Source organism: Clostridium saudiense, from assembly GCF_000577815.1.
Lineage (GTDB): Bacteria > Bacillota > Clostridia > Clostridiales > Clostridiaceae > Clostridium > Clostridium saudiense.
Genome location: NZ_CBYM010000028.1, coordinates 1 through 44039 on the forward strand (window position 1 = coordinate 1; position 44039 = coordinate 44039).

The window sequence follows — 44039 nt, forward strand, 5'->3', positions numbered from 1 at the left end:
ACCAAAGCGACTTTCTTATCTTATCATTCTTGCCGATTCATGTCAACATTTTTTTAAAAAACTTTCAACATTTTTCTTTAAGAAATTTTTCGCTTACTACTAGCATATAAACATATTGTTTTTCTGCCCTCAGCGATGTATCTAATACTACCATGTATTATTTAAAACAAAATATATAATTCAGCTAAATTCTAGAATTAAACTCTTTATTCTATCATTTTATATCATTTTCTTTCTTATTCTAATATTGATACACTAGGATAAGTTTAAGAATAATTTATACTAATATTATAAAATAATAGACGTATCAAGATATCTTATTAATATAAATACCCATTTTCACTTAAAAATATTCATATTACCCTAAAGTTTGATACATCTTCATTTTATAAATTCTATTAATACGTAATTTTCACTAAACAGTTGTATAATGAATCCATTTTCCCTTCCAAACTCTTGGAATAGTCACTAAAGCTTTAAAAAACTCATCACTAGATAAAGTTAAATATACTAAAACAGGATTAAATTTTAATGCAAATGCACAAATAGTCCCTAATACTATTTTTAACCCCCATAAAGTAACAATATCATTTATTGCACAAAACACAGTATCACCAGCACCTCTTAATACACCGGCCAATGTTGTAACTGTTACTGATTGAAATAACAATAAAAATGCAGAAACATATAACATATTTTTAATTAATTCAGCTGTCTCTTTGGAAACTTTTATAAAACTTGGTGCTATTGGCCTAATTGCTATAATACCAATAGCAATAATTATCCCTAAGAAAAAACTAAGCTTAACTAGTAATTTAGAAAAGTTCAATACTTGTTCTTCACGTTCTTTTCCTTCTCCAATTAAATTCCCTACTATAATAGCAGCACCTCCGCCAAATCCCATAATTGCAATACCTGCTAACTGTTGAAGCACACTTATAAAACTATTTGCTGCAATTACACTTGCACCCAATCTTCCAATAATAGCTGCTTGAACAGATATACCTAACCCCCAATTAATTTCGCTTAATAATACTGGTAGGCTATATCTAACAATATGTTTCCAATACATAGATGTCCTTCTAAAAACATCACTTAATTTATACTTAATTTGTTTTTCAATTCCATACATATATATAACTACTAATATACTTTCAAATACTCTACTTATTAAAGTTGCCAGTGCAGCTCCTATAATCTCCAACCTAGGCATCCCCAAGTGCCCAAATATTAATATATAATTTAAAAATACATTTAATATAAATGAAAATCCATAAATACACATGGATACATTTACATTTTGTATACTTCTAAGCCCCATTAAATATACTCCTGTAAATGCAGAGAATACATATGAGAAACCCACTATTCTTAAATACATAGCTCCATATTCAATTACTACTTTTTCATTAGTAAAAATTGATACAACCTCTTTTGGAAAAATGAGTACTACCAAAGATGCTATTAATCCTCCAACAATTGCAATCCTCATCATCAACCCCATTATAGTTTTTATTGATTCGATATCTCTCTTCCCCCAATACTGCGAATTTAAAACCATAGATCCTGATGCTAGTCCAAATATTAAAGTGGTAAAAATAAAATACGGTTGATTTGCTTGTGAAATTCCTGCTAACTGCAACTCATCTATATTTCCAATCATCAATGTATCTGTAACACTTACGCCTACATTAATAAGATTTTGTATTGCTATCGGTATCGCAATAATAAATAATTGAATTAATAAATTTTTATCCTTATTTTTCATCCACACACCTCCTCCCATAAATTATACATTCATAAATTACATAATAATACCATATCTTTTTATTAAAAAAAAGATAGAGACTATTTTATTTAGCACAAAACAATCTCTATCTTACAAACAACTTATTTACACTAACTCTTTTCTTATAAAGCTATTTTTACCAACTTTAAATGGCACTTTAACTTTACACATCATTCCTGGATGTGGACATCCATCTATAGCTTCTCCACCTTCATTATAAATTTCTTCAACCACAAAGCTTTCTCCAAATTCACCAGGAGTTAATATTTCTACTTTATCTCCCTTTATGAATTTATTTCTTTGTTTACATAATGCAATTTGAGTTTCTTCATCATACTCATGTACTATAGCAACAACATCATATTCTCTAACATGATCATTTGTATGATAAATTATTGCATCACTTTTAGGTTCACTAAAGAAGAACCCAGTATTATATTCTCTATGGCTAACTTTGTACATCTCATCTCTTAATTCTTTAGGTAACTTATAATTTTCTGGGTCTTCATAATATAAATCTATAGCCTTTCTATATGCATTCACAACTATAGCAACATAATATTCACTTTTATTTCTTCCTTCTATCTTTAATGATGATATACCTGCTTCTAAAAGTTCTGGTAAATGCTCTATCATACATAAATCCTTTGAATTCATTATATATGTACCATGTTGATCTTCTTCAATAGGGAAATATTGGTTTGGTCTCTTTTCTTCTACTAATGAATATTTCCATCTACAGCTCTGCGCACATGCACCTCTATTCGAATCTCTTCCTGTCATATAACTTGATAATAAACATCTTCCTGAATATGACATACACATTGCTCCATGTACAAAGACTTCTAATTCTAATTCTTCTGGAATATGTTGTCTAATTTCTTTTATTTCTTTTAATGAGCACTCTCTAGCTAAAACTACACGTTCTGCTCCTAAATCATGCCACATATTACACCCTTCATAATTTACTGTATTGGCTTGAGTACTAATATGTATCGGTAAATTAGTATGCTTTTGAACAGTTCTAAATACTCCAAGATCTGATACTAATACCGCATCTACCTTTGCTTCTTCAAGACTTTTTAAAAATTCAGGTAACTTTTCTATTCCTTCATTTCTTGGCATTACATTTACTGTGCAATATATCTTCTTTCCTAAGCTATGAGCTAATTCTGCACCCTCTTTAATCTCTTCAAAAGTAAAGTTTTGAGCTGCAGCTCTTAAAGAAAAGGCTTCACCTCCAAAATATACAGCATCTGCACCATATTGAAATGCAATTTTTAATTTCTCAAGGCTTCCAGCTGGTGCTAAAAGCTCTGGCTTTTTATATTTTATTGACATTATATCTCATCCTTCTATTTAGATTTTTACTTATAATATCATTTTTTATCTTAATAAACAATGTGCAAAAAATGCAAAACACTTTTTTCAGTTAAGAATTAACTATTAACTATTAACTATTATAGTGCCACTATTGTTAAAATTTATATATGCAGTGGTACTTATCATTTTAGCTTTTTTTTATTACAATAATAGTAAAGATGTAAATAAATTCGAGGTGTGATAATGGATAAGATAATGAGACCTGTATGGGCTGAAATAGATTTAGATATAATTGCAAATAATATGAGAAATATAAAAAAATTAGCTGGCGATAAAGAAGTAATGGCTGTTGTTAAAGCAGACTGTTACGGACATGGAGCCTTGGATGTTGCACCTGTTCTTTTAGAAAACGGAGCCTCTAGATTAGCTGTTGCTATGCTTACAGAAGCCATCGAACTAAGAAATAATAATATTACTGCACCTATAATGATTCTTGGTTATACCCCTTTATATTTAGGTGAAGAACTAATTAATTATGATATAGAACAAACAATTTACGATTTAGATTATGCAAAAGAATTATCTGATTTAGCATTAACACTTAATAAAAAAGCAAAAGTTCATATAGCTTTAGATACTGGAATGGGTAGAATCGGGTTTTTACCTTCTCAAGAAAGCTTTAATCAAGTTTGTGAAATTTGCTCATTAAAGGGATTAGATGTCGTTGGTATATTTACCCATTTTTCTAGTGCTGATGAAAAAGATAAAGACTATACTCATTATCAATTTAATCAAATAAGCAGCTTTATTGAAAAACTTACCGAAGTAGGAATAAACATACCTTTAAAACACGCCTCTAATAGTGGAGCAATAATAGATATGCCAAATACCTACTTAGATTCAGTAAGAGCTGGAATTATACTTTATGGATATTATCCATCAAATGAAGTAAATAAAGAAAATTTATCAATACAACCTGCTTTAACTTTAAAAGCCAGAATTGCTCACGTCAAAGAATTAGAGCAAGGCATGTATATTGGATATAATAGAACTTATAAAACAACTAGAAAAAGTATAATTGCTACTATTCCTATAGGATATGCTGATGGATATATCAGAAAATTAAAGTACGAAGCTAAAGTAATTGTTAATGGTAAACTTGCTCCTATAGTAGGCAATATTTGCATGGATCAATTTATGATTGATATTACAGATATCGGAAATGTTAAAAGTGGAGATGAAGTAATTTTACTTGGAAAAACTGATAATATTAAATTTGATGCAGATGATCTTGCCAAATGTTGTGACAGCATTAATTATGAAGTACTTTGTCTTTTAAAGAAAAGAGTTCCTAGGGTTTATATTAAAGATGGTAAAATTTTCGATGTTAAAAATAATGTATAAAAGCCTTAAGTTAAACTTTATTCACAATTTATATAACTATAAAAAGTATGTAGTAATCCTAATATCTACATACTTTTTTAATATATAAGCCCTTATAATTTTTTTATATATTCTCCATATCCTAACTCTTCCATTTTATTCTTATGAATAAATTTTAATGATGCAGAGTTTATACAATATCTTAATCCGCCCAATTCGCTTGGTCCATCTGTAAAAACATGCCCTAAATGCGAATCTGAGTGTGTGCTTCTTACTTCTGTTCTAAACATTCCATGACTAAAATCCTGCTTTTCCTTAATATACCCTTTATTTATTGGCTTTGAAAATGCAGGCCAACCGCATCCTGAGTTAAATTTATCTTTTGAAGAAAATAAAGGTTTTCCACTTACAATATCAACATATATTCCCTCTTCAAAATTATCATCATATTCGTTATCAAAAGGTGGTTCCGTTCCATTTTCTTGAGTAACTTTATACTGAAGAGGTGTTAATATATCTTTAAGCTCACTTTTCCTTTTACTTGAAAGCTTCCAAGCTTCCTCTATAAATTGCTTTCTACCTGACCCTACATAATAAGCTTTATATCTAAAAGGATTTTTCTTGTAATAATCTTGATGATATTCTTCTGCTTTATAAAATTCTTTAGCTTTTAGTATCTTTACTGCTATTGGTTTGTTAAACATCCCACTTTCATTTAATTTTAACTTATAATCTTCTGCAACTCTTCTCTGCTCTTCATCACAATAAAATATAGCAGTTTCATAACTTCTTCCTCTATCATTAAATTGTCCTCCTTCATCAGTAGGATCTATGCTCATAAAAAAGGCTTCTACTAACTCTATATATTTTATAATATCTTCGTCATATGTTACTTCCACAGCTTCATAATGTCCAGTTTCCATCCTACAAACCTGCTCATATGTTGGATTTGCTATATTTCCACCTGTATAACCTACTATAACACTTTTTACACCATCATATGAATCAAAGGGCTTAACCATACACCAAAAACACCCTCCTGCAAAAATAGCTTTCTTTATCTTACTCATACTTATTACCCTCCATGTGAAATATTAATTCTAAACCACTTTATATATTAAAATGCTTCTTAATAAATTTAATCATATTTTCTTTATTTTTCTCCAATTGAATAACTCTATTTACATTGGCTCCTGACGGATGGGGAAATCCTAACAGTATTTGATTTTCTTTAATAATCCCATCTTGTTGAAGCCTTATCAATACTTCTTCAACAGCTTTACCTAACGGTATTAATAATACTTTTTCTGGTTCATTTAGCTTTTTGAACTCATTAATAAAATTATCATATATATATTTCATTAAAAAATCACTTTTTATTAATTTAGGTGTATGACCTGTATAATTTTCCTTCTTTACAAACACAGGATAAGGTATTAGCGATATTGTGTGTAATAAAACATCTCTGTCTCCAAATAACTCTTCACAACTATTTAAACTCAAAACCCTATTAAGTTCTATTTCATCTAACATAGAAATTATATTTTTTCTTAAGCTTCCGCTAAATCTAGCCTCTGATTTGCATTTATATTGTATTTCTTCAATATCATCACTAACCTCTAACCATTTTCTTGCTGTTGATATAGCTGTGCTCATTTGCTGAAACCCTGGTGTTATTCCAACTATAAAAATTTTCGCTTTAGGATTTAGATATTCATTATGTGGTGCATAATATATTTCTATATTATTTTCCTTATCAATAAGAAAGTCTTCAATTAATATTTCATTTTTTAAATACTTATCTTTTATAGGTAGTTTTTTTATTTTATCTTTATACTCGTATAATGTCTTTTTCATAATTACCTCATTTATATATTAAATTGCATAATTAATATTAATATATACTATATACCTTTATTTAATGTAAATACATATTTCAAATACAAGTAAATTATTATAAATTAGATTATGTATTTTATTTCTATTATTCATTCAAAAAAAGACATACAATATCTTTTCTGATATCATATGTCTAAATATTTAACTTTTTTATTGTTTTGTATTAATTTAATATCATTACATCTATCTAATCAGTAAGTTTACTTAACTAAATTTAATATATATTTTAATAAAAAATAATAATTTCAGTTAATACTTCATTATTTTCTATAAAACGTATTTTTTAGTGGTAACTTAGTTCTAAAGATGCCATCCAATTTATAATATGCATTTTGAACTGCAGGAGCTGTTGGAATACATGTAATTTCGCCAACACCTTTTGCTCCAAAAGCTAATTTCGAAGTACTCTTCTCAACAATAATTGGTACTATTTCAGGAACCATAGTTGATCTGAACAACCCTAAAGTTCCAAACTTTGCAGTTGGAATACTCTCCTTTAATGGATAATCTTCAGTTAATGCATATCCAAGTCCCATAACAACTCCTCCTTCAATCTGCCCTTCAACATTCAAAGGATTAATTGCCTTTCCAACATCATGAGCTGCAATAACCTTTTTCAAACTTCCATCTTTATTTAAAATTACAACTTGTGTTGCATATCCATAAGCAACATGACTTATAGGATTATTTTTTTCACTTCCCATTTTATCGGTTTTACCATAATACTCACCATAAAACTCTTGTCCATTAACTGAATTTAAGTCATTTCCTTTAATAGCTGCTTTTAACTTTAATGCTGCTATTCTAGTAGCTTCTCCTGTAAATAAAGTCTGTCTTGAAGCCGTTGATGTTCCTGCGTCAGGAGTCCTTTTCGTATCCGGCTGTATCCAAACTACACTATTTGCATCTATATTTAATACCTCACAAACAATTTGAGTCATTGTTGTTCCTACTCCTTGTCCCATACAAGCTGCAGACGTTCTTATTATTATTTTCCCATTTTGTACTTCTAAAATAGTCCTTCCTATATCAGGTAACCCTACACCTATTCCAGAATTTTTAAATGCACAAGCTATTCCAGCAAATTCACTTTTATAATATTCATCTTTAACAGCAAGTAAAGTATCTTTAAATGCAGTATCACTATCTGCTATTTGCCCATTGGGTAATTCCTGACCTGCTTCTATTGCATTTCTCCATCTTATTTCCCACGGAGATATACCAACTAATTCCGCAAGTTTATTTATATTAGATTCAGTTGCAAATGCTGATTCAGTAACTCCAAATCCTCTAAACGCACCTGCCGGTGGATTATTAGTATATACTGCAATTCCTTCAACCTCTGAATTTTGATAATTATATGGCCCTGCAGCATGAGTACACGCTCTTTGTAACACAGGTCCTCCTAAAGATGCATAAGCACCAGTATCTGCAATTATCTTTGCTTTCATGGCTGTTAATATTCCATTTTCATCACAAGCTGTAGTAAATTCCATTTCCATAGCATGTCTCTTAGGATGAACATTAATGCTTTCAGCCCTAGTTAAAGTCATTTTTACTGGTTTTCCAGTTAAATAAGCAAGAAGTGCTGTATGATGTTGACAACTCATATCTTCCTTACCACCAAAACCGCCTCCAACATACTTTGAAACAACTCTAATTTTATCTATATCAACTCCTAACAAAGATGAAATTTCTCTTAAATCATCATAAACAGATTGAGTACCTGTATAAACTATTAATTCACTATCTGTAGGTATAGCAAGTGCTGATTCCGGTTCTAAAAAAGCATGTTCAGTAAAAGGGACGGAATATTTATTATTAACAATAAATTTAGATTTTTTTAATGCTTCATCTACATTTCCTCTTTTCAAAATCTCTCTTGCTAAAACATTACCGTCACTATGAAGTTTTGGTGCATCTTTTTCTAAAGCCTCATTCGGCGAAGTTATTGGTTTCAATTTTTCAAAATCAACTTTAATCAACCCCATTGCTTTTCTTGCAATCTCTTCGCTTTCAGCTGCAATTAACGCTATTGCATCACCAATATATCTAGTTTCCTCACCTATATCAATTAATGCTGGCCAATCTTTTTTTAAATGCCCACAAAATCTATTTCCTGGTATATCTTTAGCTGTTACTACTTTAATTACTCCTTTTATCTGTAAAGCCTCGTTATAATCAATATTTTTTATTAGAATTCTAGGATATTTAGGCCTAAGTGCTACCCCATATAACATTCCCTTAATCTTCAAATCATCACAGTATCCATCTAAGGCTAATACCTTATTTTCAGCATCTACTTTTCCCAACGAATCTCCTATTAGTCCTTTGCATTTAGTTAATGGAATTTCTTTATTATCTCTTATTATTTCAGCTACCATTAATATTGCTTCTTCGATTTTTTTATATCCTGTACATCTGCATATATTTCCAACAAGTGCCTTCTTCACATCATTTAATGAAGGATTTAATGTTTTATTAAATAATCCTACTGCACTTATAACCATTCCTGGTATACAAAATCCACACTGAACCGCACCAGCTTTAGTAAAAGCATATGCAAATGCTTTCCTATACTTCTGACTTAATCCTTCTATCGTTATTACATTTTTTCCTTCAAGTTTTTTACCCTTTACAATGCATGATTTTGTTGCCTTACCATCAATTAGAACCATGCATGCACCACAAGCCCCTTCATTACATCCATTTTTTACAGAAACTAAGTTCTCATTTTCTCTTAAATACTTTATTAACTTTTCTTCTTCACTTATCCACTTAAGTTGACCATTTAGAAAAAAACTAACCATATTTTTATTCGATTAGCAAATCTCAAGCATAATATATTCATGCTTAGCTCTGAATCTCGCTACCTCCATTATTTTTCCTCCTATATCCTCTTCCAAAGCTTTTCTGCAATATTGATTGATTCTCTACAAATCTTTTCTTCATCAATACTAACTATCTTCCTATCTTTCATAACAACTTTTCCATTAATTATAGTTGTATCAACAGATTTTCCTGAAATTCCGAACAATACGTGTCCAAAATAATTATTCTTATTCATAGGAGTAAATGGCTTATAATCTACAATGATTAGATCTGCATACGCTCCCTTCTTTAATACCCCTAGTGGTTTCTCAAAAAATCTTGAAGCAATTTTAATATTATTTTTTAATGCCATTTGTTTAGTTTCCATAAATCCACTATTATAGTCACCAAAATGGTATTTGTTAATAAGATTTTCTACCTTCATTGACTCAAAAATATCACTTGTATATCCATCTGTCCCAATTCCTAATACTATCTCTTTATCTAACATACTCTTAATAGCCGCGACCCCTACTCCATTAGCCATATTAGACTCTGGATTGTTAACAACCATAGTTTTTGTATCTTTCAATATATCTAATTCTTCATCATCTATATATAAACAATGAGCTGCAATAGTCTTTTCTCCTAATATACCGAAATCATCTAATCTTTTTACTATTCTCTTTTTATATAATTTCAAACTGTTTTCTAAGTCTTCTTTTCCTTCTGCAACATGAATGTGATACCCTGTATCAATACCTTCCATGGCCTTAACACATTTATTTAAAGTTCCATCACTTAATGTAAAAGCCGCGTGCATTCCAAACATGCCTTTAGTCATATCATCTTGTTTCTTTTCTGCATACTTTATAAAATCAATATTTTCTTTAATCGCAAGATCTAAAACCCTATTTCCATCTCTATCTGAAACTTCATAACAATAACATCCTCTAATTCCTAATTCATCTGCAACATTAGAAATCGTAGGTAAACTTCCACTTATACTCATAGGGCTTGAATTATGATCAAAAACTGTTGTAACTCCATTTTTAATACATTCAATAAATGCTGTATATGCACTATATCTTAAATCTTCTAATGTTAGCTTCTTATCAAGCTTCCACCAAACATTTTTCAATATATCAGTAAATGACTGTAGCTTCTCATTTTTAAAGTCTAGTCCCCTTGCAAATTCACTATATATATGATGGTGAGTATTTATCATACCTGGCATAATAATCTTACCCTCTGCATCTATATACTCATGTTCATTATCTTCATACTTACATTTAATTAATGATGTATCACCAACCTCTTTAATTGTATTCCCCTCAATAACAATACATCCATTTTCTATAATTCTTTCATTTTCATCATTTGTAATAACCCTTCCATTTCCAATTAAAATCATACCTATACCCACCTTCTTTACATACTCCACTTTATTTTTCAGTTATTTCCACATACTTATCATAACTTCTTTACGCTTCTATTAATCTGCTTTTACTTTTGTACTAAAATTAACAATTCTAGTTCCTGTTTTACCTAAAATTCCTTCTTTAGCCTTTTCCAATAAAGTAATTATTGAATATCTATCTTTTCTTGATTCTACAAATTCTATTGCAGCCTCTACTTTAGGCTTCATAGACCCAGGAGCAAAATACCCGCTCTTAAGAAATAACTTCATTTCATTAACATTTACTTCATTTAACCACTGCTCATCCTTTTTTCCAAAATTTATTGCAACCTTTTCTACCGCAGTTAGAATAACTAAACAATCAGCATTTATTTCTTTTGCTAAAACCGCACTTGCATAATCTTTATCAACTACAGCTCCAACCCCCTTTAAATGATTGCCTTTAGAAATTACAGGAATACCTCCACCTCCACAAGCTATTACAACTTGATTATTTTCTATTAGCGCTTTTATCGTTTCAATTTCTACTATTCGAATAGGTTTAGGTGATGCTATAACTCTTCTATATCCTCTACCACTATCTTCTATAACCTTCTTACCCTCTTTTACAATGCTATCTGCTTCCTTTTTAGTCATAAAGGCGCCTATTGGCTTAGTTGGATTTTCAAATGCTTTGTCTCTTTCATCAACTTCAACTTGGGTAATTATAGTTGCTACACCTTTATTTATATTTCTATTTAATAACTCTTCCCTTATTGCATTCTGTAAGTCATACCCTATATATCCTTGGCTCATTGCTACGCACACTGACATTGGACATATAGAATATTTCATATTTGTTTTATGAAATTCAGTCATTGCACTATTAATCATCCCAACTTGAGGACCATTTCCATGAGATATAATTACCTCATCCCCTTCTTCAATTAAGTCAACTATTGCTTTAGCTGTTGATTTTACTGCTATCATTTGCGCTTCTAATGTATCCCCTAATGCATTTCCACCTAGCGCAATAACTATCCTTTTTTTCATTATATTCACCACCTTTACTATCCATAAATTTATATCTATTTCGCTAATTGATATTTTCTATAGTAAAAGATATTTTTATTTCAAATATCTTTCTATTCCTCTTGTCTCTAAATTTCTTAATGCTTCTTGTGGATTTTTCATCTTACTTAAGAAAATCATAGAAGCAATAATATAAGGCTTATAGCTTGCTTCTTTATATAATAAATTCCTATATCTATCAAATACTGAAGCTTCAACCTCACCACTTTCACAACTTACTCCACTAATATCAGCTGGTAAGCAATGAAGATAAATAGCTTTTCCATTCTTAGTAGTCTTCATTAATTCCTCAGTACATTGCCAATCCTTATGTTTTGCATTTTGAGATAACAATTCTTTTTCTAGCTCATTTATTCCATTACTATCACCTTTTCCATATAAATCTGTACGCTTTTCCATAGCTATATAAGGTGCCCAGCTTTTTGGATAAACTATATCTGCATCTTTAAATGCTTCCTTCATAGAATTAGTTTTTGTAAATGATCCACCTGAAGCTTTAGCATTTTTATAAGCTATTTCTTCAACACTATTCATTACTTCATATCCTTCTGGATGTGCTAATACTACATCCATCCCCAATCTAGTCATTAAACCAATTACCCCTTGTGGTACTGATAAAGGCTTACCATATGATGGTGAATATGCCCATGTCATAGCAACCTTTTTACCTTTTAAATTTTCTATTCCTCCAAATTCATTAATTAAATGAAGAGTATCTGCCATAACTTGTGTTGGATGGTCTATATCACATTGAAGATTAATTAAAGTTGGTATTTGCTCTAGGCACCCACTTTTATAACCCTCTCTAACTGCTTCTGATACAGTTCTCATATAAGTATTTCCTTTACCTATATACATATCATCACGAATTCCTATTACATCAGACATGAAAGAAATCATATTAGCAGTTTCTCTTACTGTTTCACCATGAGCAATTTGTGATTTTCCTTCATCTAAATCTTGTACTTTAAGTCCTAGTAAATTACAGGCAGAAGCAAAACTAAATCTTGTCCTAGTTGAGTTATCCCTAAAAAGCGAAACTCCCAATCCACTATCAAAAATCTTAGGAGATATATTATTTTCTCTTAATCTTTTTAAAGCCTCTGCAACTGTAAAAACAGCCTTTATTTCATCATCAGTTTTTTCCCATGTTAACAGAAAATCGTTATTATACATCTCTTTAAAATTTAATTCATTTAATTTATTAATAAATGTTTCCATCAATTCCATCCCTAATATCTCCTTATTATTTGTTATTACAATAAATAGTTGGTATTGCAGCATAAACTGCTGCACATTTAACTAAATCAGCTTTCCAAGTTTTTTCATTAGGAGCATGTGCTTCTTCTTCCTTTCCTGGCCCAAATCCAATACAAGGTATACCAAATCTACCCATTATAGATACTCCATTAGTTGAAAATGTCCATTTATCAATCTTTGGAGTTCCATACATTCCTTCAAAAGCCTTTACTACAGCTTTTGTTGCAGGTGCTTCTTCTGGAATTACCCATGTTGGGAAATAACAATCCGTTGGATAAACAACTTTTGTATAGCTTGGCCTCTTATACTTATACATTGTTACTTTAGCATTATATTTTTTTACAAATGGTAAATTTCTTACCTCTTCTAACGCCATTTCATAAGTTTCACCATCTGTTAATCGTCTATCTAATGAAATTGCACACATATCTGCCACTGCACATCTTGAAGGCGAACTAAAGAATATCTCTGAAACGGTTATTGTTCCTTTACCTAAAAATTCATCATAATGAAGATTATCATTTAACATTCTTACTTCTTGAAGTATATCCGACATTTTATAAATGGCATTATCTCCACGTTCAGGTGCTGAACCATGACATGATATTCCCTTTACCTCAACTCTTATTTCCATTCGTCCACGTTGCCCTCTATATATATTCCCATTTGTTGGTTCTGTAATTACTACAAATTCTGGTCTTACCTTATCCTCATTATAAATATACTGCCAGCATAACCCATCACAATCTTCTTCTTGAACTGTTCCTGTTACCAATACAGTATATTTATCACTTAAAAGCCCTAAGTCTTTCATAATTTTTGCTCCATAAGTTGCTGCTACAATTCCACCTAGTTGGTCAGAAGCTCCTCTTCCACCTATTTCTTCATCATTTTCATACCCTTTATAAGGATCAAATTTCCAATTACTCAATTCTCCTAATCCAACTGTATCAATATGGCCATCAAATCCTATCAATTTTTCTCCATTACCCATATATCCTAAAATATTGCCCATTCCATCAATTACGATCTTATCAAATCCTAACTTTTCCATTTCCTTATATATTCTTTTTATAACTTCTTCTTCCCCACAACTTTCCCCAGGTATAGCTATTAGGTCCCTTAAAAATCTACTCATATCCTTTTTATAGCCTTCAGCTTTTAATTTTATTTCTTTAAAATCCATAGTATCCTCCTTATATAATAAAGTAGTTACTAATTCCTTATGCTTAGATTGTCTTCAATATACATTCATTAACATTACGAAGTTTTATTTTTTATGTGAATCTTTTATTTTATGGAATTTTAAAACCTTAAAGTAAAGTTAAAATACTTATCAAAATTAGACATATGTTATATTAAATTTTAAAATTGTGTTTATTTTTAATAATATTTACTTATACTAATGTTAATATTTTAAATATCAAAGGAGTAATTTCTATGAGTAAAATGAAAAATATATCTGATTTAAAAGATGTTCAAATGAAATCCTGCACTAAATTTGCTAAAAATTCTAAAGAACCTAATGATGGATATTTTATAGAAAAAGACCCTAATGATAGCTTTAGTTCTGAAGGAACTGTAAGATATGGCGAAGAACAAGATGTTGATGATTTATAAATTTGTATAAAAAAATAAGGTATAAGAAAACTACATAATAGTTTTCTTATACCTTTTTAAACATTATTTCTTCTTTTTAAACATAAATACACCAGCTACTATAACAACCAATGCTAATATTACTACTATAGCTGCAGAATTATCACCAGTTTGTGGTAATGAATTTGAATTATCTACATTATTACTATTGTTTGCATCATTGTTACTTTCATTATTGCCATTGGTATTATTACTTGTATTATTGTCTCCACTATTTTCTGGAGTATTTTCCGGCTCTACAACTACTGAATCATTAATTACTTCTTGTACAGTTACTGTTATAGTCTTAGTTGTGCTCGCACCTTCACTATCTATAACTTTATATACTACCTTATATTCTCCAGCCTTTGTTGTATCCACTGTATTTTCTATAACTTTAATAGTTGATGTTATATCTCCATCTTCTTTATCAGTTGCAGTAATATTGTTCATAACTTCAAAGTTGTCTCCAACATTTATTGTTACATCTTCTGCTGATATCATTGGAGCACTATTTATTACTGTTAATTTTGGATTAACTGTTACTTTACATTCTACTTCAATATCACCACATTTTACAGTTATTACTGTAGTACCAACCCCTATAGCCTCTACATTTCCACTTTCATCCACTGTAGCGACATTATTATCTTTTGATTCAAATGTTACAGTCTTATCAGTAGCTTCTTCTGGTCCTACTGTAGATATAATTATTTTTTTATCCCCAACTGTTAACATCATTTCATTAACATCTATTATTAATGATGTAACAGGTACAAATTTGCCATAAAGATCATGTATATTAATACTTGATTCCTCTGATCTAGGATTCCAATTATCTTTAAATGCAGCTTCACCATTTACTGTTGCAGCACTTGATCCAAATGCCTTTTCTAATGTATACTTTGCAGCTTCATCAACAGATAATACTTTTCTAGTATCACTTAATTTTGCACCTGGTCCAAAACTTCCAAATTCACTAAAATCAGCTGTTGCTGCTAATGAATCTCCCATATCGTCCCATCCTTTTGTTGTTATATGATCTCCCATATAACAATTTACATAAGTAACTGCTGGAGTCATTGGTTGTGTTTGACTACTTGATCTCCATGGTCTACCTAATGAAACAGTACTATCAGCTATATCATCAAGTCCTATTAATCTTGAATTCATTATTAAATATCCATAGTTATCTTTATCCCAAGTATCTGCTGCTGTTACATAACCATTGTTAGTAGTTGATTCTCTATTTACTGATGCAATATCACAATCATCAAACACAGCTTGTGCACGACCAAATATAAAATCAACATCACCTTCTATGTAACATTTATAATAATATTGTCTTGCTGGAACTGATGCACTTGCATCTGCTAGTAAGGTATCTTGATTTCCAATAAATCTAGTATTAATAAAAATACTTTCATCTGCTTGATTATTTAACGCAACTGCTTGCTCATTATTATTTCCTTGTTCTACAAATGAGTTTTCTATAGTTAAATTTTCAGCTGTAAAGCCTATAGCCTTTGATTTAACAGTTATAGATGCACTTCCACTTGTTCCATAATTTTTTCCTGTATTAGGATTTATAGTTCCATTAGCTGCATCATACGTTAATATAGTCTTTTCACTATCTTCACCAATTAAACTTATATAAGGTGATTGAATTGTTACCTTTTCTTCATAAGTTCCATTCTTAACTAATATAACTTTTCTTTCAGTATTTTTTGTACTTATTGAATTAATTGCTTCAGTAACTGTACTATAAGTCTGCTTATCATTTACTAATTCACCTGACTTACCATCATATTTACTATCTACAACTATATCATATCCATCATTAGTTAAATAAACTATATTATAGCTTTTTAAAGTTGTCTTACCATCATTAGTTGTTTGATATATTTGTATATCATTTCTACCTTGATTTAATTTAATTGATACTTCAAAAACCTCATTTGTAGCTTTTGCTTCTGAATCAATTAAAACTTTTCCATTTTGCTTTATCGTTATTGTTCCATCTTTATCTGTATATCCTGCTATGTTTACCTTTGAACTAAATACAGTATCATTTGGCTCTTCGGTCATAGTAAACTTTGCAGCATTTTCTTCATATTGAAGATTTAATGGATTACTATTGTTAGGTAATGCTCTTACAATTTGTGAATCATTACTTGTTCCCTCTTCATTTGCAGCAATTACCTTATAGAAGTAATTTGTAAAGTTTGTAACATTATTATCAACATAATTGTTTTCTATTTTGATTTCCAGAACCAGTTACAGTTAGTACTTTTGTATCTTTGTCAAAATTGACATTTCCATTATTAGCATTATTTTTTCCAATAGCTACATTAGTAAATCCTGTGGGTAAATAACTTAACATTTCTTCACTATATACATTTATGCTTGGCACAATAAATGTAACCATAAACATACACGTAACAATAAAGCTTAAGCTTTTACTTTTTAGAAATTTTTTCATTTTTATTTCCCATTCTTCTTTCGTTTTTGTTTATATTTTTGCAAATATAAAAACCGGCTATTATCTAAAAATTTAGATTATAGCCGGTTGCACTAATAACTCAATACATTCCAAGTGCCCATATACAGAATATACATCATAGCTTCTATTTTTTATCTTACTTAAAACATAATACTATACAAAAATTACTTAGTCCACAACCCCCATCCAGTGAATCAATGGTTGTTTATCCATAATTTGTATTATAAATTACATCTAAGGCTATTTAGAATTGTATTAAAAAATAATCTACGTATATTAATTTTCACATTATCATATTATTCATATACTTTTTATTATATTAATATTTTCAATTAATTCGAAATACTTAACTACATAACTTTAAAATCCCCCTTATAACATACATAACTATAAGAGCTTCACTTTTTATTTCACTACTAAATAATCAAACTATAAACTTATTAAAAGGCTAATACTTTATAATCTTCAAATAATTTAAATCCTTCTAACAAATTCTTAGTAACTATTATTTCATCTTTATCTGTAATCATTACTCCACTAATATTATGCTTCTTCATAAACTCATAAGCCTTATTTTTACCCATAATAAATAAAGGAGTTGATAACGAATCTCCATCTATTGATTTATCACTTACTATCGTAATTGATTTTAAATCTGATTTTATAGGATAACCAGTTTTAGGATTTAATATATGACAATATAATTCTCCATTATAACTAAATGCCCTTTCATATCCACCAGATGTAACTATTGACTTGTCTTTTGCTTCAATTGAGCATATAATTTTTTCACTATGTTTTTTTGGCTCATATATACCTATACTCCAAAAACTATTTTCATCCTTTTGCCCTAATACTTTTATATTACCACCTATATTTATTATGGCCGAATCAATATTATTTTCTTTATAAAAATCAATTATTTTATCGGCAATATATCCTTTAGCTATTCCTCCTAAATCTATTTTTTGATTTTTTCTTAATAACATTACTGTTGAATTATTTTTATTTAAAATAACATCTTCATAATCAACTAAATCAATTAATTCATCAATCTTTTCTTTGCTTAGGATTGTAGGATTATCACTATTTATTTCCCATGCTTTAACTAAAGGTGCAATAGTTATATCAAATATACCATTGGTTAATTTAGAATAATAAATTGATTTTTTTAATATTTCAAAAGTATCATTAGAAATTTTTATAAAGCCGTTTGATGCATTTTCATTAATACTACTTACTTCACTACTCTCATAAAAAAAACTTAATTTTTCTTCAAATTGCCTCATTAATTTAGTAGCCTTTTCAGCTATTTCTTCTATCTCTTTCGTTTTAATATCATTATTGTCATAACATATTTTTTGATATACTCGTGTATTAAATATAAAATCTTCTTTCTCTACAAAATATTTCATATAACTATTACTCTCCTTAATATTTTATATATAAACTATCATTTTATAAATTAATGTTAGTATTAGTTTTTCTAAAAGACTGAAAATTACTTAATGCAAAATTTATAGCATTTATTATTTATCTTATAAATCAATTTTAATATGTAAAATAATTATGCCACATAGTAAAGTAAGAGGTAATAGTTAATAAGTAAAAGTTTACCATTTAAACTCTTACCTCTTATCTCTTACCTCTTACTTAAATTAAGCTTTACTTAATGCATCATTTACTGCATTTATTATTCCTTTACTAGTATATGATGCTCCTGAAACTACATCAACACTAGTACTTTGACTTGATATTATTTTACCCGGCATTTCTTCTATTGCTCTGTCACAAATTCCTTGCGTATCATTATGACTAATAACAGTAATACCTGTTATTACGTCATTAGATATTTGTACACTAACTTGTAGCGTTCCTGCAAATCCTGTTGCTGACCCTGAATAAGTACCATCCTTATATTTAGATGTACTTTCCACACTATCATTAGTCGTTGAACTTGACCCTCCACCATTATTGCTTACTTCATCTTTCACTTCTTCAACTATAGCATTTCCTGCTTGTGAATTACTTGTACTATTGTTCGTTGTAGTACTTTGTGAAGTTGCTGTATTAGAATTGTTTGTAGCATTACTTGTAGTACTGTTATCAGTATTATTGTTTGATGATGAACTTTCACTAATAGCTATATTTACTTCCTCTTCATTGTTATCTTCTTCAATTATATTTTCAATACTTTCTTCAGTATTTTCTATTTCTTCAGCAAGCTCTTCTGTTTCGTTATTCTCAATTTCTTCAATATCTTTTTTTATATCCTCTGCTTTATCCTCATTAGGCTTATTGAATAAAAAACTTGCTCCTATTGAAGTTACTATAACACCGCAAGCAGTAGCAGCTAATATTTTATTTTTTTTACTTTTCATATTATACATTCCTTTACTCTAATTATAATTTTAATGGTACAAATACCGTTTCTTCTTCCATTTCATTAATGAAACCACCAATTTTATAAACATCATTAAGTAAATTCATATTTATAACCTCATTTGCCTTACCACTTGCTATTGCTTGTCCTGACTTCATAACTATAACATTATCACTATATTTTATAGCTTGATTAATATCATGTAATACCATAACAACAGTTAAGTTACTTTCTTCATTTAACTCTTTAACAAGTTCTAGTATTTCAACTTGATGATAAATATCCAAATATGTTGTAGGCTCATCTAAAAATAAAATTTCACTTTTTTGCGCTAATGCCATTGCTATAAAAACTCTTTGTCTTTCTCCACCCGACATACTCATAACAGCTTTGTCTTTTAAACTTTGTAAGCCTGTTCTTTTTATTGCCCATTCTATTATTTCATCATCACTTTCGTTATTTCCTTGGAAATACTTTTTATGAGGTATTCTGCCATAAGACACCAATTCTTTAACCGTAATATCACTAGGAACTGTATTTTGCTGATGAACTGTGGCGATTTCTTTTGCCAAATCTTTTTGCTTTAATGACTTTATAGAATTACCTTTAATGCTTACGTCTCCAGAAGTAGGCTTATTTAATCCTGCAAATATACTTAACAAGGTAGATTTACCACTACCATTAGGACCTAATATAGTTGTTATTTTTCCTTTTTCTATTTCAACATTTAACTTAGTAATAAAACTCTTATCTTTATCATAAGAGAAGTATAAATCCTTTGCTTTTATCATTATTTTAAGTCACTCCTTCTTAAAAGATATAAGAAAAATGGTGCTCCAAATATAGCTGTTACTACTCCAACCGGTATTTCATTAGGCCTCATGGCCATTCTTCCAACAGTATCAGCAAATAAGACTAAGAATCCTCCCACTATTCCGCTACATGGGATTAAATATTTATGGTCTGATCCTATAATTATTCTACAAACATGAGGAACAACTAATCCAACGAAAGATATAACCCCTGCAATTGCTGTTGATATACTTGCTAAGAATACTGCTACAGCAGTAACTATTATCATATATAAATCTGAATTAAATCCTAAACTTCTCGCATTCTTACTTCCAAGCGCTAATATATTACATATCTTACTTAATAATAATGCTGTAATTATTCCTATAACTGAATAAACTAATAATATCTTTACATTACTCCAATTAACTGTAGCCAGGCTTCCCATCATCCATTTTTGAATATTGCTCGCTCCAAGTCCTGCACTAACAGTAATCATTGATGAAAGTCCACTTAATAATGCATTACAAGCTGCACCTGCAAGTACAATTCTTATTGGTGATAACCCATTTTTATATGCCATAAAATAAATAATCACACAACATACTAATCCTCCAAAGAACCCAAATATAGGTCTTAAGTTAGTTACACTTGGTATAAATACCATAAAGAAAACTGTAACTACACATGCTCCTGAAGATATACCTGTTATATATGGATCTGCTAGTGGATTCCTTATTACCGATTGTAATAAAACCCCTGCTATTGCTAAATTAGCTCCAACCAATACAGCTATTATTACTCTTGGCATTCTTAAATCTTTGATAATTCCTATATTTCCATCTGATTGCCCTGAAAATAATCCACTTATAAGTTCTTTAAATGTTATGTTAACACTACCCAATTTTAATGAAACTAATATTGTTGCTAATAATACTAATAAGGATATTATTATAAATGATATTTTAAACTTTTTATCTGAAACTCTCATAATTATTCTCCAATACCATGAACTATATCACTTAACATATCTAATCCTTCAATTACTTTAAGATTTGCGCTCATTCCAAAATATTCACTATCTAAGTAAACTACATTTCCTTCTTTTACAGCATCTATATTTTGCCATGCAGAATCAGTTGCCATTTCAGCTTCTAATGCTGCTTTTGTTTCTTCTGGAAGTGCATGTACCATAACTAAAATCTTATCTGGATTAAGCATTGCTAAATCTTCTTTATTATAAGTAGTAAATGATGTACTATTATCTTCAATAATATTTTTTCCTCCAACAAGTTCGACTAAGCTTCCAATGTAAGATTTAGATGTTGCAATCATAGTTGAACCTGGTGCTGCAAATAAAACTAAAACATCTGTATCTTCTAATGATGCCGCCTTTTCTTGAACTTCTAATTCTTTTGCTTGTATTTCATTTATCAAAGCTGTTGCTTCATCATCCTTATCAAATCTTTCACCTAAACTAATAATTGCTTCTTTTAATCCATCTAAGCTTTCTAATGAAACAAACTCACTTGGAATGTTATTTTCTATAAACAAATTCATATAATCAGAACCTAAAGTATCTACTGATACTACTACTGTTGGATTTAATGATTTAATTATCTCTAAATCTGGACTCATTGGATTTCCAATTTCAACAGCTCCCTCAGTACTTTCAGGCAATTCATAAGATGTACTTGGAACCCCTGAAACCTTAACACCTAATGCATCTAATATTTCTGTTACTGCAACAGATGTTGCTACTACTACCTCTTCACCAGTACCTACTGCTACACTTTTATTTTCACTATTATCAGAACTACAGCTCATAAAACTTAAAGTCATAACCCCTGCAGCTATCATAGATATAATTCTTTTATATTTCATATCCTATAACCTTCCTATAAATATTTGATTTGAATAACTCATTATTTCTTTTTAGCTTTTACAATTACTACTGCTCCAATTGCAACTACCACAGCTACACCAGCTATAATTAAAATAACATTATTGCTGCTTTTTTCATTATCAGCTACTACTGCTAAATTTTCTTCTTCTATTTCAACTTCTTCACTTTCATCTTCTGGTACTATTTCCTCAACTTCATCTTCAATTGCTTGTACTAAAGTTAAAGTTTCCATCTTAGGTATAACCTTAAACTCAACATCTCTTTCCATTGGACCAACGTAAATAATAGCTGCCATATCTGCATCTACTTTATCAACTTCAACATTTAATTTAACAGTTCCCTCTTCACTATTTTCTTCTAATATTTCAACTGGAACTTCTTCTCCATTAACCTTCATTCTATAGTTCTCCATATAATCACTTCCTGAAAAACCTATAGTATAAATTACATGTTCTTTTGTTACCTCTACACTCATTGATGGTAAAAGATAAGTTCTTGACATAGCCATACCAGTTTCTGATTCATGATAAACATCATTTTCAATTTCATATATACCACTTGCAATGTCAGTTTCAGTTGCATATACACGTTTACTTCCTATAGTTACGAAAATTCCTAAAGCCATTACAGCCATTATAATCCCTTTAAATTTATTTAATATTTTCATTTTTCTATTCTCCTTAATCATTAAACCTAAATTAGGAGGCAAATAAATAGTGTTACTATTTTATTTACCCCCTCATATCATATACCTACTAAAATTAATTTAGATTACTTTCTTTTCTTTACTAAAACAGTTCCTGCAGATGTTAAAATTAAACCTAAACCTGCAACAGCTCCTGCTCCAATTGGCGCTCCTGTTTGTGGTAATGTATCTACTGTATATTCCTTAATGAATGTTAAAGTATCTTGTAATAATGTAACACCAAACTCAACTTCTTTATCCATTGGAACTACATAAGTTTTAACTGTTATACTATCACTTAAGCTTGAAACTGCAAATCTAATATTAGTAGTGTCTCCACTTGTATTTTTAGTTATAGTTGCCTTTTTACCATTAACATAAATCACATGATTTTGCATAAACTCTGCTCCAGTGAATGTTAAAGTAACATAGTACTTACCATCTATTTCTTCAACTTTTGAAGTAGAGTTTAAGTATTTTCTAGCCATTGATCTTCCAGTTTCACTTTCATGAGTTACACTGTTTTGAATAGAGTATAATTTACCCTTAGTTACTTTTACTTCATCTTGAGTAGTTGTTGTATTTCCGCTTGTACCATTATTTGTACCATTATTAGTTGTTGAACCACCTGTTGTTCCTCCAGTAGTTCCTGAATTATCAGTTGTCCCATTTGTAACTAATGTTAATGTATCTTCTAATACGTTAACTCCAAATTGTACATTACTTCCCATCATAGAAACATAAGCTGATACTTTTATTGAATCTTCTAGACTTCCAACTTGGAATCTTAAACTAACAATTTCACCATTCATTGTTTTAGTTGCATCTACCTTATTTCCATTAACATATATTGTATGATTATTCATCATTGTTGATCCCATAGGAGTAAATGTTAATGTAACATATTTCTTTCCATTTACATCTTCAACTTTTAATGTTTCTTCTAATGCCTTTTTAGCCATGCTTAATCCAGTTTCACTTTCATGAGTAACTTCAAGTTTTCCTGTATAAACCTTTGTACCTTGCTCTTCAGTTGTTCCATTGTTTGAACCACCGTTGTTTGATCCATCATTCCCAGTATCATTTCCAGTGTTCCCTTCACCATTTTCAGGCTTATCTGTGCTTCCACCGTTATTTTCTGAATCACTTCCTGAATTATTATCATCAACTTTTACTAACGAATTCACATCATTTACTAAATCTATTGATTGTATTTCAGTCATTAAGTTTGGAACATATATATCCATTTCAACTTCAACTTTTGCATCTATTGATGGAACTTCAAACGATACTGATTTATCTTCATTTACAGTAGAAGCAGTTGCAACACCATTAACTTTTACATTAGTATTTCTTATAGATGTTAATCCAAGACCTTTGTATCTTAATGTCATAGTAATTTTTCCATCTTTTACAGTAACATCTGTCTTTTCTTCTATAAATTGTCTAGCCATACTTTGTTGTGATGTACCAAGTTTATTAACAGCATTATTTAATGTATAATTTCCATCTTCTAAAACCTTTGATTCTTCTCCCCCAATGTTTCCATTGTCTTCTGAACCATCATTTCCTACATTATCTCCACTATTATCTGGAGTTTCTATGTTCTCTCCACCATTTACTGAATCATCAACTGTTGGAATTGATGTTATATCATTTACTAAGTAGAAGTTTGTTGTGTGAACCCAAGTTCCCATTGCATATGTTAATTCAATATTAATTTTTGAATCTACTGATGGAACTACAAATGTAAATGATCCATCATCATTTTTAATTAATTCTACTGCTTCATCATTTACAGTACCACCATGTACTTCTTGTACAACATTTAAGCCTTGTTCATTAAATTTCATAGTTACTGTAATTTTATCACCATCAACCTTTATAACTGATTCTCTGTCCATAAACTTATTCATAGTACTTTCGCCAGAACCATCTATTTTCATTGCAGTATTTGGTACTACATAAGTTCCATTTTCAACTTTTGATGCTGTAACTGCTATTGTATCATCTACCACCGTAGCCCCAACAGCTTGTACATTCGCTCCTAATACAGTAGTTGCTACCATTACTGCAGCTAATAATTGACTTATTTTCTTCTTTAACATAAATCTTATCCCCCTAAATTTATTTCAAAATTCATTTATCTTCATTGACATATCATAAATTATATCTCATAATAAATGATATTGATTCTCATTTGCTTATAAAATAATATCATATATTTTACTAAAATGTTTCAACAATATTTATATATTTTTTAACAATATTTTTATATTTTATAAAATAAAAAGAATTTTTATGGGGAGGATATTAATCTCAATGATTTCAAATATATTAACTAGTTTCTTTAATTGCCTTTCTGTTCCTATCTTAGTTTTAAATCATAAATTTGAAACTGTTTTTACTTATAATCATGATTCAGATATTAATAATTCATTATATATATCAAAAGCTATAGAAAAACTAAAAAATATCGATTGTTCTTCTAATACATTTTCATTAAATATTACTAGTGATATTGCCTTTACTTGCATTACATTTAATCATTATGACAATAATAAAATGCATCTATTACTAGGTCCATATACTATTAATGAGGATGCTAATTATTCTGATGCTATTAATACACTTACAGAAGAATGGTTAAATAACATAATAAAATTGCATTCTTATATAATAGATAATCACATTTGTATTGATAAAACCTCTACAAATAATTCTCCATGTGTAAATCATGCTATTAAATATATTGAAAAAAATTATACTACCGAAATTTCAATAGATGATATTTGTAGTGAATTAAATATTAATAAATGTTACTTTTGTAGTGTTTTTAAGAAAGAAACCGGCTCTACATTTATAAATTATTTAAATAATTATAAAATTGAAAAAAGCAAGGAATTATTAAAAAATCCTAATATCTCCTTGCTTGATGTTTCATTATCTGTTGGTTATAATAATCAAAGTTATTTTAGTACAGTGTTTAAAAAAATTACTTCAAAAACTCCGTTAGAATTCAGAGATGAATATTTAAAAAATAAAAAATAAAAAATAAAAAAAAATTAACTACCTCCTAATTTACTGTATAGGAAGTAGTTAATTTTTTAGTTTTTACTTTTATTTCAAATCTATTATTTCCTTAATTTTAATCCCCATAAAATTATCTATGTTTTCATCTTTATAATACCAGTATACAAATCCAAAAGTTAAACAAATGATAATTGTAACCATTAATCCACCTTCCGGTCCAAAAGCACCACCATTTATTATATTATCACTAACATTTTTAATTTTATATAATCCTTGAACATCATTTCCACTTACTCCAAATCCCCAAATATATCCTTGAAAATAATTCCAAGTTATATGATATCCTATTGGCATCCAGATATTTTTAGATTTCATAAACATATAAGCAAACAATAAACCAACTAAAAACAAATTAATAAATGCCAAAACACTAATTCCATTATTAGCTAAATGCAACATTGCAAATATCAATGCAGGACCCACTAATACAACCCACTTACTCCTTGTTTGCTTTAATACACTCATTATATATCCTCTAGATAATATCTCCTCACCAAAACCTACAAAAACAAATGAAATTAACCCATAAATTAATGATAAACTTATATTGGGTTTGTTTATCGGATTTACAAATTCAACATTACCGAAACATATAATTCCTACTGCAACTATACTAATAGTGATAGCACCAACCCCTAAACCTACTAAAAATTCATTCCTACCTCTTTTAATAGATGTTACTCCCATTTCTCTTATTTTCTTTTTATCAAGCCATTTCCACACTATAATACATGAAATTATACTAACACAATTACTTAATACTACAGAAACTAAGAATATTAATTCACTATTTATTATAGAATCTATATTTCCTGTTAATAAATATTCTGTATTACCTGTAACACTTCCTATTATCGCCAAAACAATACCTAGAATTATCGATACAATAAAAGATAACCCATATGTTAATAGAAATACCAATAATATCTTCCAACCACTTCTTATCTCATTACTCTTATTCTTAAATAGCATATTAATTCCCCCTTTTTTATAATTATATAAAAATATTGCCTTATTATAAGTATTATCCTCTAAGCATTTCAATTTCTTTTCTTATATCATTTAAATTATTAAAACTTTTATAGCAGTTTCTTATTATTTCATTGTCAGGTTCTTTTAAATCAACAACATGAATCCCTGCCATTCCTGCATTAAATGCCGCTTTGATACCCGCACTAGAATCTTCAATTACGATACATTCATTAGGATTAACATTTAGCTTTTTTGCTGCTTTTAAAAATATATCAGGATTAGGTTTAGTTTCTTTTACATCATCTCTAGATACAATAACATCAAAAAACTTTTCTATATCAGCATATCTTAATTGTTTTAATGCTCTTTCCTTTGATGCCGAAGTTGCTAATGCAATCTTATAATTATTATTCTTTAAATAAGATAAAATTTCATAAGCACCTTGTTTTAAAGGAATTCCTTTATCTACGGCTTTTTCTAAATCTTCATCCTTTTCCCTATACATTTTATCTATTGGAAGTTCATTTCCATAATTATTTAGAAACACTTTTTTTACATTTTCCCTTCCTGTTCCTAAGACCTCAGCATAAACCTCCTTTTGTAGCTTATATCCATATTTCTCAAAGACTTTTGACCAAATCTCTAAATATACTAATTCAGTATCAAATATAACTCCATCCATATCAAATATTATAGACTTAATATTATTAATATCTATTTTCATCTAATTTTCCTCCATAAAAATCATATCTTAATACTTTGATTTTATAACTCTATTAATTATACCACAAATTAACATAATTAAATTTTCATATATTCTAATAAAAAAGAACCCACTCCTATCTTATATCTTGGAGCAGGTTCATATTTTATAATTTTGTTTACTAACTATATATATATATATCAGAAAATTCAATTTCTGTTTTTTGCTTTAATTTATTTGCTTTTAATTCAATAAATTCATCACTTTCTTTATCAAGCTCAAACCTTGGCAATTCTATAATGAATTTTGTTCCTTTATTTATTTCAGAAGTAACTTTAATTACTCCTTTATGAAGTTCTACAAATGATTTTGCAATAGTTAATCCAATTCCACAGCCTTCATTATTTCTTGTAAGACTATTATCAACTTGTACAAATTTATCAAACATCCTTTCTTTATCTTCAGAATTTATTCCGATTCCATTATCCTCAATAACAACTCTTAATAAATCTTCAGTAAATTCCAAATTTACTGTTATGACCCCACCCTCATTAGAAAATTTAATTGCATTAGATAATAAATTTAAAATAGTTCTTTCAATTTTATTAGCATCCACTCTCATTATTACATCTTCTTCATTTGTATCAAATATTACACTTAATTTTTTATGTTCCGCATATGGTAAAATAGAATTTACCAAAGATTCTATGAAATTTACAATATTAATATGAACTAGATTTAATTTTATGTCTCCTAATTCAACTTTTCCAACATCTATAACATTATTTATTAACCTTACTAATCTAAAACAATTACTTTTTATTATAGCTAACTTATTCAAATCAGTTGTTTTATTTATTTCTAATAGCTTAATTGCAGATAATATTACATTAACAGGAGTCCTTACTTCGTGACTTATATTAGCAATAAAATGAGATTTTATTTTATTACCCTCTTCAGCTTCTTTCATAGCCTTCACTATCTTTTTTTCATACTTTCTTTTAGACAGTATATATTTAATTAAGATAAATACAATAAATATTAAAAAAACAATAAATTCAATAACTATTGATATTTCAAATTTATATTGCTCAATAATATCACTTGGATCATTTATTACTACTGAATCTTTAGGCAAGTTTTTTTTACTAATATTATATTTCCTTAACACATCATAATCAAATACATAACTATTTGCATTATCATTATCTATGAATATACTTAAAGGCTCTTCTCCCTGCAATAACTTTAAAACTATTCTTCCTGCCATTTCACCTTGCTTATAATGGTCAACTACTTTTCCTCCAATACTGCCTGTACCGATACCATACTCTAAAATATTATAAATTGGTACATCATTTGCGTATTCAGTAATTACTTTATTTACCTCTAAATAGCTTAAAGTTTTTCCATCTTTAAATTTACCAGGATACAATGAGATTATCGCAGTATTATCTTTAAACTCTGATAATATATCCTTAAATTCTTCTTGTGAAATATCTTTAGTAGTAATTACACTGAAGTCAAAATTTGAATATTCTTTTACTATATCAGGATAAAATTTATCACCTGCATCATTAACGAATACTATATTCTTCACATTAGGATGATTGCATTTTATTAATTCCAAGTTTTCCGAAATAGATTCCATCTCTCTAACCCCTGAAACCATATCATACTCAAACGCCTTTTCTAATAAATCCAATTTTTCCACACCTAAAAATGAAATTGGAATTCCCTTAAACAAATCATCCCTATATTTTAAAGCAAATTCTAAAGCTTCATCATCACCTGTAATAATAGCATCAAACCTATCATAATTTTCAATAGTATACTTAATTATATTATAAAAATTCTCTATACTTTTTTCACTTCTTATTAATTCTGAATCTAGATACTCAACTCTTAAGTTGACATTATTATTTAAGCCATCTTTTATCCCTGCTATTTGATCATCAAATGAAATAAAATTAAAATCATAAGAACTAATAAATAATATATTTAGCTTCTTATTAGTTGCACTTACATAATAAGTCTTAGATTCCATAGTTGTTAATACTACTATAAATAAAATTATTACGGCATAAATTACTTTTTTAATTTTCCCCATCTTTTTCCCCACATTCTTTAATATGTATCTAATACAATTATACTACCACCTCTTCCTTTTTTGTACATATTATTTATACAACTTTTTAATTATTTTTAATGTATTTAAATAATTTTTTCTTTTATTACTAAATATCTTCTTCCTTTATTTCAAGATTATTTTCTCTTAAGTATATATTTTATATATTCAAGCATTATTTCGCTCCTTATATTCTTCTTCATCTGCCAAAAATTCTCTTAATCTATTAGTAAATTTTATTAATGATTTTTTTCTCTCTAAATTCTCTATATTATTCAATTATTATACTTTTCACAATTTTATTTTTTACAACTTTTCACATTTTCTCGTATTCTTTACATATTATTTATTGAACATCCAAAAATAATGTAAAAATATTTGTCTTTATTTATTTTTACATTATTTTCTATTTATTATAGAATATGTATATAGTATTTTTTATATTTTTCACCAATTTTTCTTATCTATAATCTACATAATAATTTAAAAATTTGATGAATAGGAGGATAATTTATAGTTATGAGTTGTTGGACAGTATTAGGTATAACCCCTACTAAAAATATTGATAAAATTAAAGAGGCTTATTCTAACTTAAGTAATTCTAAAAATTGTAATAATCACAATATTGATTTTAAAACTTTAAAATCAGCATATAATAAAGCTTTATCTTTAGCCAAAGTATCAATCAGTGATTTAAATTTATCTTTATTAGGAAGTTCTAATTATGATATTTTATCAGCAGTAATCAACTCATCTATGGATAGTAAATCTATTGATACCATTGAAAAGTTTATTATTAAAGTTGATGAAATTTATACAAATCCTCTGCTCAGATTCAAACTTGAGCCTTGGATTAATTTATTGACTTCCGCGATTTTGGAAACTTCATCTTCTATTGATTCTTTAAATATAGAACTTATTAAATATTTAAATTCACATAAATATTTACCTAATAAAGTATATCAATTATTAAATTCTAAATTTAAATGGACAAGTAATAAGATTAAATTGAAAACAAAGCTTTCATCAGAATTAGTAGATTCTCTAATTAATTGCATAGAAAATCCACTTCCATTAACATATAACTATTTAGATGGCATAAATTCTGAAAAACTAGATGAATATCTTGAACTTAGAGAAAAAGCATATTTATCATTACAAAATAATAATTTAGATCCTGAAAAAAAATGTCTATTTGCTGCTTATTCAATATATACAAAAGATTTAGATTTAGTAAAAATTATAGGAACTTACTATTTAAATAGAAATGATAATCTTATGGCATTAAACTATTTTAGAGAAGCTATTAACATTAACAGTAATGATTTATACAGCCTTTCAAAATTCGGTCACTTACTAACCATAAACAATCAATATTCAAGTGCAATTTCTTATTTAGAGCGCTATATCAAGCTTCTTAGAAATTCTATTGATATTGAAGCAATTATAGATTTGGCTCATGCTTATCACTATTCTTATGAATTACAAAAAGCCAAAGACTTGTATGATTTATTACTTATTTTACGCCCTTGGGATCTATCAATAAGATTTGAATTAGAGAGTATTAAAAATAAAATTTCTGCTGATGATAATTCAGATAATTTGACTATTCCAGTATATAAAAAGTACATTAATTCTTATATAGATCCTTTTAATTATAAGCTTAAAGAAATATATAAAAATTTTTCACTTAGGGTAAATGAGGAAAGTTGGAAAGAGTTATTATCTTTGCCTATTGCGTCAAACGAAGCGTTATTTTATTTATTCGAGCAACAAACTATAAAATTTATAACTACTAATAAAAATATTCCTAAAAACATTTATGATTTCTTAAATAATTACTTTAGGTGGACCTCAAGGCATAACGAATTATTGTCTATTTACCCATCTCTAAGGATTGATGTATTATTTAACAAACTATATTTTAATGAATCATTAAGCTACGATTCATTAAAAAATATTAAATCTGATAATTTAGAAGAATATATTGAGTTACGCTCCTTAGCTTACGACTCAGTTTGTTCTGATTCTAAAAATGCTGAAAAATATTTAAATGCTGCTTTAAATTTATTTAACGGTGATTTTGAGTTATACAAAATATATGGTCAATATTGTTTAAATAATAACTTATATGATGAAGCAATCAAATACTACAAGCTTGCTCTTTCATTTAAAGAAGATGATTATTATTCTATATGTAGTTTAGCCTTATTATTAACTAAAGTTGAAAATTATAAAGAAGCACTTATTTATTTAAATAAAAGTGTAAATACTCCAGCTGGTAGTTTATTATTAGATAATGAAGACTTCTTAACTAAATATGCAATAAGCTTTTACTATACTGGTAATTTAATTAACGCAAAAAAATATTTTAAAAAATTAGGCAAACTTAATTCAAATTTAAAATTTGTTAATATATATTTAAAAAATATTAATGATAGGTTGTCAGGCAAGAAAAGATCTATTATTCCTATAAGTGTCATTGAAAATCCTGAAAGTTACTCCTTATCATTAAGTAGTAAAACCAAGGATAAACTAGTAAATTTTATTACTAAATTTAAACATGGTTTCGTAAGCTAATAAAATTAGATTTATTTAAATAATTAATGCAGCTACTTTTTAATATCTAAGATAGCTGCATTTTATTATTTTATAATCTCTTAATTTGTTATTTTAATAACACTAGCCTTTTTAAATTATCCGTTATTTTAGTTTATAGGAATTATTACTTTATTTTCAAAAATATTTTCATCATTATTCATATAAATAACTCCATTATATTTATTTACAGTACTTATTACTCTATGTATTCCTAATCCGTGAATATTTCCTTCTTTTGTTGTTATGTAATTTTCATTGATTTTTTTTATCTTTCCATCAAAAGTATTTTTAATTTTAAAAACAATATTATTATTTTTTTCAAATATATCAATGTATATTATCTTTTCTTTAGATTTTAATGCACCTTCTATAGCATTATCTAATATATTACTAAGAATTATATTTATATCAAAATCCGAAATATTTCCTCTTCGTATTTTTTCAGATTTAATATTAAATTCAATTTTTTTGCTATTTCCATATAAATATTTAGATGTTATTATTGAATCTATAAGAAAATCTTCAGTATAAATTAAAGCTTCAGCAATCAATATTTCTTTATCTAATTCCTCAATATAATCAAACAACTTCTTATGTTCATTTGCAATTGCTAAGTTACAAATAACATTTATATTATTTCTATAATCATGTTTCCAAGATTTTATATTAGTATATATTTCAGATATTTCTTTTATATATTTTTCTTCTAATTCTGTTTGTTTAATACTCATTTCTAATAAATATTTTTCTTCAATTTCTTTAGAAAGAATTATTAAAATTTTATATAAAAAACCATTTATGCAACATAATAATATACTTATTTCAGTTTTATAAATTATATTAAAAGCAACAATACCTATATTATCTAATAATTGAATAATTAAACACAATTGTATTATAATAAATATAAAACTTGATATTAATATTTGACTATTACTAAATTTTTCAATAAAATCTTTTTGCTTTATATGAAATTTTATAATAAAAATCTGTAATAATACGGAAATCAAATGTAAACTTTCATCTAATAAGAAACTTTGATTTAATAATGCTAATATAGTATACTTTCTCAATAGCCTTCCTAAAGTATATACTATAAAATATACAGATAAACAATTTGACACAAATTGGATTATCCAAAAAAAATTTATTAACTTTATTCTTCCCTTTATATAAATTCCACATACTAACAATATACTGTAATACCCTATAATTGTAGGAATAACACCTATATATGTTCCTACATATAAAAAAAGCAAATGTACTATAACATATAATACTCTAGTACTACTTTTAAGTGTCTTGTTATAATTTAGTACATTATCAAAAAAATATAAAGTAGTACCTATATTAAATATACAAATTATTAATTTAATAAAATAATCTATAAACTGCATTATTTTCAATACGCTCCTAATATTAAATTGCATAATTATTATTATATTTCTTTTACTATTAAAATTATTATATATAAATTATAAGTATAAAACTATTTTTTTCATCAAATATGCTAAATAGTTCACAAATATTACATTCAGAAATAAAAGCTCATACTTTACTATAACTTTATAAAATATGAGTTTTTATATCTTTAAAAATATTTAAAATAAAACTCTTTTACTTTATTCTTTTTCATTTTACTAATTGGAATTTCAATGTTATTTTTTAATATTATACTATTCTTCTTTATCTCTTTTGTATATGAAATATTTACTATATAAGATCTATGAGTTCTAATGAATAAATTTCCATCTAATTCTTTTTCTAAATCAGATATTTTCTTTTTAACTATTACTTTACTATCCTTAGTATTAATTTCTATATAATGTTGATAAGATTCACAATATGCTATATCGTCAAATTTTAAATTTATAATATCACCAAATCTCTTAATAGTAATGATATCTTTTTCTTTTTTATATGAACACTTTTTCTTCCATGCTTTATCCAAACAAACTAAAAATTTTTCTTCGTTTACCGGCTTAAGTAAATAATGTATAGCTTCAAAATCATATCCATATGATATATATTGCTCTAATCCACTAATAAAAATAATACTAACATCTTTATTATTTTCTCTTATTATTTTTGCTAGCTCTATTCCATTTATCTTTTTTAATCCTACATCTATTATTATACAGTCGTATTCTATAATACTTTCATTCTTAATAATAAATTCTTCAGCTGAAAGAAAAGACCTTATACTAAGTGAAATTTCTTTTTTTTCTGCCCACTTATTTATTAAAAGTTTGTTAATATCAATTTGATATTTATCATCTTCACATATAGCTATTTTAAACATTTTACCCCCATAAAGCATAATTCTTAAATATAGTCTTGTATATTATATCAATTCACATTATATTTTCAATAAAAATTCATTATATTATATTGCCATTTATGTACATAAATAGTCCTTTTATTAATAAAAGGATAAATTCATGCATTTTTGTGTTACATTATTTGTAAAATGCATTAATTAACTGAATGGAGGTACTAATGATAGATACTAAACGCTTATACACTATAGAAGATTTAGAAACTATTTTAGATTCTTTACCCTGTAGCATTTATATAAAAGATAAAGAAGGAAAATATATTTATACTAATAAATTTGCTGCAGATATTTCCGCATTAGAAAAAGACTCTATTATAGGTAAAACTGATTTTGATTTAAAAGATAGTAGAGAAGCATACAAAAATCTGAGATCTGATAAAAAAACTTTAGAAAATGGAATTCCCTTACTTACAGAGGAATATGGCATAAACAAAACGCAAAATACACCTTTTAGTGTTTATAAAATTCCATTACTTAACTCAAAAAATGTTGTTACTGTTTCAAGACCTCTAGATATAAACAGTACAACAAATATTGACTTCAAAAAAATTACATATAAAAAAACTAACATTGATAACCAAAATAACTACTCAGATTTCATAATTGAAATATTAAATAACTTATGTACTATACTTGCAGCTTCGAATGTAAACATATTCCTATTTAATAGTGATAATTCAGTAATTAACTCATATGCTTCATCCACTATTAACGAAAATATTTTTTATGAAAATATAACTATTAAAATTGATGAACCTCTATTATCAAAAATTGATAATAAAACGAATTCATTTAAACGCTATAAATATATAAATTCAATTCTTTCTAAATATTATAAAAAAGAATATACTACTAAAAATACCTCATCATTTATAGTTAAAGAATTATGCTTTGCAAATAAGGTAATAGGCATACTGCATATAAATTATGATAATATTACTAAATACCAAATAAACAATGAAGGACTCATTAAAGACATATGTGACAATTTAAGTTCACTTTTAGTAAGCTTTAACGTAACAAACGAGTTTGAAAAGTATGTTTTTAAGAAAAATATGATTAATTCAGTTGAATATTCTCCTTCGATACTTTTAAGTAAAATGAATTACTTTGCTACTCTTTCTCATGAGTTTAAGACTCCAATTAATATTATACTTTCAAGTATTCAATTGCTTCTAAAACTACTATCTGATAACTGTGAAATCGATAACGATACACTTTTAAAATATTTAAATATTTTAAAACAAAACTCTTATAGATTATTAAGACTTGTCAATAACGTACTAGATAGTAGCAAGCTAGAAAATAATTTTACTGATTTAACATTAGTTAATTGCAATATAATAAACATAATCGAAAATATAGTATTATCAACATGCGATTATTTAGAACAAAACAATAAAGAAATAATCTTTGATACTGATGAAGAAGAAGTCTTTCTTTCATGCGATCCTGATAAAATAGAAAAAGTCATACTAAATCTAATTTCGAATTCTTTAAAATTTACAGATAGTAATGGAAAAATCAAAGTTAAAATTTTTACAGATTATGAATCAAAAAAACTTTTTGTTCATGTTCAAAATAATGGCCCTGAAATTTCTGTATCAGATTCTAAGAAAATCTTTAGCAGATTTATTCAAAGTGATGAGTTGTTTACAAAAAAAAATCAAGGAACTGGAATTGGATTATTCTTGTGTAAATCCTTTATAGAATTGCATGGTGGTGAAATATGGGCCAACCCTAACTTTAAAAATGGTGCAGAATTCATTTTTTATTTACCAATAAAATTAACTAATAGCGAAAAATTTGATACTTTAAATCAAAGTACACCTTCATCAAAAATTGAAAAATGTAATATAGAATTTTCAGATATATATTCAATATAATATTGTCTAATTAAATTATATTTATATCTAAAAACGGTATCTTTATTTTTAATAAAGATACCGTAAAATATAATTACTTATTAAATTTTTCTTTATATTCCATTATGCATTTTTTGCAAATACACGCCTTTCCCCTTAACTCTGCTGGTATTTGTTCTCTTAACTCTTTAGGAACTTTAATTTTTTCACACCAGCATCCTTCATGAGTTAATCCATTTTCATATCCACAATTATTGGGATTTCCACAAATAGGGCAAATACTTTTATCAACTTTCATTATCTTCATCTTCCTTTTTATTTCTACTAATATAATTTAATAATAAACATATTAATTATTAAATATACTTAATAATTAATTATTATATGCATATTAATATATAAATAAAGCCTCTTCTCAACAGCAAACAAAAACATTTACTGAATGCACATATAAATTTTATGGTACATTTATCAATATACTTTTATTTTTTAACAAAGTTATAGACTTTTTACGTGATTCTATTAATACTATAACACCTAAGATTATAAATGTTATTAATTCAGCTAAAGGCAATGATAAAAATACCCCGGTAGTTCCTATAAAAGGAGGCAACACTACTGTAAATATAAATTGAAATACAAACCCTCTTCCTATAGATATTATATTTGCATAAATATTTTTACCAATGGCCTGATAATATCCACTCATAGTAAATATTATTCCTATAATAGGACTCCCAATACAATAAATTAACATTACCACCTTGCTCAAATCTCTTAAATATAAATTCTTGATCATCCTTAGATATTCCAAGACCATTATCTTCAATAGAAATACTTACAGTATTATCTTGCTCTTTAATTAAAACTTTAATTTTCCCATCTTTTTCTGTAAACTTAACTGCATTTCCAATAAGGTTACCAACACATCTCTCTATTTCCTTTGAATCACAACATATTGGTAATTCTTCAATTTCTGGATTAATTATTAATTCAATTCCATTATTGTTAATATACTCACTCATATTTAATGCAGTTTCTTCTACTAAATATACTATATCAATATTTTCTTGTTTACTTATTTTATAAGCACCAGATTCTATCTTAGAACTATCTATAATATCATTTATTATACTTAATAAACTATTAGAGCTTTTCTTTATTACATCTATATAGTACAAAGCTTTCTCCCTAGTTATATTTCCCTTCTCCTCTAAGGAATTTAATAATTGAAGCACAGATAAAATTATATTTAATGGTGTTCTTAATTCATACTATTATCTATAATTATACTATTTATATAATCATTAGCTAATCCATCTTGCTCATAATAATTAATAAAGCTTTCTTCTTTAATATTAAACTTAGTTAATATTATTATATTATTGTTCCTTCCTTCTAATATACACTTAATTTTATTACTTAATAAAGAATAAATGTCATTTTCATCAAAAACAAATCTCACCATATCATTTTCAGATATATCAAACTTAATTAATCCATTTTCATCAGTTCCTATCCTTAAATCGTTATTATCATCTTCCCAAAATGTTGTTATACTACTTTCATATATTCCATATTTATTTAATATATTATTTATTGTATTACTAAATTGCTGCTCTATATTTAATATACTAATTCCCTTATTAGTACCTACCCATAGCACTCCACTTCTATCTTCATATAAACATGTTATTGAATTACTCAACAAATAATTAGGTGCCGCATTATATATCTTTATTTTATTACTACTTATAATATATCTTATTAACCCATTTCCTTCTGAAAGCCACATATCTCCATTGCTTTTATGTAATAATTGGGTTACATTATTATATAATTCTGTTTCTATTCTAATATCAACGTTAAAACTTCCTGTTTCATAATCTATATTTATTACTTTAAATATACCACTTTTAGCTTATATCCATATTTCTCCTTTACAATTTTTATCTATTTCATATACATATTCTAATTTATCATTTTCATTTTTGCTATTATATATAGAATTTGTATTTAAATTCATAACAGCTATTCCATCTATAGTCGATATCCACAAGTATCCAAAATCATCCTCTTGTAAGTCAGTTATGTAATTATTAGTTATGCTACTATTGCTACCATCTGAATAATACTTTATAAATCTATTATTAACCTCATCATATTTATTTAATCCATATTTAGTTCCAATCCACATGGTATCATTACTATCCCTATATATCGTTGTTATATCCCCATTAGATAATTCAGAGTCCTTACCTTCTTCCGCTCCTATTCTTATTATCTTATCTCTATCTCTGTTGATAATATTTAATCCATACTCTATCCCAACCCATATATTCTTATGTCTATCTTCATTTATACTTGTAATATGTGGTGATGCAATACTGTTTTCAGTATTATTTTCATAAGAATATTTTACTAGCATATTACCATTATATTGATTTAATCCATCCTCTGTACCTATCCAAATATAACCTATGGAATCTTGATAAATATCTGTTATAAGATTACTTGATAATCCATCATTTACAGTTAAATTTTTGAAATTTATTTTATTTTCCTGTACAGTTGATTCATTACAAAATTCTATTTTATCAGCATAAACTACATTATATTTAATTAATAAATTAAATAATACCATAATAAATAATATTATTTTTTTTATGTTTCTTTTCATTTATATCATTCTCCACTTTTACCATCACTATCCAATGAACACAATTACATTTTCATAATTATTCCAATAATTATAATGATAATAAAAAAATAAGACATTTAATGTCTTATTTTTCATATTTTTATACTATTTTGATATTTTTTTTATTTATTCTATAATCAATTATGTTAGCTTTACATTTTTTATTTATAACTACAACATTATATATATCTTTTATTAAAAGTAATTTATATTCTTCATTATATCCATATAAACATAGTCCTTCTTTTCTTAAAACATAAGAAATTGGAAGTAAAGTTATTTTACCTTTTTTACTATCTATCTCTATATAATTCTTATTTTCTAAAGCTTTATCAATTTCCTTACATATATTACTTTCAGCATCAAACTTTTCATCATATAAATCTACTATAAAATGCTCCTTTAATTTTTCTAGGGCTTTCGTAGAGTTACCCTTATCCAAAATTTTAAACCTATCAATTAAATTTGCCTCTTCTATATCCTTACTTATATTTTCAGAAATATATATTGAAAACATTAGCTTTTCATAATCATTATTTCTTAATATTTGTCTGTTTATTACATAATCTCCGTCTATAATAACTCCGCCATTTTTTCCCCTATATATTATTATCGGAATACCTAATACTGATAATTTATCTAAATCCCTTTGAATCGTTCTAGGTGATACATTATAAACTGTAGCAAGTTCCTTAATTGTAACTTTAGAACTACTTCTTAATAAATAAAATAAAATTTCCAATAATCTCATAATTATTGCTATTAAATTTCTTATTTATTATTTTTTAGCCACATAATAGAACAATATGTATGCATAGCGGCTCCAGTAACTAATATATCTTCGTTAAATACAACTTTTTCATTATGCATTGGTTCACCATATAATGGATTTTCTTGCTTAGTACCAGCACCTAACATAAGGTAAACACTTGGTACTTCATATGAATAAGATGCAAAATCTTCTGATCCCATTCCTCCACCTTCAAATAAGCACACAGCCTTTTCACCAACTAAGTCTTTTACATAAGAAGTAACTTCCTTAGCTAGTTCAGTATCATTTGTTAATGGTGGTACTGATGATAATTCTATTAATTTAGCTTCTCCTCTAAACATCTTAGCTGTAGATTCCACTATATCCTTCATTCTATCAAATATAAATTCTCCAACTTCTTTATCTAAAGCTCTTATTGTACCTTCCATAACAACTTCTCCAGGTATTATATTAGGTGCTTCTCCCCCTACAAATTTTCCTATTGTTACAACTGCTGGTTTTGTAGCTGATATTTCTCTTGCAATAATTTCTTGTAAAGATATATATATGTGTGCTGCTATATTTATTGGATCTACCCCAAGTTCTGGCATAGCTCCATGGCATCCTGTTCCATTTACAACTATTCTGAATCTATTACATCCAGCTATACTAGTTCCTAAACCACATAATACAACATTAGATGGTGTAGAAGAATGTACGTGCATTGCCATAGCTGCATCAACCTTAGGGTTTTCAAGTACGCCTGCCGCTAACATCTTTTTAGCTCCAGTAAATCCTTCTTCATCTGGTTGGAATACTAGTTTAATAGTTCCTTCTATCTCATCTTGATTTTGTCTAAGTAATTTTGCTGCACCTAAAAGCATTGCTGTATGCATATCGTGTCCACAAGAATGCATACATCCATTATTTGATTTAAAATCACATTCAGTAGCTTCTGCCATTGGTAGCGCATCCATATCTGCTCTTAGTAAAAATGTTTTACCTGGCTTATTTCCTTTAATTGTAGCAACTATACCACTTTCACATATCTCTTCTGGCTCATAACCAAACTCCTTTAACTTATCCATTACATAAGCTTTAGTTTTAGGCAATTTATCCCCAACCTCTGGATTTTTATGGATGGTTCTTCTAAATTCTACGATATCATCCTTTATTAAATTTGCTTGTTCCATAAATTTATTCATGTCTACACTTCCTTATAAATTAAAATCTTTTTATGCATTAATTCATTTTCACTATATATAATATTCCTTAAATACGACATTTGTAGTCGTATTTTTTTATTAAAAAAAATTTTACATATAAATTATTTTTTATAGTACTTTTAATATACTGTACAACATAAGTTTACTCCATCTTATCTATTTTTAAATATATTATTTCAAACTTATTCATCAAATACTCTATCTTTAAAATAATACTTTATGTCATTATTAGTAATTTCTTTTATCACTTTACAAAAAATCCCCTATAATATTTATATTACTTATGAAATTTCCTACAAAAATATCTTAATAATAAAAAATATAAATAGATAGTAATACTCTAATATAATATCAATTAATAAGCTTTGTAACTTCAATATTGTATCGTTACAAAGCTTTTAAAATTGATTTTCCTATACTCTTCTTTTATAATTATTACTTAAAGGATGTGAAAAAAATGAGGGGATTTAATCAGAAAAAAATAGCGCTTATAAATGATATAACTGGCTTTGGTAGATGCTCTATAGCAGTTTCTTTACCTATTATCTCAGCACTTAAAGTTCAATGTTGTTTTATACCAACAGCAATCCTATCTAATCATACTGGATTCAATAATTTTTTCTTTGAAGATTATACTCCTAAAATGAGAGAATATATAAATAATTGGGAAACTCTAGGATTAAATTTTGATGGAATTTGTACTGGATTTTTAGGATCAAAAGAGCAAATAAAAATAGTAATAGAATTTTTAGAAAAATTTAAAACAAAAGATAATATAGTCTTAATCGATCCCGTTATGGGTGATTATGGAAAACTTTATTCCACTTATACAGATGAAATGTGCAAAGAGATGCAAAACTTAATAAAATATGCAGATGTTTTAACACCTAATCTTACTGAGCTTTGTAGATTATTAGACTTACCTTATCCCAATGAAACTCCAACTCATGAAGAATTATATTCTTTATGTGAAAGATTATCACTTGAAGGTCCAAGTAAAATAGTAATTACGGGTTTACAAAGACAAGGAGCAATAGAAAACTTTATATTTGAAACTGATAAACCTTTTAAAATTATAAAGGTTGAAAAAATAGGTGGCGATCGTTCAGGCACCGGTGATGTTTTTTCCTCTATTGTATCAGCTAGTATTGTTAAAGGAGAAGATTTTGTGTCTTCGGTTGAAAAGGCTACGAGCTTTATTAGTAAATCATTAAAGTTTACTACTGATTTAAACTTACCTGGAAGCTATGGTGTTTGTTTTGAAGAATTTTTAACTGAATTAAAATAATATAAAAGGATGTGTTTAAATGGTTATTTTATATACTAGTGATAAGGGTAATTTTATAAGCTTAAAAAATATAACTATTGATGAAATGGAAGCAAGGGGAATAAAGAAAAATATTTATGTGAATTTAACTAATCGTTGTCCCTGTGCCTGTACATTTTGTTTAAGAACGACAAAAAAAATGGCTGAAACTAATAGCTTATGGCTTCAAAAGGAACCAACAATTGAAGAAGTAATTGCTGAGTTTGAATCTATAGATATTAGCCTTTATGATGAAATTATCTTCTGTGGTTTTGGAGAACCAACAGAAAGATTAGATGCAATAATTGAAATTTCAAAATATATAAAGAAAAGAAATTCAAATATGCCAACAAGGATAAATACTAACGGATTGGGCGACTTAATTAACAAAAAAGAAATTGCACCTTTATTAAAAGATTTAATTGATACAGTTTCAATTAGTCTTAATGCTCCAACTGCTAAAGAATTTTATGAAATAACTAAGAATAAATTTGGAATTGAATCTTACGAAGCTATGAAAAAATTTGCAGTATCATGCAAATCTTATATTCCAAACGTTGTATTTACTGTAGTTGATTGTATTGGTGAAGATGATATTAAGGCTAGCCAAAAAGTATGTGATGATTTAGGTATAAAATTAAGAGTTAGACCTTTTGAATAAAATATTAAGTGCAGATTATCTAATTTGATGGTCTGCGCTTTTTTTTCTTATTATACATATTTAATATACGTCACTAATATTATTAATTAGTAAAACAATATTAATTGATAAGAAGGTGTTACCATAATGTTTTATTATAATCAAAGTATAAATGATAATGAAAAATACAAAGAAGAATCAAAAGATTTTTCTAGTATACTTACAGAAAAATCATTAAAATCCAGAACTATTTTTATTTCTGGTGAAATTAATCAAGAATTAGCTGAGAAGGTATGTACTAAACTATTAATTCTTGAAGAATTAAGCGATGAACCAATTAAAATATTTATAAATAGTCAGGGTGGACATGTTGAATCTGCTGATACAATACATGACGTCATTAAATTTATTAAGCCAAAGGTTATTATGATTGGTACAGGCTGGGTAGCTAGCGCGGGAATAACTATATATCTTGCCGCTGAAAAAGAAAATAGATATTCATTACCTAATACAAGATATATGATACATCAACCATTAGGTGGATTTAACGGTCCTGCTACTGATATTGGAATTGAAGCAAAAGAAATACTTAGAGTCCGCACTAGAATTAATAATTTAATTAGTGAAGCAACTAATCAACCTATAGAAAAGGTTAATAAAGATACTGACAGAAACTATTGGTTAACTTCTACCGAAGCATTAGAATATGGATTAGTTAATAAAATTATCTCAAAGCATTCTGATCTTTGTGATTAAATATAAATATCTGGACCTTGAAGGTCCAGATATTTATATTATTTATTCTAAAGCTTATTCCTCATATTACTTTATCAATATTTAATTTATTTAGGG

General features: G+C 27.4%; 38 protein-coding genes and 1 riboswitch. Of the genes, 8 read left to right on the forward strand and 30 right to left on the reverse strand.

Features of this window, described 5'->3' with window-relative positions; all coding sequences use genetic code 11:
* Window positions 1-415: 415 nt before the first annotated feature.
* On the reverse strand, window positions 416-1768 hold the full coding sequence (locus TY07_RS12470) for an MATE family efflux transporter (RefSeq protein WP_042400412.1): 1353 nt from the start codon (window positions 1766-1768) through the stop codon (window positions 416-418).
* A 126-nt stretch (window positions 1769-1894) separates the two neighbouring features.
* Entirely contained in the window at window positions 1895-3130 is a 1236-nt protein-coding gene (locus TY07_RS12475) for a peptidase U32 family protein (protein ID WP_042400415.1), read from the reverse strand.
* Between the two features lie 225 nt (window positions 3131-3355).
* Here TY07_RS12475 and alr point away from each other — a divergent pair, with 225 nt between their 5' ends.
* A complete protein-coding gene (gene alr / locus TY07_RS12480) occupies window positions 3356-4516 on the forward strand; it encodes an alanine racemase (RefSeq protein WP_042400418.1) in 1161 nt (386 codons plus the stop codon).
* A 92-nt stretch (window positions 4517-4608) separates the two neighbouring features.
* On the opposite strand, the gene msrB is transcribed toward alr, so the two are convergent.
* From msrB to TY07_RS12515, 7 genes are all read right to left on the reverse strand, one after another.
* Window positions 4609-5565, reverse strand: a complete 957-nt coding sequence (gene msrB, locus TY07_RS12485) for a peptide-methionine (R)-S-oxide reductase MsrB (protein WP_156327493.1) — start codon at window positions 5563-5565, stop codon at window positions 4609-4611.
* Window positions 5566-5605: 40 nt separating this feature from the next.
* A complete protein-coding gene (locus TY07_RS12490) occupies window positions 5606-6352 on the reverse strand; it encodes a hypothetical protein (protein WP_042400421.1) in 747 nt (248 codons plus the stop codon).
* 302 nt (window positions 6353-6654) lie between these two features.
* Window positions 6655-9204, reverse strand: a complete 2550-nt coding sequence (gene xdh / locus TY07_RS12495; protein WP_042400424.1) for a selenium-dependent xanthine dehydrogenase — start codon at window positions 9202-9204, stop codon at window positions 6655-6657.
* A gap of 80 nt (window positions 9205-9284) precedes the next feature.
* Window positions 9285-10619 carry a putative aminohydrolase SsnA gene (ssnA, locus tag TY07_RS12500; protein WP_042400427.1) on the reverse strand — a complete coding sequence of 445 codons (1335 nt, stop codon included), beginning with the start codon at window positions 10617-10619 and terminating at the stop codon, window positions 9285-9287.
* Window positions 10620-10700: 81 nt separating this feature from the next.
* On the reverse strand, window positions 10701-11657 hold the full coding sequence (gene arcC / locus TY07_RS12505; RefSeq protein ID WP_042400429.1) for a carbamate kinase: 957 nt from the start codon (window positions 11655-11657) through the stop codon (window positions 10701-10703).
* Window positions 11658-11732: 75 nt separating this feature from the next.
* The gene (gene ygeW, locus TY07_RS12510) at window positions 11733-12926 is read right to left on the reverse strand and encodes a knotted carbamoyltransferase YgeW (RefSeq protein WP_042400432.1); all 1194 of its coding nucleotides are present in this window, start codon (window positions 12924-12926) and stop codon (window positions 11733-11735) included.
* A 16-nt stretch (window positions 12927-12942) separates the two neighbouring features.
* Window positions 12943-14142 carry a YgeY family selenium metabolism-linked hydrolase gene (locus tag TY07_RS12515; RefSeq protein ID WP_042400437.1) on the reverse strand — a complete coding sequence of 400 codons (1200 nt, stop codon included), beginning with the start codon at window positions 14140-14142 and terminating at the stop codon, window positions 12943-12945.
* Between the two features lie 254 nt (window positions 14143-14396).
* Between TY07_RS12515 and TY07_RS12520 the strand changes: the two genes are divergently transcribed.
* Window positions 14397-14576, forward strand: a complete 180-nt coding sequence (locus tag TY07_RS12520; RefSeq protein WP_042400440.1) for a hypothetical protein — start codon at window positions 14397-14399, stop codon at window positions 14574-14576.
* A 63-nt stretch (window positions 14577-14639) separates the two neighbouring features.
* Here TY07_RS12520 and TY07_RS17395 read toward each other — a convergent pair whose 3' ends face one another.
* From TY07_RS17395 to TY07_RS12570, 9 genes are all read right to left on the reverse strand, one after another.
* A complete protein-coding gene (locus TY07_RS17395; RefSeq protein WP_052330721.1) occupies window positions 14640-16682 on the reverse strand; it encodes a pectinesterase family protein in 2043 nt (680 codons plus the stop codon).
* Window positions 16683-16833: 151 nt separating this feature from the next.
* Window positions 16834-17076, reverse strand: a complete 243-nt coding sequence (locus TY07_RS12535; protein WP_042400443.1) for a hypothetical protein — start codon at window positions 17074-17076, stop codon at window positions 16834-16836.
* Window positions 17077-17148: 72 nt separating this feature from the next.
* Window positions 17149-17232, reverse strand: a riboswitch (cyclic di-GMP riboswitch).
* Window positions 17233-17537: 305 nt separating this feature from the next.
* A complete protein-coding gene (locus TY07_RS12540; protein ID WP_042400446.1) occupies window positions 17538-18512 on the reverse strand; it encodes an FAD:protein FMN transferase in 975 nt (324 codons plus the stop codon).
* Between the two features lie 243 nt (window positions 18513-18755).
* Window positions 18756-19478, reverse strand: coding sequence for an FMN-binding protein (locus TY07_RS12545; protein ID WP_052330722.1), 723 nt, complete (start codon window positions 19476-19478; stop codon window positions 18756-18758).
* A gap of 22 nt (window positions 19479-19500) precedes the next feature.
* A complete protein-coding gene (locus TY07_RS12550; protein ID WP_042400450.1) occupies window positions 19501-20271 on the reverse strand; it encodes an ABC transporter ATP-binding protein in 771 nt (256 codons plus the stop codon).
* Window positions 20271-21263: a FecCD family ABC transporter permease gene (locus tag TY07_RS12555; protein ID WP_042400452.1), complete on the reverse strand. Its 993-nt coding sequence runs from the start codon at window positions 21261-21263 to the stop codon at window positions 20271-20273. The genes TY07_RS12550 and TY07_RS12555 overlap by 1 nt, the downstream gene beginning before the upstream one ends.
* A 2-nt stretch (window positions 21264-21265) precedes the next feature.
* Entirely contained in the window at window positions 21266-22156 is an 891-nt protein-coding gene (isdE, locus tag TY07_RS12560) for a heme ABC transporter substrate-binding protein IsdE (RefSeq protein ID WP_042400456.1), read from the reverse strand.
* A 41-nt stretch (window positions 22157-22197) separates the two neighbouring features.
* A complete protein-coding gene (locus TY07_RS12565; protein WP_042400459.1) occupies window positions 22198-22845 on the reverse strand; it encodes an NEAT domain-containing protein in 648 nt (215 codons plus the stop codon).
* 104 nt (window positions 22846-22949) lie between these two features.
* On the reverse strand, window positions 22950-24971 hold the full coding sequence (locus TY07_RS12570; protein ID WP_042400463.1) for an NEAT domain-containing protein: 2022 nt from the start codon (window positions 24969-24971) through the stop codon (window positions 22950-22952).
* A 214-nt stretch (window positions 24972-25185) separates the two neighbouring features.
* On the opposite strand from TY07_RS12570, the gene TY07_RS12575 reads away from it, so the two are divergent.
* A complete protein-coding gene (locus tag TY07_RS12575; RefSeq protein WP_052330723.1) occupies window positions 25186-25914 on the forward strand; it encodes a helix-turn-helix domain-containing protein in 729 nt (242 codons plus the stop codon).
* Between the two features lie 69 nt (window positions 25915-25983).
* Here TY07_RS12575 and TY07_RS12580 read toward each other — a convergent pair whose 3' ends face one another.
* The 3 genes from TY07_RS12580 to TY07_RS12590 all read right to left on the reverse strand — a co-directional run bounded on the left by TY07_RS12580 (window position 25984) and on the right by TY07_RS12590 (window position 29741).
* Window positions 25984-26928 carry a CPBP family intramembrane glutamic endopeptidase gene (locus TY07_RS12580; RefSeq protein ID WP_042400466.1) on the reverse strand — a complete coding sequence of 315 codons (945 nt, stop codon included), beginning with the start codon at window positions 26926-26928 and terminating at the stop codon, window positions 25984-25986.
* Between the two features lie 52 nt (window positions 26929-26980).
* Window positions 26981-27652, reverse strand: a complete 672-nt coding sequence (locus TY07_RS12585; protein ID WP_042400469.1) for an HAD family hydrolase — start codon at window positions 27650-27652, stop codon at window positions 26981-26983.
* 160 nt (window positions 27653-27812) lie between these two features.
* A complete protein-coding gene (locus tag TY07_RS12590) occupies window positions 27813-29741 on the reverse strand; it encodes a sensor histidine kinase (protein WP_042400472.1) in 1929 nt (642 codons plus the stop codon).
* A gap of 537 nt (window positions 29742-30278) precedes the next feature.
* On the opposite strand from TY07_RS12590, the gene TY07_RS12595 reads away from it, so the two are divergent.
* Complete coding sequence (locus TY07_RS12595) at window positions 30279-32339, forward strand: tetratricopeptide repeat protein (RefSeq protein WP_042400475.1); 2061 nt, start codon at window positions 30279-30281, stop codon at window positions 32337-32339.
* A gap of 128 nt (window positions 32340-32467) precedes the next feature.
* Here the strand turns inward: TY07_RS12595 and TY07_RS12600 are convergent, their stop codons facing one another.
* Together TY07_RS12600 and TY07_RS12605 are read right to left on the reverse strand one after the other, a co-directional pair.
* On the reverse strand, window positions 32468-33433 hold the full coding sequence (locus TY07_RS12600) for a sensor histidine kinase (protein WP_172684746.1): 966 nt from the start codon (window positions 33431-33433) through the stop codon (window positions 32468-32470).
* Window positions 33434-33951: 518 nt separating this feature from the next.
* Window positions 33952-34662, reverse strand: a complete 711-nt coding sequence (locus TY07_RS12605) for a LytR/AlgR family response regulator transcription factor (protein WP_042400480.1) — start codon at window positions 34660-34662, stop codon at window positions 33952-33954.
* 197 nt (window positions 34663-34859) lie between these two features.
* Here TY07_RS12605 and TY07_RS12610 point away from each other — a divergent pair, with 197 nt between their 5' ends.
* Window positions 34860-36584, forward strand: a complete 1725-nt coding sequence (locus TY07_RS12610) for a sensor histidine kinase (protein WP_042400482.1) — start codon at window positions 34860-34862, stop codon at window positions 36582-36584.
* 73 nt (window positions 36585-36657) lie between these two features.
* Here the strand turns inward: TY07_RS12610 and TY07_RS12615 are convergent, their stop codons facing one another.
* From TY07_RS12615 to TY07_RS12645, 7 genes are all read right to left on the reverse strand, one after another.
* Complete coding sequence (locus TY07_RS12615; RefSeq protein WP_042400485.1) at window positions 36658-36861, reverse strand: cysteine-rich CWC family protein; 204 nt, start codon at window positions 36859-36861, stop codon at window positions 36658-36660.
* Window positions 36862-37020: 159 nt separating this feature from the next.
* Window positions 37021-37272 (reverse strand): hypothetical protein, encoded by a 252-nt coding sequence (locus TY07_RS12620; RefSeq protein WP_042400487.1) that lies wholly within the window; start codon window positions 37270-37272, stop codon window positions 37021-37023.
* Window positions 37244-37801 (reverse strand): sensor histidine kinase, encoded by a 558-nt coding sequence (locus tag TY07_RS12625; RefSeq protein WP_074431762.1) that lies wholly within the window; start codon window positions 37799-37801, stop codon window positions 37244-37246. The genes TY07_RS12620 and TY07_RS12625 overlap by 29 nt, the downstream gene beginning before the upstream one ends.
* Window positions 37802-37827: 26 nt before the next feature.
* Window positions 37828-38358 (reverse strand): two-component regulator propeller domain-containing protein, encoded by a 531-nt coding sequence (locus tag TY07_RS12630; protein ID WP_042400493.1) that lies wholly within the window; start codon window positions 38356-38358, stop codon window positions 37828-37830.
* 126 nt (window positions 38359-38484) lie between these two features.
* Window positions 38485-39243 carry a ligand-binding sensor domain-containing protein gene (locus TY07_RS12635; RefSeq protein WP_042400495.1) on the reverse strand — a complete coding sequence of 253 codons (759 nt, stop codon included), beginning with the start codon at window positions 39241-39243 and terminating at the stop codon, window positions 38485-38487.
* A gap of 121 nt (window positions 39244-39364) precedes the next feature.
* On the reverse strand, window positions 39365-40015 hold the full coding sequence (locus TY07_RS12640) for a helix-turn-helix transcriptional regulator (RefSeq protein WP_042400498.1): 651 nt from the start codon (window positions 40013-40015) through the stop codon (window positions 39365-39367).
* Window positions 40016-40035: 20 nt separating this feature from the next.
* Window positions 40036-41220 carry a M20 metallopeptidase family protein gene (locus TY07_RS12645; RefSeq protein WP_042400500.1) on the reverse strand — a complete coding sequence of 395 codons (1185 nt, stop codon included), beginning with the start codon at window positions 41218-41220 and terminating at the stop codon, window positions 40036-40038.
* Between the two features lie 478 nt (window positions 41221-41698).
* Between TY07_RS12645 and TY07_RS12650 the strand changes: the two genes are divergently transcribed.
* The 3 genes from TY07_RS12650 to TY07_RS12660 all read left to right on the forward strand — a co-directional run bounded on the left by TY07_RS12650 (window position 41699) and on the right by TY07_RS12660 (window position 43943).
* A complete protein-coding gene (locus tag TY07_RS12650; RefSeq protein ID WP_042400503.1) occupies window positions 41699-42529 on the forward strand; it encodes a pyridoxamine kinase in 831 nt (276 codons plus the stop codon).
* 19 nt (window positions 42530-42548) lie between these two features.
* Window positions 42549-43208, forward strand: coding sequence for a TIGR04100 family radical SAM protein (locus TY07_RS12655; RefSeq protein ID WP_042400506.1), 660 nt, complete (start codon window positions 42549-42551; stop codon window positions 43206-43208).
* A gap of 126 nt (window positions 43209-43334) precedes the next feature.
* Window positions 43335-43943, forward strand: coding sequence for an ATP-dependent Clp protease proteolytic subunit (locus TY07_RS12660; RefSeq protein WP_042400508.1), 609 nt, complete (start codon window positions 43335-43337; stop codon window positions 43941-43943).
* Window positions 43944-44039 lie beyond the last annotated feature (96 nt).

What these genes read in the sequence shown, in the direction of transcription:
- TY07_RS12470 (WP_042400412.1), bottom strand. Translation starts at nt 1,768, where the DNA reads ATGAAAAATAAGGATAAAAATTTATTAATTCAATTATTTATTATTGCG.
- TY07_RS12475 (WP_042400415.1), bottom strand. Translation starts at nt 3,130, where the DNA reads ATGTCAATAAAATATAAAAAGCCAGAGCTTTTAGCACCAGCTGGAAGC.
- alr (WP_042400418.1), top strand. Translation starts at nt 3,356, where the DNA reads ATGGATAAGATAATGAGACCTGTATGGGCTGAAATAGATTTAGATATA.
- msrB (WP_156327493.1), bottom strand. Translation starts at nt 5,565, where the DNA reads ATGAGTAAGATAAAGAAAGCTATTTTTGCAGGAGGGTGTTTTTGGTGT.
- TY07_RS12490 (WP_042400421.1), bottom strand. Translation starts at nt 6,352, where the DNA reads ATGAAAAAGACATTATACGAGTATAAAGATAAAATAAAAAAACTACCT.
- xdh (WP_042400424.1), bottom strand. Translation starts at nt 9,204, where the DNA reads ATGGTTAGTTTTTTTCTAAATGGTCAACTTAAGTGGATAAGTGAAGAA.
- ssnA (WP_042400427.1), bottom strand. Translation starts at nt 10,619, where the DNA reads ATGATTTTAATTGGAAATGGAAGGGTTATTACAAATGATGAAAATGAA.
- arcC (WP_042400429.1), bottom strand. Translation starts at nt 11,657, where the DNA reads ATGAAAAAAAGGATAGTTATTGCGCTAGGTGGAAATGCATTAGGGGAT.
- ygeW (WP_042400432.1), bottom strand. Translation starts at nt 12,926, where the DNA reads ATGGAATTGATGGAAACATTTATTAATAAATTAAATGAATTAAATTTT.
- TY07_RS12515 (WP_042400437.1), bottom strand. Translation starts at nt 14,142, where the DNA reads ATGGATTTTAAAGAAATAAAATTAAAAGCTGAAGGCTATAAAAAGGAT.
- TY07_RS12520 (WP_042400440.1), top strand. Translation starts at nt 14,397, where the DNA reads ATGAGTAAAATGAAAAATATATCTGATTTAAAAGATGTTCAAATGAAA.
- TY07_RS17395 (WP_052330721.1), bottom strand. Translation starts at nt 16,682, where the DNA reads ATGACCGAAGAGCCAAATGATACTGTATTTAGTTCAAAGGTAAACATA.
- TY07_RS12535 (WP_042400443.1), bottom strand. Translation starts at nt 17,076, where the DNA reads ATGAAAAAATTTCTAAAAAGTAAAAGCTTAAGCTTTATTGTTACGTGT.
- TY07_RS12540 (WP_042400446.1), bottom strand. Translation starts at nt 18,512, where the DNA reads ATGAAATATTTTGTAGAGAAAGAAGATTTTATATTTAATACACGAGTA.
- TY07_RS12545 (WP_052330722.1), bottom strand. Translation starts at nt 19,478, where the DNA reads ATGAAAAGTAAAAAAAATAAAATATTAGCTGCTACTGCTTGCGGTGTT.
- TY07_RS12550 (WP_042400450.1), bottom strand. Translation starts at nt 20,271, where the DNA reads ATGATAAAAGCAAAGGATTTATACTTCTCTTATGATAAAGATAAGAGT.
- TY07_RS12555 (WP_042400452.1), bottom strand. Translation starts at nt 21,263, where the DNA reads ATGAGAGTTTCAGATAAAAAGTTTAAAATATCATTTATAATAATATCC.
- isdE (WP_042400456.1), bottom strand. Translation starts at nt 22,156, where the DNA reads ATGAAATATAAAAGAATTATATCTATGATAGCTGCAGGGGTTATGACT.
- TY07_RS12565 (WP_042400459.1), bottom strand. Translation starts at nt 22,845, where the DNA reads ATGAAAATATTAAATAAATTTAAAGGGATTATAATGGCTGTAATGGCT.
- TY07_RS12570 (WP_042400463.1), bottom strand. Translation starts at nt 24,971, where the DNA reads ATGTTAAAGAAGAAAATAAGTCAATTATTAGCTGCAGTAATGGTAGCA.
- TY07_RS12575 (WP_052330723.1), top strand. Translation starts at nt 25,186, where the DNA reads ATGATTTCAAATATATTAACTAGTTTCTTTAATTGCCTTTCTGTTCCT.
- TY07_RS12580 (WP_042400466.1), bottom strand. Translation starts at nt 26,928, where the DNA reads ATGCTATTTAAGAATAAGAGTAATGAGATAAGAAGTGGTTGGAAGATA.
- TY07_RS12585 (WP_042400469.1), bottom strand. Translation starts at nt 27,652, where the DNA reads ATGAAAATAGATATTAATAATATTAAGTCTATAATATTTGATATGGAT.
- TY07_RS12590 (WP_042400472.1), bottom strand. Translation starts at nt 29,741, where the DNA reads ATGGGGAAAATTAAAAAAGTAATTTATGCCGTAATAATTTTATTTATA.
- TY07_RS12595 (WP_042400475.1), top strand. Translation starts at nt 30,279, where the DNA reads ATGAGTTGTTGGACAGTATTAGGTATAACCCCTACTAAAAATATTGAT.
- TY07_RS12605 (WP_042400480.1), bottom strand. Translation starts at nt 34,662, where the DNA reads ATGTTTAAAATAGCTATATGTGAAGATGATAAATATCAAATTGATATT.
- TY07_RS12610 (WP_042400482.1), top strand. Translation starts at nt 34,860, where the DNA reads ATGATAGATACTAAACGCTTATACACTATAGAAGATTTAGAAACTATT.
- TY07_RS12615 (WP_042400485.1), bottom strand. Translation starts at nt 36,861, where the DNA reads ATGAAAGTTGATAAAAGTATTTGCCCTATTTGTGGAAATCCCAATAAT.
- TY07_RS12620 (WP_042400487.1), bottom strand. Translation starts at nt 37,272, where the DNA reads ATGAGTGGATATTATCAGGCCATTGGTAAAAATATTTATGCAAATATA.
- TY07_RS12630 (WP_042400493.1), bottom strand. Translation starts at nt 38,358, where the DNA reads ATGTGGCTTTCAGAAGGAAATGGGTTAATAAGATATATTATAAGTAGT.
- TY07_RS12635 (WP_042400495.1), bottom strand. Translation starts at nt 39,243, where the DNA reads ATGAAAAGAAACATAAAAAAAATAATATTATTTATTATGGTATTATTT.
- TY07_RS12640 (WP_042400498.1), bottom strand. Translation starts at nt 40,015, where the DNA reads ATGAGATTATTGGAAATTTTATTTTATTTATTAAGAAGTAGTTCTAAA.
- TY07_RS12645 (WP_042400500.1), bottom strand. Translation starts at nt 41,220, where the DNA reads ATGAATAAATTTATGGAACAAGCAAATTTAATAAAGGATGATATCGTA.
- TY07_RS12650 (WP_042400503.1), top strand. Translation starts at nt 41,699, where the DNA reads ATGAGGGGATTTAATCAGAAAAAAATAGCGCTTATAAATGATATAACT.
- TY07_RS12655 (WP_042400506.1), top strand. Translation starts at nt 42,549, where the DNA reads ATGGTTATTTTATATACTAGTGATAAGGGTAATTTTATAAGCTTAAAA.
- TY07_RS12660 (WP_042400508.1), top strand. Translation starts at nt 43,335, where the DNA reads ATGTTTTATTATAATCAAAGTATAAATGATAATGAAAAATACAAAGAA.